This window comes from Pseudomonas sp. IC_126 (assembly GCF_004331835.1).
GTDB lineage: Bacteria > Pseudomonadota > Gammaproteobacteria > Pseudomonadales > Pseudomonadaceae > Stutzerimonas.
The window spans coordinates 1-43,432 of the sequence record NZ_SJSS01000010.1 but is presented as its reverse complement, the minus strand read 5'-3'; the positions used below and the strand labels follow the sequence as shown (position 1 = coordinate 43,432).

General features: G+C 57.5%; 39 protein-coding genes, 1 tRNA gene and 1 pseudogene. 26 read left to right on the top strand and 15 right to left on the bottom strand.

The annotated features are described in order from the left end of the window. Positions 1–988: 988 nt before the first annotated feature. The 3 genes from E0D86_RS21215 to E0D86_RS21205 all read right to left on the bottom strand — a co-directional run bounded on the left by E0D86_RS21215 (position 989) and on the right by E0D86_RS21205 (position 3,903). Positions 989–1,672 (bottom strand): inovirus Gp2 family protein, encoded by a 684-nt coding sequence (locus E0D86_RS21215; protein ID WP_131651987.1) that lies wholly within the window; start codon positions 1,670–1,672, stop codon positions 989–991. Positions 1,673–2,298: 626 nt separating this feature from the next. Continuing rightward, positions 2,299–2,490 carry an AlpA family transcriptional regulator gene (locus E0D86_RS21210; protein WP_131651990.1) on the bottom strand — a complete coding sequence of 64 codons (192 nt, stop codon included), beginning with the start codon at positions 2,488–2,490 and terminating at the stop codon, positions 2,299–2,301. Between the two features lie 75 nt (positions 2,491–2,565). Then, entirely contained in the window at positions 2,566–3,903 is a 1,338-nt protein-coding gene (locus E0D86_RS21205; protein ID WP_131651986.1) for a hypothetical protein, read from the bottom strand. A gap of 154 nt (positions 3,904–4,057) precedes the next feature. Here E0D86_RS21205 and E0D86_RS21200 point away from each other — a divergent pair, with 154 nt between their 5' ends. Together E0D86_RS21200 and E0D86_RS21195 are read left to right on the top strand one after the other, a co-directional pair. Then, positions 4,058–4,768 (top strand): hypothetical protein, encoded by a 711-nt coding sequence (locus E0D86_RS21200; RefSeq protein WP_131651985.1) that lies wholly within the window; start codon positions 4,058–4,060, stop codon positions 4,766–4,768. A gap of 315 nt (positions 4,769–5,083) precedes the next feature. Beyond that, a pseudogene (locus E0D86_RS21195) lies at positions 5,084–5,997 on the top strand (endonuclease). Positions 5,998–6,285: 288 nt separating this feature from the next. On the opposite strand, the gene E0D86_RS21190 reads toward E0D86_RS21195, so the two are convergent. Beyond that, a tRNA-Ser gene (locus E0D86_RS21190) sits at positions 6,286–6,375 on the bottom strand. Between the two features lie 128 nt (positions 6,376–6,503). Here E0D86_RS21190 and E0D86_RS21185 point away from each other — a divergent pair. The 7 genes from E0D86_RS21185 (at position 6,504) to E0D86_RS21155 (ending at position 10,705) form a co-directional block, all read left to right on the top strand. Next, positions 6,504–7,172, top strand: a complete 669-nt coding sequence (locus tag E0D86_RS21185) for a Bax inhibitor-1/YccA family protein (RefSeq protein WP_125863907.1) — start codon at positions 6,504–6,506, stop codon at positions 7,170–7,172. Between the two features lie 86 nt (positions 7,173–7,258). Beyond that, positions 7,259–7,651 carry a sulfurtransferase complex subunit TusD gene (tusD, locus tag E0D86_RS21180; RefSeq protein ID WP_131651984.1) on the top strand — a complete coding sequence of 131 codons (393 nt, stop codon included), beginning with the start codon at positions 7,259–7,261 and terminating at the stop codon, positions 7,649–7,651. Beyond that, positions 7,651–8,010: a sulfurtransferase complex subunit TusC gene (gene tusC, locus E0D86_RS21175; protein ID WP_131651983.1), complete on the top strand. Its 360-nt coding sequence runs from the start codon at positions 7,651–7,653 to the stop codon at positions 8,008–8,010. Before tusD ends, tusC begins: the two co-directional genes overlap by 1 nt. After that, positions 8,010–8,312 carry a sulfurtransferase complex subunit TusB gene (gene tusB / locus E0D86_RS21170; RefSeq protein WP_131651982.1) on the top strand — a complete coding sequence of 101 codons (303 nt, stop codon included), beginning with the start codon at positions 8,010–8,012 and terminating at the stop codon, positions 8,310–8,312. The genes tusC and tusB overlap by 1 nt, the downstream gene beginning before the upstream one ends. Continuing rightward, complete coding sequence (locus tag E0D86_RS21165) at positions 8,309–8,644, top strand: TusE/DsrC/DsvC family sulfur relay protein (RefSeq protein ID WP_131651981.1); 336 nt, start codon at positions 8,309–8,311, stop codon at positions 8,642–8,644. Before tusB ends, E0D86_RS21165 begins: the two co-directional genes overlap by 4 nt. Beyond that, positions 8,641–9,621, top strand: a complete 981-nt coding sequence (locus E0D86_RS21160; protein ID WP_131651980.1) for a glycosyl transferase family protein — start codon at positions 8,641–8,643, stop codon at positions 9,619–9,621. Before E0D86_RS21165 ends, E0D86_RS21160 begins: the two co-directional genes overlap by 4 nt. An 85-nt stretch (positions 9,622–9,706) precedes the next feature. After that, positions 9,707–10,705 carry a glutathione S-transferase family protein gene (locus E0D86_RS21155; protein ID WP_131651979.1) on the top strand — a complete coding sequence of 333 codons (999 nt, stop codon included), beginning with the start codon at positions 9,707–9,709 and terminating at the stop codon, positions 10,703–10,705. 1 nt (position 10,706) lies between these two features. Here the strand turns inward: E0D86_RS21155 and cysG are convergent, their stop codons facing one another. From cysG to ftsK, 6 genes are all read right to left on the bottom strand, one after another. Next, positions 10,707–12,101, bottom strand: a complete 1,395-nt coding sequence (cysG, locus tag E0D86_RS21150) for a siroheme synthase CysG (protein WP_131651978.1) — start codon at positions 12,099–12,101, stop codon at positions 10,707–10,709. A 153-nt stretch (positions 12,102–12,254) separates the two neighbouring features. After that, complete coding sequence (serS, locus tag E0D86_RS21145; protein WP_131651977.1) at positions 12,255–13,535, bottom strand: serine--tRNA ligase; 1,281 nt, start codon at positions 13,533–13,535, stop codon at positions 12,255–12,257. A 72-nt stretch (positions 13,536–13,607) separates the two neighbouring features. After that, the gene (gene crcB, locus E0D86_RS21140) at positions 13,608–13,982 is read right to left on the bottom strand and encodes a fluoride efflux transporter CrcB (RefSeq protein WP_131651976.1); all 375 of its coding nucleotides are present in this window, start codon (positions 13,980–13,982) and stop codon (positions 13,608–13,610) included. Next, positions 13,979–15,304 carry a replication-associated recombination protein A gene (locus E0D86_RS21135; RefSeq protein WP_131651975.1) on the bottom strand — a complete coding sequence of 442 codons (1,326 nt, stop codon included), beginning with the start codon at positions 15,302–15,304 and terminating at the stop codon, positions 13,979–13,981. Before E0D86_RS21135 ends, crcB begins: the two co-directional genes overlap by 4 nt. 14 nt (positions 15,305–15,318) lie before the next feature. Further along, positions 15,319–15,945, bottom strand: coding sequence for an outer membrane lipoprotein chaperone LolA (lolA, locus tag E0D86_RS21130; RefSeq protein ID WP_131651974.1), 627 nt, complete (start codon positions 15,943–15,945; stop codon positions 15,319–15,321). A gap of 16 nt (positions 15,946–15,961) precedes the next feature. Further along, positions 15,962–18,364 (bottom strand): DNA translocase FtsK, encoded by a 2,403-nt coding sequence (ftsK, locus tag E0D86_RS21125; RefSeq protein ID WP_177493072.1) that lies wholly within the window; start codon positions 18,362–18,364, stop codon positions 15,962–15,964. Positions 18,365–18,576: 212 nt separating this feature from the next. Here ftsK and trxB point away from each other — a divergent pair, with 212 nt between their 5' ends. The 4 genes from trxB (at position 18,577) to infA (ending at position 21,333) form a co-directional block, all read left to right on the top strand. Beyond that, a complete protein-coding gene (gene trxB, locus E0D86_RS21120) occupies positions 18,577–19,524 on the top strand; it encodes a thioredoxin-disulfide reductase (RefSeq protein WP_131651973.1) in 948 nt (315 codons plus the stop codon). Between the two features lie 51 nt (positions 19,525–19,575). Next, a complete protein-coding gene (gene aat, locus E0D86_RS21115) occupies positions 19,576–20,256 on the top strand; it encodes a leucyl/phenylalanyl-tRNA--protein transferase (RefSeq protein WP_131651972.1) in 681 nt (226 codons plus the stop codon). Positions 20,257–20,308: 52 nt separating this feature from the next. Further along, on the top strand, positions 20,309–21,016 hold the full coding sequence (locus E0D86_RS21110; RefSeq protein ID WP_131651971.1) for an arginyltransferase: 708 nt from the start codon (positions 20,309–20,311) through the stop codon (positions 21,014–21,016). Positions 21,017–21,114: 98 nt separating this feature from the next. Beyond that, positions 21,115–21,333: a translation initiation factor IF-1 gene (gene infA / locus E0D86_RS21105; RefSeq protein ID WP_002553999.1), complete on the top strand. Its 219-nt coding sequence runs from the start codon at positions 21,115–21,117 to the stop codon at positions 21,331–21,333. Positions 21,334–21,504: 171 nt separating this feature from the next. On the opposite strand, the gene clpA is transcribed toward infA, so the two are convergent. Continuing rightward, entirely contained in the window at positions 21,505–23,775 is a 2,271-nt protein-coding gene (clpA, locus tag E0D86_RS21100) for an ATP-dependent Clp protease ATP-binding subunit ClpA (RefSeq protein WP_131651970.1), read from the bottom strand. 29 nt (positions 23,776–23,804) lie between these two features. Next, positions 23,805–24,167, bottom strand: a complete 363-nt coding sequence (clpS, locus tag E0D86_RS21095; RefSeq protein ID WP_131651969.1) for an ATP-dependent Clp protease adapter ClpS — start codon at positions 24,165–24,167, stop codon at positions 23,805–23,807. 214 nt (positions 24,168–24,381) lie between these two features. On the opposite strand from clpS, the gene cspD reads away from it, so the two are divergent. Then, positions 24,382–24,639 carry a cold shock domain-containing protein CspD gene (gene cspD, locus E0D86_RS21090; RefSeq protein ID WP_131651968.1) on the top strand — a complete coding sequence of 86 codons (258 nt, stop codon included), beginning with the start codon at positions 24,382–24,384 and terminating at the stop codon, positions 24,637–24,639. Between the two features lie 56 nt (positions 24,640–24,695). On the opposite strand, the gene icd is transcribed toward cspD, so the two are convergent. Continuing rightward, complete coding sequence (gene icd, locus E0D86_RS21085) at positions 24,696–25,952, bottom strand: NADP-dependent isocitrate dehydrogenase (RefSeq protein ID WP_131651967.1); 1,257 nt, start codon at positions 25,950–25,952, stop codon at positions 24,696–24,698. A gap of 356 nt (positions 25,953–26,308) precedes the next feature. Here icd and E0D86_RS21080 point away from each other — a divergent pair, with 356 nt between their 5' ends. The 11 genes from E0D86_RS21080 (at position 26,309) to E0D86_RS21030 (ending at position 39,749) form a co-directional block, all read left to right on the top strand. Then, positions 26,309–28,534, top strand: coding sequence for an NADP-dependent isocitrate dehydrogenase (locus E0D86_RS21080; protein WP_131651966.1), 2,226 nt, complete (start codon positions 26,309–26,311; stop codon positions 28,532–28,534). A gap of 117 nt (positions 28,535–28,651) precedes the next feature. Continuing rightward, positions 28,652–29,092, top strand: coding sequence for an NUDIX hydrolase (locus E0D86_RS21075; protein ID WP_131651965.1), 441 nt, complete (start codon positions 28,652–28,654; stop codon positions 29,090–29,092). A gap of 67 nt (positions 29,093–29,159) precedes the next feature. After that, positions 29,160–30,290 (top strand): tRNA 2-thiouridine(34) synthase MnmA, encoded by a 1,131-nt coding sequence (gene mnmA, locus E0D86_RS21070; protein ID WP_165914272.1) that lies wholly within the window; start codon positions 29,160–29,162, stop codon positions 30,288–30,290. Next, the gene (gene hflD / locus E0D86_RS21065) at positions 30,287–30,910 is read left to right on the top strand and encodes a high frequency lysogenization protein HflD (RefSeq protein ID WP_131651964.1); all 624 of its coding nucleotides are present in this window, start codon (positions 30,287–30,289) and stop codon (positions 30,908–30,910) included. Before mnmA ends, hflD begins: the two co-directional genes overlap by 4 nt. Before the next feature lie 92 nt (positions 30,911–31,002). Further along, a complete protein-coding gene (gene purB, locus E0D86_RS21060; protein ID WP_131651963.1) occupies positions 31,003–32,373 on the top strand; it encodes an adenylosuccinate lyase in 1,371 nt (456 codons plus the stop codon). Positions 32,374–32,449: 76 nt separating this feature from the next. Then, positions 32,450–33,616, top strand: a complete 1,167-nt coding sequence (locus tag E0D86_RS21055) for a cupin domain-containing protein (protein WP_131651962.1) — start codon at positions 32,450–32,452, stop codon at positions 33,614–33,616. Then, entirely contained in the window at positions 33,609–34,034 is a 426-nt protein-coding gene (locus E0D86_RS21050) for a GNAT family N-acetyltransferase (protein ID WP_131651961.1), read from the top strand. The genes E0D86_RS21055 and E0D86_RS21050 overlap by 8 nt, the downstream gene beginning before the upstream one ends. A gap of 6 nt (positions 34,035–34,040) precedes the next feature. Beyond that, positions 34,041–34,667 (top strand): histone acetyltransferase HPA2, encoded by a 627-nt coding sequence (locus E0D86_RS21045; RefSeq protein WP_131651960.1) that lies wholly within the window; start codon positions 34,041–34,043, stop codon positions 34,665–34,667. Beyond that, positions 34,664–35,470, top strand: coding sequence for a secretin N-terminal domain-containing protein (locus E0D86_RS21040; protein WP_131651959.1), 807 nt, complete (start codon positions 34,664–34,666; stop codon positions 35,468–35,470). The genes E0D86_RS21045 and E0D86_RS21040 overlap by 4 nt, the downstream gene beginning before the upstream one ends. Positions 35,471–35,979: 509 nt before the next feature. Beyond that, positions 35,980–37,575: an isocitrate lyase gene (locus tag E0D86_RS21035; protein WP_131651958.1), complete on the top strand. Its 1,596-nt coding sequence runs from the start codon at positions 35,980–35,982 to the stop codon at positions 37,573–37,575. A 212-nt stretch (positions 37,576–37,787) separates the two neighbouring features. Next, complete coding sequence (locus E0D86_RS21030; protein ID WP_371924100.1) at positions 37,788–39,749, top strand: PhoX family phosphatase; 1,962 nt, start codon at positions 37,788–37,790, stop codon at positions 39,747–39,749. 37 nt (positions 39,750–39,786) lie between these two features. Here E0D86_RS21030 and E0D86_RS21025 read toward each other — a convergent pair whose 3' ends face one another. Then, complete coding sequence (locus E0D86_RS21025) at positions 39,787–40,845, bottom strand: AI-2E family transporter (RefSeq protein WP_131651956.1); 1,059 nt, start codon at positions 40,843–40,845, stop codon at positions 39,787–39,789. 131 nt (positions 40,846–40,976) lie between these two features. Continuing rightward, entirely contained in the window at positions 40,977–42,293 is a 1,317-nt protein-coding gene (locus E0D86_RS21020) for a Na+/H+ antiporter family protein (RefSeq protein ID WP_131651955.1), read from the bottom strand. Positions 42,294–42,545: 252 nt separating this feature from the next. Between E0D86_RS21020 and queD the strand changes: the two genes are divergently transcribed. Next, a complete protein-coding gene (gene queD / locus E0D86_RS21015) occupies positions 42,546–42,902 on the top strand; it encodes a 6-carboxytetrahydropterin synthase QueD (RefSeq protein WP_131651954.1) in 357 nt (118 codons plus the stop codon). The last annotated feature ends 530 nt before the right edge of the window (positions 42,903–43,432 follow it).

Here is a 43,432-nt window from a genome sequence, read left to right as displayed (position 1 = left end):
AGCACCAGGCAGGCGGCCTCTCGTTTGAACTCGGGCGTAAAGGAACGACGTTGCTTGGTCATCAGACACCTCTCTATGGCGAGCATTCTCGCCCTAAATGGGTGTCCGGAATCAGTAGACCACTACAGTAACGCTTGGCACTCCAGACGCTAGCCTGATGCTGCAGCCCCAGGACATCTGCCTTATTGAATCGATTCTGATCGCAGCTCACAAACCGGCGTTGAACCGCAAGCACATTGACTGCGCGATGGCGGGTGCCGAGCGGTTCCTAATAAGAAACTGGGACTTTCCCGAGGCGCTTCAGCACGAGTGCTCGGGGTACTACTGGCGACAGTAACCACCAGCACCAGCTAACGGCCTCTGTTGCCCTCCGCGGGTTGCGACATCTGATGGCAGACACCGCAAGGACTTCGTAACCTTCCCGCAGAGCTAGCTGAAATCGAAGACGGTTCTGGCAGCTCATCAACCTCGCCACGACGGACCTTATGGTCGACTCGGTATTCAGTGCGCTTCGGTATCGGCAGCTAGGCTCGCATCTTCTCGGCCGATAACCGCAACATCTCTGCCCGAGCCAATAACGCTCAAATGGTGCGAGTATCACATCCGAGCAAGGTTTAGGCGGTGCCCCATTCGTAGTGCTCGTCCGCCCTCTGGCTTGATACGCAGAGGCTGGCTGTCTTTGGTCAGGTAGGTCATGACCTTCATGATATTGCAGCGAGCATCCTGATCGGAGCGGTAAATCGTTCCGATCCCAGTTCTTTGCCATACGACTCCTTATCGTCATTGCAGCTATGGAAATGTCCTTTTCCGTTAGTGATGCAAGCCCATAGCTCACCGATATCCCTGCCCTTTTTCCAGTCGCTGCGCACATGGGCGCCGTTGAAGAAGAACGCGACGTGAGCGTGAAAGCCCTTCCCCTCCCCCTGCTCAATGCTGCAGCCACAGCCCTGTAGATGGGCTACTAAGAGATGCGCCTATGAAAAACACCCTATAGGGAACGCCCAAACCGGCTGGAATTCATGACTTGAAAACCATGCCCGAACACTTTAGAACGTGCTTTACACATATAACTGGCCCGATAAAAGAACTCTTTCAGCTCGCTATCTTCCTCTCGAGATAAATAGTAGACAGCCCCTGTAGGCACATGTACCAACCCCTTATATTCACCATACGGTATCCGTAAGGCGCCGCTCCAGGCTCGAGCAATTCGCGTGTATAGATTGTCACGCTTAGAGTTAAATCTCCCGAGGGTATGAAAAGCGTCCTTGTTTACGAGCATAACGAAGTGATAATGCTGGCTGTCGTCACCCTCCTCTCGCGTCCACATCCAATATAGGTCAGTTTCAGGCGCGTAGCGATTAACGGCCCTAGCAGATTGACGAGCACTTCTAACCATTAGCTTGATTGCGGCATTAAAGCGAGACACCACTTCGTTGGTGTAAGCCTCAGCAGGCATGGATATGCCTTTAGGTAAGTGCAGATCAAACCGAAAAGCAAACACCCTCGGGTATCGCGCCATAGCTGCGATAGTGACGTCATGTAGACGCTCCAAATGCTCATAGATGAAGGGTACTTGATCAGATTGAATAGGCAATCCATAAAATTCTGTATCTGTGTATAGATGCAAGCTGGGATTGTCTGGATGACGTTTTCTCAGTCTAATATTTTTCATCAGAATTGACCTGCTTAGTGAGTACACATCTAAACAAGTCAATTATTTTTTTATGAGGAAAGAACCGATTTGTAACGTAGCCTCAGACCCTCAACCTTACTGTAAATAGCTTAATCTTGAAATATTCAAATAAGAATTTAACCATTTATCTTAGCAAGTGATATTATTCCCTTATATTCACTAAACTTGACTTCTTAAATTTAAAGTTTATTGGGCTTTTGGCTATTATCTGGATTGTTATGGGGGTATACAGTTATCCAGCTAAGCTAACTCTATTAGCATTGAGCTTGTTACTACTATACCAAAGCTTATCGAGGCATAACTAAGCAATTATCTTGGAGAATCCTTAACGATAAGCCGATTAGTTGGCCAAATCCTAAAATGTTTAAGTCTCGAAAAAATCCATTTTATCGGTAATATCTATCTGCACTCTAATGGTATCGCTCTGCGGGTATGAGCTACAAAATTGATCACCGAGTCACGATGTACGAGTTATTAAAAGTGCACCGATAACTTCACCGTTGCCGCTAGAAGACTTCGCAACTATAAGAGCGGTACCCAGACCAATGCTTGCTCGTGTACAGCATAAAGCCGCTTGCCTGAGCAAGCGGCTATTAGCTCAGTCTTTACGAGCGACCTTCGTCTCGCTCCTTGATTCGATCATTCATCCAGCCAATAACCTCACTTTCCACCCACGCCTTAGCTCGCCCGCCTATAGTGACCGGCTTAGGAAAGCTTCCCTCAGCGATATACTTGTAAAGAGTTGAATTTTTGAAGCCGGTAGCCGCAAGCACTTCTTTTTTACGAATTAGTCTAATCATGGGCGGGTCCTCTGTTCGTCCAGAGGAAAGGCAGGGTTTGTAAAAAAATACCTACGACGTGCTCAGCTACCTCTAGTCAGAGTGACTCGGCCAATATCGTATTGTGCCCCAGCCACCGGGGCATTCCACGCCTGAACTAAGCGGCCCATCCTGAGATTCAATATAACCTGTAGCTCCTTCGCGAAGCGGCCAGACAGCTGTGGTTATGGTTTTGTAATCTTGATGCAGCGCTGGTGGGATAACGCATGTCTCCACCGCAGCGAACTCAAAGGTTGATACTTGGCTAAATCTAGCTTTGAAATCCTCGGCAAGTTCAATGGCCCGCTTATAGAAATGATCCAAAATAGCCGACCATTCACGGTCTTGGTCAGGCTGTCGAAAGTCACGGGAGATCAGGTCGCTGACTGTTTCTCGCGCAACCGGGCGACCGCCCCCTAGATCCTTCCAGTGATTGGTCAGAAGATACGAGACGTACCGGAAAAGCATAACCTGTACCACAGCGAAGACTCGTTCATTTTGCCCCGCCAGGAATTTAACAACAGGAACCGGAGACCCCTTTAGCCAGTATTTACCTGTTACTATAAAAATCTCGACGTGGTTCTGCAGCATCTGAGCATCGCTGTAATGCGCAGTCTTGTGCGTAACAGCGACATGCCTCAGAACACCACAGCCGCTAGAAATGCCAAAGCCATGATGGGTCAGATTGAGAAAGTATGTGCTGCTAACCTTTCCACTTTTGAATATCGAGCTTGTGAGGCCGGGCACGAAGCGTCGAATAAAGCCCAGGTCAATCAGCCGACGCAAACGGTGCTTTAAGCTAGCGTCATCCAATCCAGTAAGCCGCCTCAGCTGTGCATTGCCAATTCTTGACACCACACCGAATTTATCCGCGTTCACCAGCAGTTCCCCAAGCAAAAACCTGTTGGCTGCTGAAAGTCGACCTCGCGCACCGGAAGGCGCTGACCTCCCATCTCGCGTCGATAGCTCAATACCCTTATTGATGACCGGCTGAGCATTGGGCTTCGCAGCTAGGATTTCTGCTTCAGAAAAAAGGCACTCTAGGATCTCGCTGTGGATTCCGTACGGATTACCCATCTCCTCAATCTGTTGAAGCAGGTGAGGCGTTATTTCGAGCCTGATCGCTGGCCTGCCTTTACCAGCAGGCTTCGTCTGTTCATCTACCAGCGCTCCCGCCTCCTTGAGCTCAGTAAGCGCACCGCTCACTAGCTTCTGGGATAGATGCAGGATCGCAGCGAGCGTCTTGACTCTATAGCAGCAGCGTTCGCCCCTGGCGGCTCGGTTCGCCAGTGCCTCGAAAACAAATCTGGCGTCAGGGCTGCACGCATGCAGCTCATCGCATAAGAAATTCCAGTACAAAATCACTACCTTGCCGGTTCCGATGATGAGCATTATAAATGGATTGCACCTATTTAGGCACGGTTTTTATACCCTGAAAATATTGTCTTGCTATAGTCTAGTGTTACATGTGATTTACTTGTAACGTTACACGTGAGATATTGAGCTCCGTCGATGCCAGCGGCGCATCCCTGATGAGACGAGAGCGATGAAAAGCAAAGGATTTGATGATCTGTGCAGGAGCGACGATGAGTGGTCTTGGCTCGACCGCTACATCGCTAGGAATCCAATCAGCCTCGAGCGGGAATACTTCTCGCCTGGACAATTTGCGGAAACGTCGACCAAGAACCTAGTCATCCGTAGGCTAGAAAGGATCCCGAAATCCGAGGAGGGGGTGCTTTGGTTGACACGCATGAAGGGCGCCCTGAGACAGCATCGGTATAGGTCCCCTGCTAACGGACGGGAAAGCAGCACATATGTATTAAACAGCTCGACAAAAAAGAAGCTTGTTCGTCTGGCTGAGCGATACAAAAAGACAGAGACAGCGATGGTCGAATCGCTCATCAACGATGCGGTCCGAGAGGATGCAGACCTCAGACAGCAGCTCGTAAAGAAAAAGGAAGAGGATAAAGTGGCTCGGCATCAAACCAATGATGCATTGGCGAGATGTAGGGAGGAGCTGCGAGAAACTAAGAACCAGCTCATGGGCTGCATAGGTTTTTTGGCGGCGTATGAAATTGCTAGAGGCGAAAACCCCCTTCCATCGGACGAGGAGCTCAAGTTATCGGAGGAACTAGCGCTGCAAAAGAAGGCTCGTGTTCGGAAGGAAATTGAGTACGCAGTATTAAGGTCGCTCGAGCTCAGTCCAATGCTTCAAGAGCTCAGGCTAAAAAGGTTAAAAAAACCTGAGACATTATAGCTCTAGCGCTTTGCTAGAGCATGCGCAATGCGTTGTTCAAACTGGTTAGTGCATATTTCCACCGTCCCTTTAAAGATGAGCGGTAAACTAGACATGCCTGCAAGCAGGCATACTAACGTGCGGATGATTGCTTCGATCTATATTAAGCCCGTAACGAGCCGACCCAGCGCCAGTTGAACCGCCACCTAGTCAAGAGCAAGGGACAAGTAGCATAGCGACGCGGGCGCATCTAATAATACGTAAATTTGCAACGGGCTGATTGAAGTAATGAATCAAAAGTATCCCTAGCGGCAATGATCCCTATTCGTCGCATCAATCTTCAACGCCGACACGCGTTCGAAGCTCACTGCTGCTGTAGTCATCGCTAAGCAACGAAACTTCATTGACCAAGCGTCAAGGGTGCAGGGAGAGCTTTATTGTCGCTGCAAGTGCAATGGATCGGAAAGTCAGACGGTCGGATTGATCCCGCTTCGTGCGGCTATGAAACTCGTGCTCAGCATAACCGCGCCGATCGTATTGAGTGAGAACACATCTTCCCCGCCTAAATCATAGACCTTCAGCGTCATTGCTGGCAGAAACTCGGTCGTAAGAACTGCATAGCGGATTATCCAGTCTTCCGAGCGATGGAAGCTGACCTGTTCAACCTCTACCCATCGGTAGGCGAGGTGAATGGCGATCGGAGCAACTTCCAGTTCGGAATAGTGACTGGCATCGCGCCGCAATACGGAGCGTGCCCTACCCGCGTTGACTTCAACGACCGTTCCGCCGAGCCGCGTGACGACGTGAAGAGGCTCTTAGCACGGTCTACCTTCTACATGAACGACCGCTATGGTCTGTCTATGTCTAGGCAACAGCAGCAGCTGCTAATGGCATGGGACCGCCAATATCCGGTATCCGCATGGGAATGGGAGTGGAATAGCCGAACCGCCAAGATCATGGGTCACCAGAATCCGTTCATCACTGACGATCGCTCGTGGAGTCTCGGGCACAAGCCGTCCCGAGAAGGTCCTGTCAGCCCGGTTCGTGTCAGATCCACCGCAGCGGCATCTGTTAAGGCTTCAAACGAGCCCATGATCATCGGTAACAGGAGTAGCAAAATCTACCACCTGCCTCAGGGGTGCCCGAGCTACGGCAAGGACTCAATCAAAAACCAGCTAAACTTCCCTTCCGAAGCAAAGGCAGTCGCTCACAGGCATCGAAAAGCCAGGAAACCGCCAATAGGTACCTAAAGCGAGCCGTCTTTGCGGGCCAGCTGCACACAGCGGCCAGTAGGAAACCCGTACGAACGCGATACGCAGCACAGCATGCCATGGGCAGCTGCCCGCCCTTTTTGAACCGATCAGGCCACTGACGAAAGAATCGACTACGTTTTCACTGGGAGTTGTAATGCCGCCAGAGCCATTCGTGACGGCCATTTTGAACACGCGGCGACAAGAACCCAAATGTGGACCAAAGTGTGGACCAGCGAGCCCTAGAAACGCGAAAGCCCCGGAATACGGGGCCTTCAGCTTGCAATATGGCGGAGGAGGTGAGATTCGAACTCACGGAAGAGTTTCCCCTTCGACGGTTTTCAAGACCGTTGCATTCAACCGCTCTGCCACTCCTCCGCAGAGAGCGGGCGCAATAGTACCGGAACGAAACACACTGTCAAACTCTGTTGTTAGGCTGCAACAAAAGCTCTGCTATGATCCGAGTCAATTCGCCTCAGGCTGAAGACATCTACAGGAGTGTCGCAATGCTCAAGCAACAGTACGCATCTACGCACACGCAGGTTGAACAACGGGAAGTCAGCCGCGTCTTGCGCAACACCTATAGCCTTCTGGCTCTGACCCTCGGCTTCAGCGGCCTAGTCGCCTACATGGCCATGCAGGCCAATGCGGCCTACCCGAACATCTTCGTGGTGTTGATCGGCTTCTACGGCCTGTTCTTCCTCACAGCGAAGCTGCGCAATTCGGCCTGGGGTCTGCTTTCAACTTTCGCGCTGACCGGGTTCATGGGTTATACGCTCGGCCCGATTCTCAACATGTATCTAGGTACCGCCAACGGTGGTGAACTGATCGCCTCGGCGCTATCGATGACGGCGCTGGTGTTCTTCGGTCTGTCCGCCTTCGTGCTGATCACCCGCAAGGATATGAGTTTCCTCAGCGGCTTCATCACCGCCGGGTTCTTCGTCCTGCTGGGCGCGATGGTCGCAAGCTTCTTCTTCCAGATCAGCGGCCTGCAGCTGGCGATCAGCGCTGGCTTCGTACTGTTCTCCTCGGTCTGCATCCTCTACCAGACCAGCGCCATCATCCATGGCGGCGAGCGCAACTACATCATGGCCACCATCGGTCTGTACGTTTCGCTGTACAACCTGTTCATCAGCCTGCTGCAGCTGATGGGTATCATGGGTGGCGACGACTGATAGTCGCTCTTCGAATCGGCCCGCTTCGGCGGGCTTTTTCGTTTCTGCAGCTGGCGTATCATGTCGCCCAGTTAGCAAGGTGCACCATGAAATTCGTAATCGCTCTGTTTTCACCCGCCCACTCCCCCGCTTCGCGGCGCGCGTTGCGCTTCGCCGAGGCCGTACTGACCGGTGGGCACGAGATAACCCGGCTGTTTCTCTATCAGGACGGCGTGCACAGTGCCTCGGCCAATATCGTGACCGCGCAGGATGAGCTCGACCTGGCCGGTGAATGGGAGCGTTTCGTTCGTAGCCATGCGCTCGACGGCGTCGTCTGCATCGCCGCAGGCTTACGCCGGGGCGTACTGGACGAACAGGAAGCCAAACGCCACTCGCGCCCCGCTGCCAATCTCTTGCCCGCCTGGGAGCTTTCCGGCCTGGGCCAGCTGCACGAAGCGGCACAACAAGCCGATCGCCTCGTCTGCTTCGGAGGTCACTGATGGCGCGCTCGATGCTGATCATCACCCGGCAATCGCCCTGGTCCGGGCCATCGGCGCGCGAAGCGCTGGATATCGCGCTGGCCGGCGGCGCCTTCGAGCTGCCCCTGGGCATGCTGTTTCTCGACGATGGTGTGTTACAGCTGGTGCAGGCACAGCAAGCAGCGCAACTGCAGCAGAAAGATCTAACAGCCAACCTGCAGGCGCTGCCCCTGTTCGGTGTCGACTCGCTGTATGCGGCCCAGCGCAGCCTTCAAGAACGCGGCCTGGACCAGAACGCGCTGTCGCTACCGGTAGAAGTCCTGGACGACACCGCCCTGCGTGCCCTCATCAACCGCTACGACCACGTGATCACTCTCTGATGGCCACCTTGCACCTGCTTTCGCACTCCCCTTTCGCCGACAGCCGCCTGGCCAGCTGCCTGCAATTGCTGGCAGCGGAGGATGCCCTGCTGCTCAGTGGCGATGCCGTTTATGCGCTGCAGACCGGCACGGCCCAGCGACAGGCCCTGGACTTGATGCCTGTCAGCATTATGCTGTTCGCACTGGAGGAAGATGTCGTCGCGCGCGGCCTTGCGACGCTGCCCGAGCGCTTGCAAACGATCGACTATGCCGGCTTCGTCGAACTCTGCTGTCGCTATAACAGGACCAATGCCTGGTTATGAATGCTCTGATCGTCAACGGCCGGCCCATCGAGGTCGACCAGGAAGGTTATCTGACCGACCTGAACGACTGGAGTGAGCCGGTGGCCGAGGCCCTCGCTCGACAGGAAGGCCTGGCGCTGGAAGGTGAGCACTGGGAAATCCTGCAACTGTTACGCACCTTTTATGATGAATTCCAGCTGTCACCCGCAACGCGCCCACTGATCAAATACACCGCCTTGAAACTGGGGCCCGACAAGGGCAACAGCATGCACCTCAATCGTCTATTCAAAGGCACACCCGCCAAGCTCGCAGCCAAGCTGGCAGGCCTGCCGAAACCGAGCAACTGCATATGAGCACCGTCACGCCAGCAGAACATCCCTTCGCCGTTTTCGTGCGGATTCTCGGCAAGGGCAAGCGCGGCGCACGCGACCTGACCCGCGAGGAAGCGCGTCAAGCCATGGGCATGCTGCTCGATGGCGAAGTCGAAGATACCCAGCTCGGTGCCTTCCTGATGCTGCTGCGCCACAAGGAGGAAAGTGCCGAAGAACTCGCCGGTTTCACCGAAGCCGTTCGTGAGCGAATTCAGGCGCCCGTCATTGCCACGGATATCGACTGGCCGACATACGCCGGCAAGAAGCGGCATCTGCCCTGGTATCTACTTGCCGCGAAATGTCTGGCGCAGAATGGCGTTCGCATCCTGATGCATGGCGGCGGCGCCCACACCGCTGGGCGCATGTATACCGAGCAGTTGCTCGAATTGCTCGGCATCACCCGCTGCGAAGACTGGGAAACGGTCGCCGCCACGCTGGATCGCGGCGAGGTCGCCTTCATGCCGTTGCGTGCCTGGATGCCCGTGCTGCAGCGAATGATCGATCAGCGCAACGTGCTCGGCCTGCGCTCGCCGATTCACTCGCTGGCGCGCATTCTCAATCCGCTGGACGCTCGTTGCGGCCTGCAGAGCATCTTCCACCCCGGTTACCAGGCCAATCACCGCGAAGCCAGCCGCCTGCTGGGCGACACCGCGATCGTCATCAAAGGCGAAGGCGGCGAAATCGAAGTCAACCCGGACGGTATTGCTCATCTGTACGGCACCGAAACCGGCGCCAGCTGGGATGAGGACTGGCCTGCCCTCTCGCCGCAGCGTCACGTAAAGCCCGCACAGCTGGACCCGCAGCATCTGCTGGCCGTATGGAACGGCGCCGAGGACGCCTATGGTGAACTGGCCGTCGCGGCGACCATGGCGTTGGTCCTGCGCGGCCTGGGTCAGCCTCGAGAACAAGCATTCGCGCAGGCAAGGCAGTATTGGCAGCACAGGAATTCATCGAACTGAACGATGGATTTGTCCCGGCATTAGATCCCATCCATCGAACCTTGTCCCCTAGAGTGCCCCTAACGTTCATAACGAGGAGGCAGTCATGGGACTTCTGGTCGATGGTCAGTGGCAGGATCGGTGGTACGAAAACAACGATGACGGCGAGTTCCAGCGCGAACAGGCCCAACGTCGCGACTGGGTGACCGCGGACGGCTCGCCCGGTCCCGATGGTCGGCCGGCGGTCAAGGCCGAAGCCGGGCGCTATCACCTCTATGTTTCGCTCGCCTGTCCCTGGGCCCACCGCACGTTGATCTACCGCAAACTCAAGCAGCTCGAACCCATGATCGGCGTATCGGTGGTCAGTTGGTTAATGGCCGAGCATGGCTGGACGTTCGACAGGAGCACCGGCTCCAGCGGTGATGCGCTCGATGGGCTGCAGTATCTCCACCAGCGCTACATCATCGATGATGACAGCTACACCGGCCGCGTGACGGTGCCGGTGCTCTGGGATCGCCAACAGCAGCGGGTCGTCAACAACGAATCATCCGAGCTGATCCGTATTTTCAACAATGCCTTCGAAGGATTGACCGGCTCGAAACTGGATCTTTGCCCCGAACCACTGCGCGCGGAAATCAACGACCTCAACGCGCGGATCTACCCCAGAGTAAACAACGGCGTCTACCGTGCCGGATTCGCCACCACGCAGAAGGCCTACGAAGCGGCCTTCGACGAACTCTTCAGCGAACTGGATTGGTTGGAGCAGCGCCTGGCGGAGCGGCGTTACCTAACCGGTGAATTCCTCACCGAGGCGGACTGGCGACTCTTCACTACCATCATCCGCTTCGACGCCGTCTATCACGGCCACTTCAAGTGCAACCTGCGGCGGATCGAGGATTATCCGAACCTGTCGAACTGGCTACGCGAGCTCTATCAATGGCCGGGTATCGCCGAAACCGTCGATTTCACCCACATCAAGAGCCACTACTACGCAAGCCATCGCCATATCAACGCCAACGGCATCGTTCCCAAGGGGCCGCAGTTGGCGCTGGACCGCGCGCATGATCGCGAACGACTGCTTGGTAAGGGCATCTGGTCGCGCTGAGCTACTCCGGCTCGGTCATTCCCTCGAACCACGCCAGCTTGTCGCGAAGCGTCACGACCTCACCGACGATCACCAAGGTCGGTGCCTGCACCTGCTGGCTCGCGACAAGCTCGGGTAGGTCACCCAGCGTTCCGGTAAATACCCGCTGCTTGCTGGTGGTGCCCTGCTGGATCAGCGCCGCTGGCGTGTCAGCGCCACGGCCATGGGCGATCAGTTGCTGGCAGATCACCGGCAGGCCGACCAGGCCCATATAGAACACCAGCGTCTGGCTCGGCGCGACCAGGTCGGCCCAGGGCAGATCGCAACTGCCGTCCTTGAGATGGCCGGTGACGAAACGGACCGACTGCGCATAATCACGATGGGTCAGCGGTATACCGGAATAGGCTGCACAACCACTGGCGGCGGTGATGCCCGGCACGACCTGGAAGGGAATGCCGTTGGCCGCCAGCTCTTCGATCTCTTCGCCGCCACGACCGAAGATGAAGGGGTCACCACCTTTCAGACGCAGCACTCGCTTGCCTTGCCGTGCCAGCGTTACCAATTGCTGGTTGATTTGCTCCTGTGGGACGGCATGATCGGCGCGCTGCTTGCCCACGTAGATGCGATCGGCATCACGCCGGCACATGTCGAGAATCGCGGGTGCCACCAGCCTGTCGTAGAGCACCACGTCCGCTTGCTGCATCAGGCGCAGGGCGCGGAAAGTGAGCAGATCGGGGTCGCCTGGGCCAGCACCGACCAGATAGACCTCGCCCAGGCTTCGAGGGGCCGCGCCTGACAGTTTGGCCTGTAGCAGCCGTTCGGCTTCTAGTTCCTGTCCGGCGAGCGCGCGCTCAGCGATGGTCCCCTGAAAAACGTCCTCCCAGAACACCCGACGCTGCTGCACATCTGGCAACGACGCCTTGACCTGGGCACGGAATTTCTTCGCCAACCCGGCCAGCTGTCCGTACGCCGAGGGAATCCAGGTTTCGATCCGTGCGCGAACCAGGCGCGCCAGCACCGGTGCGTCGCCGCTACTGGAGACGGCAATCATCAGTGGCGAGCGGTCGACGATGGCCGGGAAAATCACCGTGCACAGTTCGGGGGAATCCACCACATTCACCGGAATGCCGAGTGCCTTTGCATCCCGTGACACCTGCGCATTGAGCGGCTCGTCATCGGTGGCAGCCACCGCCAGGACGCAGCCAGCGAGATCTTCGCTCGCGTAACCGCGCTTGAACGAATGTCCACCACTCTGCTCCAGCAACTTGTCGAGCTGTGCCTCGATCTGGGGCGCCACCACACGCAGCAGTGCACCCGCTTCGGATAACAGCCGCGCCTTGCGCAGAGCGATATCGCCGCCGCCGACGATCAGCACCAAGCGGCCCTTGAGGTTGTGGAACAGCGGCAAGAAATCCATCAGCGAGTCCTGGTGTCCATGAAAGGTAAGGGCCATCTCAGCCGTTACGCCGATGGTGGCCCTTGTCGGGAATCAAGGAGTCCGGATCGAGCCCTGAAGCAGGCGCCTATCGGAGCGCACCAGCAGCGCTCAGGACCGCCGGGAATCGACCTCTCAGCCGATGACCTCGATACCGGCCATGTAGGGCTTCAGCACTTCCGGCACTCGTACACTGCCGTCCGCTTGCTGGTAGTTCTCCAGCACCGCCACCAGGGTACGGCCCACCGCAAGACCGGAACCGTTGAGCGTATGCACCAACTCGGGCTTGCCGGTTTCCGGGTTGCGGTAGCGTGCCTGCATACGGCGTGCCTGAAAGTCGCCGCAGTTGGAGCAGGAGGAAATTTCACGGTACTTGTCCTGGCTCGGCACCCAAACCTCCAGGTCGTAGGTCTTGGTTGCACCAAAACCCATATCGCCGGTGCACAACGCCAGCACCCGATAAGGCAGTTCCAGCAGCTGCAGCACCTTCTCAGCGTTCGCCGTCAGGTTTTCCAGCGCCTCGAAGGACTGGCTCGGCTCGACGATCTGTACCATCTCGACCTTGTCGAATTGATGCTGCCGGATCATCCCGCGCGTATCACGGCCGGACGCACCCGCCTCGCTACGAAAGCACGGCGTATGGGCGACGAACTTCAGAGGCAGCTGCTTGGCATCGAGAATCTCGCCGGCGACGATATTCGTCAGCGAGACCTCCGCAGTCGGGATCAGGTAGAAATCGGCCTCGCCTTCGCGGCTGATCTTGAACAGGTCCTCTTCGAACTTGGGCAGCTGGCCAGTGCCCTGCAGCGCCGGCGCCTGGACCAGATAGGGGGTGTAGGCCTCTTCGTAGCCATGCTCACGGGTGTGCAGGTCGATCATGAACTGCGCCAGTGCACGGTGCAGGCGGGCGATCGGCCCGCGCATCAGGGCAAAGCGCGCACCGGAGAGTTTGGCGGCGGTCTCGAAATCCAGCCAGCCATGCTGCTCGCCCAAGGCGACATGATCCTGAACGGGGAAATCGAATGTGGCCGGCGTACCCCAGCGACGCACCTCGACGTTCTCGTCCTCATCCTTGCCCACCGGCACCGACTCATGCGGCAGGTTCGGCAGCGTCAGCATCAACTGATCCAGTTCGGCCTGGATGCCGTCCAGCTCCTGCTTGCCGGCATCCAGCTCGGTGGCCATGCGGTCGACGTCGGCGAGCAGCGGCGCAATGTCTTCGCCACGCTGCTTGGCCTGACCGATCGACTTGGAGCGGGCGTTGCGCTCGGCCTGCAACTGCTCGGTGCGGGTCTGCACGGTCTTGCGCTGTGCTTCCAGCGCCTCGATACGCGCCACGTCCAGCTGATAACCACGGGTAGCCAGGCGATCGGCAACGTCTTGCAGCTGTGTGCGTAGCAGTTTCGAATCAAGCATGGTGAGTCTCGTCTGTGAAAGCTTTGAGGAAAGGCGAAGAGGAAGCGGAGTTTACTGCGATAGCGGCCAGCTTCATAACCTGCCGAGGGCAAGGCCTGCCCAGGTCGCCAGCAAGCCGCCGAGCACGCTCAGGCCAATGTAGCCGAAGGCCGTGGCAAGCTGGCCGCTCTCGAGCAGCCGCAAGCCGTCGAGAGAGAAACTGGAAAAAGTGGTGAACGCCCCCAGAAAGCCAAGAATCAAGCCACTACGCAGCTCAGGCGAAACGTCCGGGCGCATGAGAAACAGCGCGTACAGGTAGCCGATCAGCAGGCAGCCCAGCAGGTTGACCGCAAGCGTGGCCAGATAGAAATGTCGCGGCCAGTGCGTCGATACCCAGGTCGACAGGGCAAAGCGCATCAGCGTACCGACCACGCCGCCTGCGGCGACGGCCAGCACCAGGCGGATCATGTCTTTCTCCGTTGCCGTGGGCTTTCGCGATCGAGCCGGGCCAGGTGGTCCAGCTTGTCGCGAATCTTGCTCTCCAGCCCTCGCGACACCGGATGGTAGTACTGGCGCGGCTCCATGGCCTCGGGAAAGTAATCCTCGCCGGCGGCGTAAGCGTCCGGCTCGTCATGGGCGTAGCGGTATTCGTTGCCGTAACCCAGTTCCTTCATCAGGCGGGTCGGCGCGTTGCGCAGATGCAGCGGGACCTCCTGCGAGCCGTTTTCCGCCACGTCGCGCTTGGCGGCCTTGAAGGCCGTGTAGACCGCATTGCTTTTCGGCGCGCAGGCGAGATAGACGATCGCCTGCGCCACAGCCAACTCGCCTTCGGGGCTGCCCAGGCGCTCCTGGACGTCCCAGGCGGAAAGACACAGCCCGACCGCTCGCGGATCGGCGTTGCCGATTTCCTCGCTGGCCATGCGCACCACGCGCCGCGCGATATAGAGCGGATCGCAACCGCCGTCGAGCATCCGCGCGAACCAGTACAGCGCCGCATCCGGGTTGGAGCCGCGTACCGACTTGTGCAGGGCGGAAATCTGGTCGTAGAAGGCTTCGCCACCCTTGTCGAAACGCCGGCGACTGTCGCCCAGCAGATCCTGCAACAGCTCGACGCTGATCTCGCCGCCCTCTTCGGCCAGGTCCGAGGCGTTCTCCAGCAGGTTCAGCAATCGGCGGCCATCGCCATCGGCCGCGGCCACCAGCATCTGGAAACTTTCTTCGGGCAGGCGCAGATGCAAGTCACCCAGGCCTTTCGATTCACTCAGCGCGCGCTCGACCAGCTTGCGCAAGGCGGCTTCGTCGAGGCTTTTCAGCACGTAGACCCGCGCACGCGACAGCAAGGCATTGTTCAGTTCGAAAGACGGATTCTCGGTAGTCGCACCGATGAAAATCAGCGTGCCGTCCTCGACATAGGGCAGAAAGGCATCCTGCTGGGATTTGTTGAAACGGTGTACTTCATCGACGAAGAGAATGGTCCGCCGACCGTACTGGGCCGCCTGTTGCTTGGCGATCTCCACCGCTTGGCGGATTTCCTTCACCCCGGCCAGCACCGCCGAGACGGTTTCGAAATGGGCGTCGGACACCTTGGCCAGCAAATGCGCCAGCGTCGTCTTGCCCACACCCGGCGGTCCCCAGAAGATCATCGAGTGCAGCGCGCCCTGTTCCAACGCCTCGCGCAGCGGCTTGCCACGCGCCAGCAAATGCTCCTGCCCGACGTATTCGTCGAGGCTGGCGGCTCGCAGGCGTGCAGCTAACGGCTGGGCAACGGGGGCACGGCTGAACAGGTCCATCAAGGCTCTACGACTTATTCGGAAATGACATCGGTCCCTTCGGGAATATCGAAAGTGAACAGGTCCGCCTCGAGCGGCTCGTTCAGTTTGACACCATGGAAAAGGATATTGGTGCGCTGGCCGACGCCGTCGACCATCTGCATGTCATTGATCACGCCATTGCGGAAGGACAGCCGAAGGTTATCGAACAGGGTGTCCTTGGCTTTCGGCTCGAGCGTGAAATCGACCACCTCGCCGGCTTCCTTGTGGGAGACCTGGAAGTTCTCGCTGATGGCCGAAACGTCACCGGAAAGCAGCAGCGCCGGAGTGTGGGTCAGGCGTTGATCGAGAGTCTGTATGGTGACCTGCTCCAAGTCCGGATCGTACAGCCAGACCTGCTTGCCATCGGAAACCAGCAGCTGCGCCATCGGCTCGTCGGTTTTCCAGCGGAACTGACCAGGGCGCTTTAGCGCCATCTCGCCGGAGGTTTCCTGCAGTTGGGTGCCAGTGCCGTCGAGCGACAGCTGAGAAAAGCGCCCTGTCAAGGTCTCGGCCTTTTGCAACAAGCCAGTAAGCCGCTGGACAGAGGCAGCCTGATCGGCCTGGGCTGGCACCAGAGCGAACAGCAGAGCGGAGGCGAACAGCAAACGAATCAATTGCATAGTTCCTCGGTGCGACTCAGTCGCGCATAGGTGGCGGCGCGAGCACTTCGCGCGAGCCGTTGGTGTTCATGGAGGTCACGACGCCGGCCATTTCCATGGCTTCAATCATCCGGGCGGCGCGGTTGTAGCCGATCTTCAGTTTGCGCTGCACGGCGGAGATCGATGCGCGGCGGCTCTCGGTGACGAAACGTACGGCTTCGTCGTACAGCGGATCTTCCTCGCTGCCTTCACCGCCACCCTCGCCGCCACCGCCATCGAAGCCGCTACCGGACTCCTCGGCACCGGCGAGGATTTCCTCGATGTAGTCGGGCGCGCCACGCGCCTTCCAGGCTTCGACCACACGGTGCACTTCATCGTCGGAAACGAAGGCGCCATGTACGCGAATCGGCAGGCCGGTGCCCGGCGGCAGGTAGAGCATGTCGCCGTGACCGAGAAGCTGTTCGGCGCCACCCTGGTCGAGAATGGTGCGCGAATCGATCTTGCTCGATACCTGGAATGCCATGCGGGTCGGGATGTTGGCCTTGATCAGGCCGGTGATCACGTCCACCGACGGCCGCTGGGTGGCGAGGATCAGGTGAATACCGGCTGCGCGGGCCTTCTGCGCGATACGCGCGATCAGTTCTTCGACCTTCTTGCCGACGATCATCATCATGTCGGCGAACTCGTCCACCACGACCACGATGGTCGGCAACTTCTTCAGCAGTGGCGCTTCGTCTTCCATGCTCTCGCGGCGGTACAGCGGGTCGGTCAGCGGCGTGCCGGCCTCCTCCGCTTCCTTCACCTTGCGGTTGAAGCCCGCCAGGTTGCGCACACCCATGGCCGCCATCAGCTTGTAGCGGCGCTCCATCTCGGCGACGCTCCAGCGCAGAGCGTTGGCGGCCTCCTTCATGTCGGTCACGACCGGGCACAGCAGGTGCGGAATGCCTTCGTAGATGGACAATTCGAGCATCTTCGGGTCGATCATGATCAGCCGCGCATCTTCCGGCCCGGACTTGAACAGGATCGACAGGATCATGGCGTTCACACCCACCGATTTACCCGAACCGGTCGTGCCCGCCACCAGCAGGTGCGGCATCTTGGCCAAGTCGGCGATCACCGGCTTGCCGCCGATATCATGGCCCAGGGCGATGGTCACCGGCGACTTGGCGTCGTCATAAGGCGCTGACGACAGCACTTCGGAGAAGCGTACGATCTGCCGGTCCTCGTTGGGAATCTCGATGCCAACGGTGGTCTTGCCGGGAATCACCTCGACCACGCGAACACTGATCACCGCCAGCGAGCGCGCCAGGTCCTTGGCCAGATTGGAAATACGGCTGACCTTGACCCCGGCGGCCGGCTGGATCTCGAAGCGGGTAATCACCGGCCCCGGATGCACGGACTCGACGATCACCTCGACACCAAACTCCTTGAGCTTGATCTCCAGCAGCCGCGACATGGCTTCGAGGGATTCGGGCGAATACTGCTTCTGCTGCTTTTCGGCGGCATCGAGCAGGGAAATCGGCGGCAGACTGCCTTCGATCAAGGGATCGACGAACAGATTGGCCTGTTTTTCCTTCAGCACACGCTTGCTTTGCTCCACCGGCTTCGGGGGCACGGCAGGCGGAATCACCGGAGCCGGACGCTTGTCCCGCTCGCTCATGTGCTTGCTCAGCGACTCTTCACGCTCGAGCAAACGCTCCTTCACCTTTGCGCGCTCACGATGGTCGGGTAGCGAACCAGCCACGTCGTTTACCAGCTCATCGGCTTCACGCAGCTGCGCAACGATGTGCTTGCGCTCGTTGCGCGCAGACCACCAACGGCTGAAAAGGCTCTGAATCAGCTCGACCAGATCGAGCGTGATCTTGCCGGTCAGGTCCATCACCTTGAACCAGGATAGATCGGTGAACACCGTGAGACCGAACAGGAAGAAAGCCAGTAGCAACAACGTACTGCCCTGAACGTTAAGCGCGGCCTCGGCTAGCTGACCGAGGCTCTCGCCTAATGCACCACCTGCCGAAGCAGGAAGACTGTTGGCGAACTGGAAATGGATGTAAGCCAGCGCGGAGCCGGACAGAATCAGAAAGACGAGTCCAATCAACCGCCAGGAAAACAGCCAGCCGTTCCATGTCCAGGGCTGATGGCGGGCACGAAATACCTGCCAAGTCTTGATGCCCAGCAACAAGGGAAACAGGAACGCGAAATAGCCAAGCGCCATGAATAGCACGTCGGCGAACCAGGCCCCGGCGCGGCCGGCCGCGTTCTGAACTTGCTCGACATTGCTGGTGTGCGTCCAGCCGGGATCGGACGGATCGTAGGTCAGCAGAGCCATCCACAAATAGGCACACAAAGCGCCGAGCGCGATCAACGCGCCCTCTTTGAGACGGTAATGCAATTGCTGTCGCCAGACGGAAGCCGGCGCGGTAGAGGAGGTATTCTTCAAAACGCTTTATTTCCTGCGCCTGCGGCGCGCTCTATGAACCGTGGTCAGCCTGAACCCCGACATTGTACGGCTTTGTCGATTCGATGGCATTCCGGTTCCGTGCCGCTTGGGCTTTTCTCGATGCTTCGGTGTAGCATAAACGCCCAGCTTTTCAGCGCGGCTCGACTGGAGCACGCTTCTCTATTTGCGACAAAGGCTTATGAGGGCTTTTTATGAGTGAAGTCAAGCATTCACGTCTGATCATCCTCGGCTCGGGCCCGGCCGGCTATACCGCCGCGGTATACGCTGCCCGCGCTAACCTGAAGCCCGTGATGATCACCGGCATTCAGCCCGGCGGTCAGCTCACGACCACTACCGAAGTGGACAACTGGCCGGGCGACGTCGAAGGTCTTACCGGTCCCGCGCTGATGGAGCGGATGCAGAAACACGCAGAGCGCTTCGATACCGAAGTGGTTTTCGACCACATCCACACGGCTGAGCTACAGCAACGCCCCTTCATCCTCAAAGGCGACAGCGCTACCTACAGCTGTGACGCGTTGATCATTGCCACAGGCGCCTCAGCTCAGTATCTCGGCCTGCCTTCCGAAGAGGCGTTTGCCGGCCGCGGCGTGTCGGCCTGCGCTACTTGTGACGGCTTCTTCTACCGCAATCAGGTAGTGGCTGTGGTCGGTGGCGGCAACACGGCCGTCGAGGAAGCACTTTATCTGTCGAACATCGCTAAGGAAGTGCATCTGATTCATCGTCGCGACAAGCTGCGTTCTGAGAAGATCCTGCAGGACAAGATTATGGACAAAGCGGCCAACGGCAATATCCGGCTGCACTGGAATCACACGTTGGAAGAGGTTCTGGGCGATGCCAGCGGCGTCACGGGCGTGCGGCTGAAGAGCACGGTATCGGGCGAAGAGCAGAAGCTTGAACTGTTGGGCGTATTCATCGCCATTGGCCACAAGCCCAACACCGATCTGTTCCAGGGTCAGCTTGAGATGAAGGACGGTTACCTCAAGATCAAGGGCGGCAGCGAGGGCGACGCCACCTGCACGACTATCCCAGGCGTCTTTGCAGCTGGCGACGTGGCCGACCACGTATACCGTCAGGCCATCACGTCCGCGGGTGCCGGCTGCATGGCCGCGCTCGATGCCGAAAAGTATCTGGATCAGTGACCACAGCCGGGCGGATAGTATGCGTATCCGCCCCTTCGTGACGCACCGATAATGCTGACCTGGCTGCAGCGCGACGACTTGTCGTTCCCCCCGCTAGAAAAGGCCTTGCGCGAGCCCAACGGACTGCTCGCCGCCGGAGGCGATCTGTCTCTGGAACGCTTGCTGGCCGCCTACCGACATGGTTGCTTCCCCTGGTATCAGGACGGGCAGCCAGTGCTCTGGTGGTCACCCAACCCGCGCACGGTTCTTTATCCCGAGGAACTGCATATCTCGCGTAGCCTGCGCAAGAAATTACGCCAGGGTCCATTCAGTGTGACCTTCGACCGTGCATTTCGAGAAGTAATCGAAGGCTGCGCCGCCCCGCGCAGCTATGCCGACGGCACGTGGATCACGACAACGATGCAGAACGCCTATGTGAGGCTGCATCAACTCGGCATCGCACATTCGGTTGAAGTCTGGCAGGACCAACAGTTGGTCGGCGGGCTCTATGGCCTCGCCATGGGTCGACTATTCTTCGGCGAATCGATGTTCAGTCGGGCAACCGATGCGTCCAAAATCGGGTTCGTGACATTAGTGGAACGCCTCCAAGATTGGGGATTCAAAATGATTGACTGCCAGATGCCGACGCAACATCTGGCCAGTTTCGGTGCGCGCTCCATATCCCGCGAGGCTTTCGCCGAGACGCTTGCCGAGTACCTGGACGAACCTAGCTCAGCCCGATGGGAGCCCTAGTCGACTAAGCCAAGCTGACCTACACTGAGTTCAAGATTTTCGAGAGCTGACCATGACTTCACTGGCTCGTCTCAAGTTCTACGCAACCCAGCCTCACGCGTGCAGTTACCTGCCCGACGAGCAGGCCACGACGCTCTTCCTCGACCCCAGCCAGCCGATGGACGTACAGGTGTACGCAGAACTGTCCGAAATGGGCTTCCGCCGCAGCGGCGATCATCTCTACCGTCCACACTGCCAACGCTGCACCGCCTGCATCCCCGCACGGATACCTGCCGATGGGCTGCAACTCAATCGTCAGCAGAAAAGAATCCTTAAACGCAACGCTGACTTGTCCGTGACGGATGTTCGCCCCTCGTTCACCGAAGAATATTATTCGCTTTATGCAAGTTACATCGAGCAGCGCCATGCTGACGGCGATATGTACCCGCCAAGCCGGGACCAGTTCCACACCTTTCTGGTCCGCGACCTCCCCTTCTCCCGCTTTTATGAATTCCGCCTGGAAGGCCGCCTGCTGGCGCTGGCAGTGACCGATGTGCTACCGAATGGCCTCTCTGCGGTTTACACCTTCTACGACCCCAGCGAGGAGCGCCGCAGCCTGGGACGCTTCGCCATTCTCTGGCAGGTCAACGAGGCAGCTCGCCTAGGCCTGAAGGCTATTTATTTGGGCTATTGGATCAAGAACTGCCGCAAGATGAATTACAAAACCGAGTACCGCCCAATCGAACTCCTGGTCAATCAGCGCTGGATTACTCTGAGCTGAGCCCTTGGCTCTCGGAGCCCTTTCAGGCACAATGCTTGCCGCTTTTACCCGCGCATGCTTGCGCCGGGTCAATCATTGGACACCGAGGGCTTTACTGAATGTCGAAAGAAGACAGCTTCGAAATGGAAGGTACTGTCGTCGACACCCTGCCCAACACCATGTTTCGTGTGGAGTTGGAAAATGGGCACGTCGTTACTGCGCATATTTCTGGAAAGATGCGCAAGAACTACATCCGGATTCTTACCGGTGACAAGGTTCGCGTAGAACTAACACCGTACGATTTGAGCAAAGGTCGCATCACCTACCGCGCCCGTTAACGGTACGCGAGAAAGAATGCCCGGTTATGACCGGGCTTTTTTGTTTGTGCCCGCTACAACCGATCACCAGTCCTCACAGGCCCACCCGCCTTCTGCATTTCGCCGGATGATCCAAACAGAAACGCCCGGCAATGCCGGGCGTTTCTGTCAGCGCTGCGATACCAGTATGCGTTAAGCCAATTCAGCCGAGGTTTCAAACTCGAAGAATGGCTCACCATCGCGAATATCGATGTGCACCACACCACCGTGCTCCGCCAACTCACCGAAAAGGATTTCCTCGGCCAACGGCCGCTTGATCTTATCCTGAATTAGGCGAGCCATCGGCCGCGCGCCCATTTGGACGTCGTAACCACGCTCGGCCAACCAACCACGCGCCGCGTCGGACACCTCAAGCGTGACGTGCTTGTCCTCGAGCTGCGTCTGCAGTTCGATGAGGAACTTGTCAACGATGCTCTTGATGACTTCGTGACTCAAGCGGCCGAACTGGATAATGGTGTCCAGGCGGTTGCGGAACTCCGGCGTAAAGCTCTTCTTGATCACCTCCATCGCATCGGATGCGTGATCCTGATGAGTGAAACCAATCGAAGCGCGTGCTGCCGTTTCCGCACCAGCATTGGTGGTCATGATCAGAATGACGTTGCGGAAATCGGCTTTGCGGCCGTTATTATCAGTCAGCGTCCCGTGATCCATCACCTGCAACAGCAGATTGAATACCTCTGGATGCGCCTTCTCTATCTCATCAAGGAGGAGCACGCAGTGCGGTTGCTTGGTGATCGCCTCGGTCAACAGTCCACCCTGATCGAAACCGACGTAGCCGGGCGGAGCACCGATCAGCCGCGACACGGTATGACGCTCCATGTATTCGGACATGTCGAAGCGCACCAGTTCGATACCCAACGCCCGCGCCAGCTGCCGCGCCGCCTCCGTCTTGCCGACGCCGGTAGGGCCAGCGAACAGGAATGAGCCCACAGGCTTGTCAGGCGCTTTCAGCCCGGCACGTGACAGCTTGATGGCCGTGGCGAGCGAATCGATCGCATCGTCCTGACCGAAAACGGTCAGCTTCAAATCACGTTCCAGGTTGCGCAATAGCTCTTTGTCAGACGTACTGACATGCTTGGGCGGAATCCGCGCGATCTTGGCAACGATATCTTCAACCTGCTCCACATCGATTCGAGCGACGCGCTTATCTTCCGGCTGTAGGCGCTGGAATGCTCCCGCCTCGTCGATCACATCGATCGCCTTGTCCGGCATATGCCGATCGTTGATATAGCGCGAAGCCAGTTCTGCAGCAGCCCGGAGCGATTCATCGCTGTATTCGATGCTGTGATGCTGCTCGAAACGCCCCTTCAAGCCACGCAGGATGCCGATGGTGTCCTCGACGGACGGCTCGGACACATCGACCTTCTGGAAGCGTCGAGCCAGAGCACGATCCTTTTCGAAGATGCCGCGGAACTCCTGAAACGTGGTCGACCCGATACAGCGAATCTCTCCGGACGAAAGCAGCGGCTTGAGCAAATTGGAGGCATCCATCACACCACCCGAAGCCGCACCAGCTCCGATGATCGTGTGAATCTCATCAATGAACAAAACCGCCTGAGGCCGCTTGCGCAGCTCATTCAGCAGCGCCTTGAACCGCTTCTCGAAATCACCCCGGTATTTGGTCCCGGCCAGCAAGGCACCGAGATCCAAAGAGTAAACAACGCTGTTGGCAAGCAGCTCCGGCACCTGATTGTCCACGATGCGTTTTGCCAAGCCCTCGGCAATCGCGGTCTTACCGACACCAGCCTCACCAACCAGCAAGGGATTGTTCTTGCGACGACGCGCCAGGATCTGCGCGACTCGCTCGACTTCATGCTCTCGTCCAACGAGTGGATCTATACGGCCTTGGCGAGCCAGCTCGTTGAGATTGCTGGCATAGGCATCGAGCGGGTTGCCCGAAGTAGCGGACTCACCACCCTCCTCATCCTGCATTTCCGAATCGCCGTCAGGATTGCCGTTATCACCCGGCACCTTGGAAATGCCGTGAGCAATGTAGTTGACGACGTCGATACGAGCGACGTTCTGCTGTTTTAGCAAGAACACCGCCTGGCTTTCCTGTTCGCTGAAGATCGCAACCAGCACATTCGCACCAGTGACTTCGCGCTTGCCAGAACTCTGTACATGGAAAACCGCCCGCTGAAGCACCCGCTGGAAACCCAAGGTGGGCTGGGTTTCGCGCTCTTCGTCATGCTGGGGAATCAGAGGCGTGGTGGAATCGATGAATTCCTGTAGGTCATGGCGCAATTTATCGAGGCTGGCTCCGCAAGCACGCAACACCGTTGCGGCCGCTTCGTTATCCAGCAGAGCTAACAGAAGATGCTCGACCGTCATGAATTCATGACGCTTGGTACGAGCCTCCTTGAAAGCCAGATTCAGAGTGACTTCGAGCTCACGGTTCAACATAGCTTTCACCTCTTACCCAGCAGTCGGGTTTAACCGTCCTTCTCGATCTCACAAAGCAATGGGTGCTGGCACTCCCTTGCATATTGATTGACCTGCATCGCTTTGGTTTCTGCGACGTCTCGCGTGTAAACACCGCAGACGGCTCGTCCTTCGGTATGAACCGCCAGCATGATTCTGGTGGCGACCTCCCGATTGTGATTGAAAATTCCTTCGAGCACCTCCACGACGAAATCCATCGGCGTGTAGTCGTCATTAAACATGACAACTTTGAACATCGGTGGTGCCTTCAGTTGTGGCTTGGCTTCTTCGACCGCCAAGCCGGAAGAGTCGTCATCCAACGGTTTTGGACGATCCTGATTGAATATTAGTTGAAATGTTGGAGATGCACGCATGCGTATGACAGTTCTAAATCGGGGCGCCGAGGCCGGGTAAGTGGAAAGGCTTCACAGCCACCTGACGAGTCGCCTTGACTATCGGCAAAACGATGATACAAACAGTAATGTGCCACAACGGCAACGGGCTGCGCGTATGGGCCAAGTGCTGCATCAGCGCGGAATGAAATGGATGTTACTCCAGTGATGGACTCCTTTGCAGAGGGATAACAGCATGCTAAGCGGTAAGGTCAAGTGGTTCAACAACGCCAAAGGCTATGGATTCATCGTAGCAGACGGCGGCGATGAGGACCTGTTCGCCCACTACTCGGCCATCCAAATGGAAGGGTACAGAACTCTAAAAGCTGGGCAAGCGGTCATGTTCGATATTCTGCAAGGTCCCAAGGGCCTGCATGCAACCAACATCAGGTCGCTGCAGACCACTGTGGATGTAGCGGCACCTGTTTTACAGAGCGCAACCGTAGACGCCTGATCCCAAGGCAACAAAAAGGCCGATCTGTGATCGGCCTTTTTGTGTCGCTTGCGCAGTTACATATGCGAGATCATGGCATCGCCAAATTCCGAGCAGGACATCAGTTTCGCGCCGTCCATCAGACGCTCGAAGTCATAGGTCACCGTCTTCGCAGCGATCGCGCGCTCGGTCGATTTGATGATCAAATCTGCCGCTTCCACCCAACCCATGTGGCGCAGCATCATCTCGGCGGAGAGAATCAGTGAGCCGGGGTTGACCTTATCCTGACCAGCATACTTCGGTGCGGTGCCGTGGGTCGCTTCGAACATGGCGACGGTGTCGGATAGGTTAGCGCCCGGGGCGATACCGATACCGCCTACTTCCGCCGCCAGCGCGTCTGACAGATAGTCGCCATTGAGGTTAAGCGTGGCGATGACATCGTACTCGGCCGGACGCAGCAGAATTTGTTGAAGCATGGCGTCGGCAATGGCGTCCTTGACGACGATGTTCTTGCCAGTGGTCGGGTTCTTGAATTGCATCCAGGGCCCACCATCCAGCAACTCGGCACCGAATTCATCGCGCGCGACTTCGTAGCCCCACTCTTTGAAGGCACCTTCGGTGAACTTCATGATGTTGCCTTTATGCACGAAGGTTACCGAACTGCGATCATTGTCTACCGCGTATTGCAGCGCCTTGCGCACCAGCCGCTTGGTGCCTTCCAGCGAAACCGGCTTGATGCCGATGCCGCAGTTTTCGGTGAAGCGAATCTTCTTGACGCCCATTTCCTCAGTGAGGAACTTGATGACCTTCTCCGCCTCCGCAGAGCCCGCCTTCCACTCGACACCGGCGTAGATGTCCTCGGAGTTCTCGCGAAAGATGACCATGTCGACATCGGCCGGCTTCTTGACCGGACTAGGTACACCGGTAAACCAGCGAACCGGACGCTGGCAAACGTACAGATCCAACTCCTGGCGCAGCGCGACGTTGAGAGAACGGATACCACCACCAACCGGTGTTGTCAGCGGTCCCTTGATGGACACCACGTAGTCGCGAACGACCTCCAGCGTCTCCTTTGGCAGCCAGGTGTCCTGGTCGTAGACCTGAGTCGCTTTCTCGCCAGCATAGATTTCCATCCAAGCGATCTTGCGCTTGCCGCCATAGGCTCTCTCTACAGCCGCGTCGACCACCTTGATCATTACCGGACTGATATCAACGCCAATCCCGTCACCCTCGATATAGGGAATGATCGGATTGTCGGGAACGTTCAGGGTGTTATCGGCATTGACGGTGATTTTGTCACCGTTGGCAGGCACCTGGATCTTTTGGTATCCCATGCTGGACTCCGTTTTTGTGGTTAAACATTAAACAGCGGTCATCTCCGAAGAGTAACCCAGTTGAATCAGCCGAAACCATATTGTTCATTGGTCTATGGCCACGGGCATTTTTTGACAACGAGCCGCGGTGATATACTGCTTAGGTGACTAACGAGTCATGAGGAGCCAACGAGACCCTTGGCCCTGTACCGCCAGGCTGCTAACCGCAGCCGGACGGATCGAACACTCAACACTCTAGTGGTGCTGCATCCAACATCATCGCGGCGAATCTCGATGCTGGCTCAATGAACGTAGCCAGGCCGCCTACCTGCGTTTCGAGATTCTGTGCACGCTCAGCAAGAGAGAGTTAACTCTACATGTCCACCCGCTCGAAGATCATTTACACCTTCACCGACGAAGCCCCGGCGCTGGCCACCTACTCGCTTCTGCCTATTGTAGAAGCCTTTGCCGCTTCCGCTGACATCTCCGTCGAAACACGTGACATCTCTCTTGCAGGGCGCATTCTTGCGGCCTTCGCGGATCAACTGGACGCGGATAAGCGGATCGATGACGACCTCGCCAAGTTGGCCGTTCTGGCGACTCAGCCAGAAGCCAACATCATCAAACTGCCGAACATCAGCGCATCGGTGCCGCAACTGCGCAACGCCATCGCCGAGCTCCAGGCTCAGGGCTACAACGTCCCGAACCTCCCGGAAGACCCGCAGACTGACGAAGAGCAAGAGGTACGCGCTCGCTACAGCAAAGTGCTTGGCAGTGCGGTGAATCCGGTACTGCGCGAAGGCAACTCCGACCGCCGCGCGCCCGCCGCGGTCAAGGCGTTCGCTCGCAAGCACCCGCATTCGATGGGCAAGTGGAGCATGGCGTCGCAATCCCACGCGGACTACATGCGCGGCGGCGACTTTTTCTCCAGCGAGCAATCCGTCACCATGGCTAAGGCCGGTGACGTGCGCATCGAGTTCGTCGGCAAAGACGGTAAGGTTGAGGTCAAGAAGCTGCTCACGCTCGAGGAGGGCGAAGTCCTCGACAGCATGTTCATGAGCTGCAAGAAGCTGCGCGAGTTCTTCGAGAAGACGCTGCAGGATTGCAAAGAAACCGGAGTCATGTGGTCGCTGCACGTGAAGGCAACCATGATGAAGATTTCCCATCCGATCGTTTTCGGTCACGCCGTCAGCGTCTACTACAAGGAAGCGTTCGATAAATACGCTGACCTGTTCAAGGAGCTGGGCGTCAATCCGAACAACGGTTTGAGCAGCGTCCATGACAAAATCAAGAGCCTACCGGTCTCGCAGCAAGAAGAGATCTTGGACGATATTCACGCCTGCTATAGCCGCCGCCCGGAAATGGCGATGGTGGACTCGGTCAAGGGCATCACCAACCTGCACATCCCGAGCGACGTGATCGTCGACGCCTCAATGCCAGCGATGATCCGCAGCTCCGGACAGATGTGGGGCAAGGACGGCACGCTGAAAGACACCAAGGCGGTGATGCCGGAAAGCACTTACGCCCGTATCTATCAGGAAATGATCAACTTCTGTAAAACCAATGGTGCATTCGATCCGACCACCATGGGCACGGTGCCCAACGTCGGCCTGATGGCACAGAAAGCGGAAGAGTACGGCTCGCACGACAAAACCTTTGAAATGATCGCCGACGGCACCATGCGCGTCGTGCTGAACGACGGTACCGTGCTGATGCAGCACGAAGTCGAGGAAGGCGATATCTGGCGTGCCTGTCAGACCAAGGACGCGCCGATCCGCGACTGGGTCAAGCTGGCCGTCACCCGCGCCCGCCTGTCGAATACCCCGGCGATTTTCTGGCTCGACCCGGAGCGCGCCCACGATCGCGAGCTTCAGAAGAAAGTTGAAACCTATCTGCAAGACCATGACCTGACCGGCCTGGATATCCGCATGATGGGTTACAACGAAGCCATCCGCGTCAGCATGGAGCGTCTGGTCCGCGGTCAGGACACCATTTCGGTTACCGGTAACGTACTACGCGACTACCTGACCGACCTGTTCCCGATCATGGAACTCGGCACCTCGGCCAAGATGCTCTCGATCGTCCCGCTGATGGCCGGTGGCGGCATGTACGAGACGGGCGCTGGCGGCTCGGCGCCCAAGCACGTGCAGCAGCTGATTGAAGAAAACCATCTGCGCTGGGATTCGCTCGGTGAATTCCTGGCGCTTGCGGTATCACTGGAAGAAACTGGAATCAAGACAGACAACGCGAAAGCTAAGCTGTTGGGCAAAACGCTGGACGCCGCCACCGGCAAGCTGCTCGACAACAACAAGTCGCCATCGCGTCGCACCGGCGAGCTGGATAACCGCGGCAGCCATTTCTACTTGGCGCTGTACTGGGCCCAGGAACTGGCGGCACAAACCGAAGATATGGAGCTGCAGACTCACTTCGCACCGCTGGCCAAGCAGCTGAGCGAAAACGAAGCAGCTATCGTTGCTGAACTTGCAGAAGTCCAGGGCAAGCCAGTAAACATTGGTGGCTACTACCGCTCCAACCCGGAGCTTACCAGACAGGTAATGCGTCCAAGCGCGACCTTCAACGCGGCACTCGCCGCAATGGTCTGAGACGGCTGGCGCTAACCTAGCGCCGTTGCGTTACATGGAAACCCCGGCCTCATGCCGGGGTTTTCCGTTTTCCAACACACCCTGACGCTACTATTCAGCCAGAGGACAAGCCCGAACATGACCTGGAACCCCCACATCACAGTCGCGACCATCGTCGAAGCAGATGGCCGCTTTCTCATGGTCGAGGAATCGAAAGGTGGTCGACTGGTGCTGAATCAGCCGGCAGGCCATCTCGAACCCAACGAAACGCTGCGGCAAGCAGCGGTGCGCGAGACACTCGAGGAAACAGGATGGGAGGTCGAGCTGAACGGCGTGGTTGGCATCTACCTCTACACTGCGCCGAGCAATGGCGTGACCTATCAGCGTGTCTGCTTTGCGGCCAATCCGGTTCATCATCACCCGCAGCGTGAACTCGACACCGGTATTGTCGGCGCTCACTGGATGTCTCGTGATGAATTGTCAGGGCAGCCGGAACGCTGGCGCAGCGAACTCATCCTCCGTTGCATCGACGACTATCTGGCGGGGCCGACGTACGACCTGACCGTGGTACGCGACTGACCCGCCTTAACCGCAGGCTTGGCCAGCCTGTTAGAATTCGATTCTTTGCCGTCAGCCCTGAGTTTTTATGTCTGATTCAACGTCCGTTGCTCCTGAAAACCCTCGCGTCATAGTCGGTATGTCCGGTGGCGTCGATTCTTCGGTTTCCGCTCTGCTTCTGCTTGAGCAGGGGTATCAGGTTGAAGGCCTGTTCATGAAGAACTGGGAGGAAGATGACGGCACCGAGTACTGCACCGCACGCGAGGATCTGGCCGATGCTCAGGCCGTCTGCGATCGGCTCGGCATCAGGCTGCATACCGCTAACTTCGCGGCTGAATACTGGGACAACGTATTCGAGCATTTCTTGGCCGAATACAAGGCTGGGCGAACGCCCAACCCGGACATCCTGTGCAACCGCGAGATCAAGTTCAAAGCCTTTCTGGATTATGCTCTGGCGCTGGGTGCGGACCTGATCGCCACCGGCCATTACGTGCGCCGACGCGACACCGACGGACGCAGCCAGCTGCTCAAGGGCCTCGACCCGAACAAAGACCAAAGCTACTTTCTTCATGCCGTGGGCGGCGAGCAGCTGAGCAAGACATTGTTTCCCGTCGGCGAACTGGAAAAACCAGCCGTCCGCGCCCTGGCCGAAAAACATGGCCTCGCGACGGCGAAAAAGAAGGACTCGACGGGTATCTGCTTTATTGGTGAACGCCGGTTCAGCGATTTCCTCAAGCAATACTTGCCAGCCCAGCCCGGCGATATCGAGACCATCGACGGCGAAACCATCGGTCGCCACCACGGCCTCATGTATCACACCATCGGTCAGCGGCAGGGGCTGGGCATTGGCGGCCTCAAGGATGCCGGCGATGAACCCTGGTACGTATTGAGCAAGGATCTCGAGCGCAACGTACTCGTGGTGGGACAGGGCAACGATCACCCTTGGCTGTTCTCCCGCGCCCTGCTCGTCTCCGAGATGTATTGGGTCAATCCGTTGGAGCTGTCCGCACCTCTACGCCTCACCGCTAAGGTTCGATATCGCCAGAGCGATCAGCTCTGCACCTTGGAGCAGACAGCCAATGGCTACCGAGCCATATTCGATGATCCTCAACGCGCCGTCACGCCTGGGCAGTCCGTGGTGTTTTACGACGGCGAGGTCTGCCTCGGTGGTGGCGTCATCGAAACTGCCGAACCCTGGTTTGCCGGAGTTCGCCCATGACGCCCCTGCAGGAACAGCTGGTCGCGCTCGGTGCGGTATTCGAAGCTGCTGCACTGGTCGATCGGATCGCCCGCACCGGTCAGGTCCCGAACGCCGCGCTTGGCAGCATGCTAGGCAGCCTGCTCGTTCGGGAGGACAAGCCGGCACGGGAAATCTATGGCGGCGACGACCTCAATCTACGCGATGGTTATCGAGCACTCGTCGGTGCGCTGGAGCGCGACACCAGCAGCCTGCAGCGCGAGCCATTGCGCTATGCCTTGGCCATGATTGGCCTCGAGCGTCAGCTGGATAAACGCAGCGACTTGCTACAGGTCATAGGAAGTCGCCTCGATCAGATACAACAGCAGGTCGACCATTTCGGGCTGACTCACGAAAATGTGATCGCCTCCTTCGGCGGTCTTTATCAGGACACGCTCAGCACGTTCCGGCAGCGCATCCAGGTGCAAGGCGACATGCGTCACCTTCAGCAAACCGACAATGCCGCCAAGATCCGCGCGCTTCTTCTGGCCGGAATTCGTTCCGCGCGGCTGTGGCGCCAGCTCGGTGGACATCGTTGGCAAATGGTGTTCAGCCGCCGCAAACTCCTTGATGCACTGTACCCCATGCTCCGGTCGGAATAAGCGCCATCGGTGCGGCACGGCGACGGTCACCCCGCCGCTTTCGTGTATAATCTGCGCCCTCTTTTCGTTGCTCGACTGCCGAGATGCCTCTTATGCAGCTTTCCACGCTCACCGCGGTTTCCCCCGTCGATGGCCGCTACGCCGGCAAAACCAGCGCCCTGCGCTCTATTTTCAGCGAGTTTGGTCTGATTCGCTGCCGCGTCCAGGTCGAGGTGCGTTGGTTGCAGCGTCTGGCCGCGCACAGCGGTATCCCAGAAGTCGCGCCCTTCTCCTCGGAAGCCAATGCGCTGCTCAATCAGTTGGCTGAAAACTTCGAGTTGGCGCATGCCGAGCGCGTCAAAGAGTTCGAGCGCACCACCAACCACGATGTGAAGGCGGTGGAGTACCTGCTGAAAGAGCAGGCCAAGCAACTGCCCGAACTAGCCAAAGTAAACGAATTCATCCACTTCGCCTGCACGAGCGAAGACATCAACAATCTGTCCCATGCATTGATGCTGCGTGAAGGCCGCGACAATGTACTGCTGCCAGTGATGCGCCAGCTGGCCGATGCCATTCGCGCGCTGGCGGTCGAGCACGCCGATGTTCCCATGTTATCCCGGACCCATGGCCAGCCCGCTTCGCCAACCACCCTGGGCAAGGAGTTGGCCAATGTGGTCTATCGCCTCGAGCGACAGATCGCACAGGTCGAAGCCGTTCCGCTGCTGGGTAAAATCAACGGTGCTGTCGGTAACTACAACGCGCACCTGTCTGCCTATCCCGAGGTCGACTGGGAAGCCAACGCGCGCGCGTTTATCGAAGATGACCTGGGCCTGACCTGGAACCCCTATACCACTCAGATCGAGCCTCACGATTACATCGCGGAGCTCTTCGATGCTGTGGCGCGCTTCAATACCATCCTGATTGACTTCGACCGCGACATCTGGGGCTACATCTCGCTGGGCTATTTCAAGCAACGCACCGTTGCCGGTGAAATCGGCTCCTCGACAATGCCGCACAAGGTTAACCCGATCGATTTCGAGAACTCCGAAGGTAATCTGGGAATCGCCAATGCCCTGCTTCAGCACTTGGCGAGCAAACTACCGATTTCCCGTTGGCAGCGGGACCTGACCGACTCCACAGTCCTGCGTAACCTTGGCGTCGGCTTTGCCCACAGTCTCATCGCTTACGAGGCGAGCCTCAAAGGTATTGGCAAGCTGGAACTCAACCAGGCGCGTATCGCCGAAGACCTCGACAATTGCTGGGAAGTGCTGGCTGAGCCGATCCAGACGGTGATGCGCCGCTACGCCATCGAAAATCCCTACGAGAAGCTCAAAGAGCTGACCCGAGGCAAAGGCATCAGCCCCGAGGCCCTGCAGACTTTCATCGAGAGCCTGGATATACCGGCCGAAGCCAAAGCCGAGCTGCGCAAGCTCACCCCGGCTGGCTACATCGGCAACGCGGCCGCCCAGGCCAAGCGGATCTGAACGACGCCTTCTTTTTGCACGCCCGGCTGTGCCGGGCGTTTTTATTTGCAGCTCTGTAGCAGAGCAAGGTACCTGCATGACTTCCGATATTCCTTTGCAAATTCTCGGCGGCATAAGCGCGCGCGAGTTCCTGCGCGATTACTGGCAAAAAAAACCACTGCTCATCCGTCAGGCGATTCCCTCGTTCGAAAGTCCGGTTTCGCCCGACGAACTAGCCGGGCTGTCGCTGGAAGAGGAAGTCGAGTCGCGCCTGGTCATCGAACATGGCGACAGCCCTTGGGAACTGCGCCGCGGGCCGTTTAGCGAAGATACTTACCAGCATCTTCCGGAGCGCGACTGGACGCTACTGGTCCAGGCGGTCGATCAACTGGTTCCAGAAGTCGCCGAGCTCATCGAACATTTCCGTTTCCTGCCCAACTGGCGGATCGACGACGTGATGGTCAGCTTCGCGGCCCCGGGAGGCGGCGTCGGCCCGCATTTCGACAACTATGACGTCTTCCTCCTGCAGGCTCAGGGTCAACGCCGTTGGCGCGTAGGACAGATGTGTGACGGCGACAGTCTCATGCTGCAACACGCCGACTTGCGCATCCTTGCGGATTTCCAAGGCACCGATGAATGGGTTCTGGAACCCGGCGACATGCTTTATCTGCCACCTCGGCTGGCGCATTTCGGCACCGCCGAAGATGCCTGCATGACCTATTCGCTCGGCTTCAGAGCGCCTAGCGCCGCTGAAGTCCTGACACACTTCACCGACTTTCTCGCTCAATTCCTACCCGACGAAGAACGCTATAGCGACGCTGACCTCACTCCCACCGATGATCCCTACCAGATCCAGGGCGACGCGCTCGATCGGCTGCGGGCGATGCTCACCGAACACATGGGCGATGAGCGCCTGCTGCTCACTTGGTTCGGCCAGTTCATGACCGAACCTCGCTATCCAGAACGCGTGCAGGGCCCGGACATAGAGGAGCATGCGCTACTCGCTGCGCTGAAAGATGGCGCGGTCCTGATCCGTAATCTCAGCGCGCGCCTGGCCTGGAGCGAGGTCGACATTGGTCTTCTGCTGTTCGCCAGCGGCCAGAGCCGCTTGCTGCCTTCGCATTTGAAAGATCTTTTGAAACTGATCTGCTCGGCTGATGCGATACATGCGGAAAACCTCGCACCGTGGCTGAACGACGAAGATGGGCGTAATCTGGTATGGCAGTTGGTCAAGCAGGGAAGTCTGGAGTTTGCTGATGAGTGATATAGAAGTTCGCATCGCCGACTGGCAGCAGGACAACGCCGATTTGCGTCGAATTCGCGAGACCGTTTTCATCGCCGAGCAGTCGGTGCCGCCTGAGCTCGAATGGGATGCGGACGATGCCGAGGCCGTGCATTTCCTCGCCCTTGAAAGTGGCTATCCCATAGGCACGGCGCGCTTGCTGAATGATGGACATATCGGTCGCGTCTCCGTGCTACGCGACTGGCGCGGGATGCATGTTGGAGGCGCGCTGATGAAGGCCGCGATCGAAGAAGCAGAACGTCGTGGTCTCCGCGAACAACGACTGACCGCCCAGGTCCATGCCACCTCGTTCTATGAACGCCTCGGTTTTGAAGTGATCAGCGAGGAGTTCCTGGAAGCGGGCCTACCCCACGTCGATATGCTTCGAAAGAGCAACTGATCCACCATGAATCGCAATGACCCGGATCGACCAGCCACCTCCGCAGAGTTGGTAGATATCGATTTTCACTCACCGGGTCGTTTCGAAATCAATAACCCATCGGCATCGCCAACAGGCCTGGAGCAATGGAGCTCTGCTTCATTCGTTCTGGGTAGTAGCCCAGCTCAGGCCTTCAACAGCGCGGTTGAGGCTCGCCAGCATGCGTTAGCGCTGATTGAACAGGCCCGACGTAGTCTGAATATTTACACGCCAGACTTGGAGCCCTGGCTGTACAACCACAGCTGTATTCAACAGGCTTGCTCGCACTTTCTTCTGGCACACCCACGCAATCGCCTGCGTATTCTGGTCGGCGATTCCTCCCGCGCCGTCAAGCAAGGGCATCGTCTGGTTACGCTGGCGCGCCGATTGACCAGCAACCTGGCGATTCGCAAATTTCATCCGGACTATCCGATGCAAGCGTGCGCTTTCCTGATAGCCGACAACTGTGGCGTGCTGGTTCGCCCTGAGCCAGACCAATTTTCCGGCCATGCGCTATACCGGGATCCCGGTCGCGCCCGCCAGCGACAGCGATTATTCGACAACGCCTGGGACCACAGCCTGTCTGACCCCGACCTGCGGAGTTTCCTGCTATGAAGCGCTATCTCCTCGCTGTGTTCCTGGCATTCGTCAGCCTCTCGCTTCATGCCGCGACACAGGTAATCCCTCTCGAATTCCGTATGGCCGAAGACGTATTGCCAATCGCGCAATCGGTAGTCGGCAATCAAGGCAAGGTAAACGCTTACGGGAATCAGCTGATCGTGAACGCGCCTTCCGCTGTAATCGCTGAGCTGCAGGACGTGCTGTCCCAGATCGATACTGAGCCCCGTCGATTGCTCATCAGTGTCGATACGCAAAACTCGGCGATGAGTAGTGACAATGGCTATCGAGTCGATGGCTCCGCCCGTATCGGTGACGTGGAAATCCAGACCGGGCGCGGGGAAGCCAGAGGCAGTGATCAGGTCCGCATCATCCGTCGCAGCACCAACAGCCAAGGCGGAGGCGTTCAACAGATTCAGGTTACCGAGGGCTACCCTGCTTTGATACAGGTCGGCCAAAGCGTGCCTATTACCACCACTGGCGCCGACGGCTACGGCCAGATCTATCAGCAGACCCAATATCGGAATGTCACGCGCGGCTTCTACGCCACTGCCACGGTTCATGGTGATCAAGTGCAGGTCACCGTTAGCAGCCATAACGACCGGATAAGCGCCTATCGGCCGGATACGATCAATGTGCAGCAAACCGATACCCGTGTAAGCGGACGCCTCGGTGAATGGATATCGCTTGGCGGCATCGACGAGTCCGCCAGCTCCAATGACAGCGCAACGCTGCGACGCTACTCCACTGAAGGTCGCCAGAATCTGTCGCTACGACTCAAAGTCGACATGCTGGAATAGAACGGCTTAGAAAGATTCGATGATTTGCAGAAAATGTAGTGCCCTGAAAATTTCACTACAAAACAATTGACGAACCATTTTGGCCGGAGCATCATGGCCCCGCTCCCGCTAATCAGGGGCCCTGTAACGGGCCTCCGGGTCATACTTAGCCAACCAGCTGAGGGGTCCGTGACTGTACTGCCCACAAGGCGGACTGACGAGGTTGCGACTGGAACGAGTCGTCCTGAGGGACGGGGAAGCGATTAACGCATCAGCTCGAAGATGCCAGTTCTGCTGAGTCGCCCGACGGCCTAAGCCGCTGTGTGCCGGAATGCCACGATCATTCCACAGCTAGCCGAATCTTCCAGCGGTCGTAACTGCACACCCTCCTCTCTTGGTTCAATCCTCGTCCCGGTCAGTATTTCGACGCTCTGCCGCGTGTTGCCCGCATCATCATGCGATCAGCACGTAGGTTTCGGTGGGAACAGTCGGTGCTCAACCAAACACGAATTTTTTTGAAAGGATTGACCATGTCCGCTTATCAAAACGACATCAAGGCCGTTGCCGCTCTGAAGGAAGTAGCTGGAAGCAGCTGGAGCGCTATCAACCCTGAATCCGTTGCCCGTATGCGTGCTCAGAACCGTTTCAAGACCGGTCTGGAGATTGCTCAGTACACCGCCGACATCATGCGCAAGGACATGGCTGAGTACGATGCCGATTCGTCCGTTTACACCCAGTCGCTGGGTTGCTGGCATGGCTTCATCGGTCAGCAGAAGCTGATCTCCATTAAGAAGCACCTGAAGACCACCAACAAGCGCTACCTCTACCTGTCCGGCTGGATGGTTGCCGCGCTGCGCTCCGAATTCGGCCCGCTGCCGGACCAGTCGATGCACGAGAAGACTGCCGTCTCCAACCTGATCGAAGAACTCTACACCTTCCTGCGCCAGGCTGATTCCCGCGAACTGGACCTGCTGTTCACCGCCTTGGACGCCGCTCGCGAAGCTGGCGACAGCGGCAAAGCAGCGGAAATCCAGAACCAGATCGACAACTACGAAACTCACATCGTCCCGATCATTGCCGACATCGACGCCGGCTTCGGTAACCCGGAAGCCACCTACCTGCTGGCCAAGCGCATGATCGAAGCAGGCGCCTGCTGCATCCAGATCGAGAACCAGGTTTCGGATGAGAAGCAGTGTGGCCACCAGGACGGCAAAGTGACCGTTCCCCACGCCGACTTCCTCGCCAAAATCGCGGCCGTTCGCTATGCGTTCCTCGAGCTGGGCATCGACAACGGCGTAATCGTTGCGCGTACCGACTCCTTGGGTGCCGGCCTAACCAAGCAGATCGCCGTGACCAAAGAGCCGGGCGACCTGGGCGACCTGTACAACTCCTTCCTGGATTGCGAAGAAATCACCGAAGACGAACTGGGCAACGGCGATGTCGTGATCAAGCGCGAAGGCAAGTTGTTGCGTCCGAAGCGTCTGCCGTCCAACCTCTTCCAGTTCCGCAAGGGCACAGGCGAAGCACGCTGCGTACTGGATTGCATCACTAGCTTGCAGAACGGCGCCGATCTGCTGTGGATCGAAACCGAGAAGCCGCACGTTGGCCAGATCGCCGAGATGGTCAACGAAATCCGCAAGACCATTCCGGATGCCAAGCTGGTCTACAACAACAGCCCGTCCTTCAACTGGACCCTAAACTTCCGTCAGCAGGTGTTCGACGCCATGGTCGCCGAGGGCAAAGACGTCTCCGCCTACGACCGCGCCAAGCTGATGAGCGTGGAGTACGACGAAACCGAACTGGCCCAGGTTGCCGACGAGAAGATCCGCACCTTCCAGAAGGACGGTTCCGCTCATGCCGGTATCTTCCACCACCTGATTACTCTGCCGACCTACCACACCGCCGCGCTGTCCACCGACAACCTGGCCAAGGGCTACTTCGCAGACCAGGGCATGCTGGCCTACGTCAAAGGCGTGCAGCGTGAAGAACTGCGTCAGGGCATCGCCTGCGTCAAGCACCAAAACATGGCTGGCTCCGACATCGGCGACAACCATAAAGAGTACTTCGCTGGCGAAGCAGCTCTGAAGGCAAGTGGTAAAGACAACACCATGAACCAGTTCCACTAAGAATGGTTCTGGCTCGGGCCTCGGCCCTAGCTGGTGGTGTGAAAAAAGCCCCGGTAGATACGGGGCTTTTTGTTTGTGTTCAGGAAATCATCAAGCGAACCGCTTGTCGGCCGCTGTTGGATTGTCATTAATCTGTCGCGAGTTCAGCCTAGCGTCGCAGTTCCGTCGATTACCTATGGAGCTGCATCGTGACTGACAATAACGACAACCTCATGTTTGGCAACGGTGATGAATTGCCGAGCAATCGTTCAGCCAACCCCCATATCCAGGATGTCATCAACGCGGGGCGGCGCAAGGTGCTCACCAGCGGTGCGGCAGTCGGCGCACTTGCGTTTCTCGGCGGTCTACCTGCGATTACCAACGCAGCAGCTCCAGCTACTGAGCGTGGCTTGCCCTTCCAACGTCGGACCCGACTCCCATTTGGTGCGGTAAGCATTACCAGAGCTGACACGGTGACAGTGCCGTCCGGTTTCTCCGCAACAGCGTTCATTCCTTGGGGCACGCCGATTTGCGGAAGCTATCCTGCGTATCTCGAAGATGCTAGCAACAGCGCGGAAGATCAGGCACAGCAGACCGGCATGCACCACGACGGCATGCATTTCTTCCCTATGGATGCCAAATTCAAGGGCCGCAAGAGCGATCACGGCTTGCTCGCGCTTAACCATGAATACATAGATGTACCGTTGCTACATCGCAACGGCGCCACTGTCGTCAACGGCAAACGCGTCGACGCCGATGAAGTCCGTAAGGAAATAAACGCTCATGGCGTTTCGATTGTAGAGATTCGCCGCAACGCCCGCGGCGAATGGGCGGTATTGCCATCAGCCCGCAACCGGCGCATCACTGGCGCGTCCCCCATGCGGATCGAGGGGCCGGCGCGAGGTCATGATCTGATGAAGACCCGCTACAGCCCAAGCGGCACATCTGCACGAGGAACGTTGAACAATTGCGCGAACGGCTACACACCGTGGGGAACCTATCTAACCTGCGAGGAAAACTGGGCGGGCTATTTCGCGAGTCGCGATTCTGAACTGCCCCGCCACCTGCGGCGCTATGGTCTTCCTTCGACTAGCCGTTACGGCTGGGAAACGATTCCGGGTGATGAATTCCAGCGCTTCGACGCAACGGCAACGGCAGAGGATTTCAGAGCCGACTATCGCAACGAGCCCAATACATTTGGCTGGATCGTCGAAATCGATCCGTTCGACCCCGACTCCACACCAGTAAAGCGCACCGCACTCGGCCGATTTGCACATGAAGGACTGGTGTTCGCGCCCGTCAAGCCTGGCTGGCCGGTGGTCTGCTATTCAGGAGACGACTCGCAAAATGAATACATTTATAAGTATGTAAGCCGCGATAGGTATCGCCCGCTGCGCAGCGACGGCCAGCTCCTTGATGAAGGAACGCTTTACGTGGCCCGATTCAACCCAGACGGCAGCGGTGACTGGCTGCCGCTTGACATTGAAAACGCTGATTTTCAACAGGCTTGTGCTGCCGCCAATGTTGAGTTTGCCAACCAAGGCGAGGTGTTGATCAATACCCGCCTCGCTGCCGATATTGTCGGTGCGACGAAAATGGATCGTCCTGAATGGGGAGCCGTACACCCTGACACTGGCGAGGTGTATTTCACGTTGACGAACAATAGCTCTCGGCCGGACACCGACGCGGCAAACCCACGCGCGCCGAATCCTTACGGACATATCATTCGCTGGCGCGAAGAAGGGAGGAACCACACCGGCGTTCGGTTTCAGTGGGACTTGTATCTTCTCGCCGGCCCACAAAACGACAGCCGTGATCCTCGCGGCAAACCGTTGACCGAGGAAAATATACTGGCGAGCCCTGACGGACTCTGGTTCGATAACGATGGCCGGCTTTGGATACAGACCGATATGAGCGGTGGCCAGCTGAGCAATGGGCCGTTCGGCAACAACCAAATGCTGGTATCAGACCCCGTAACAGGCGAAACCAAGCGATTCCTGGTGGGCCCCAAAGGTGCCGAGGTGACAGGAATAACTGCAACACCGGATTTCCGTACGTTGTTCGTTAACATCCAACACCCGGGCGAAGGTTCAACCTCCACCGAGTACACCAGCACCTGGCCCGATGGCCCAGGGCGCCGGCCACGTTCCGCCACGGTAATAATCAGTCGCGAGGATGGCGGGCGAATAATTTAACTCGCGGCCGCGGCCGGCATGGTCCGGACGCGGCTCGTTAGCGAGTTCCCTCAGGTGCAGTGAACAAGCCCCACGTCGACATGAAAAGCGCAGCAATGAGCGGGCCGATCACGAAACCATTCAGGCCGAACAGAGCGAGCCCACCCAGCGTTGAAATCAGTACCAGATAGTCTGGCATCTTGGTATCCCTGCCTACGAGAATTGGCCGCAGGATGTTATCGACCAAGCCAATTACAAGGATCCCATAGAGCGTAAGAATCACACTCTGCAGAACCATGCCCTTCATCAAAAAATAGAGTGCGGCCGGGGTCCATATCAGCCCTGCTCCAACCGCCGGCAGCAACGACAGGAATGCCATGAGAACGCCCCAGAGCGCGGCCGCTGGAATTCCCAGTACTGCAAAGATCGCCCCTCCGAGAAAGCCTTGGGTAGCTGCGACCACAATGTTGCCTTTAACCGTAGCCCTGACCACACGAGTGAACTTGCTGAATAATCTACGCTTCTGATTATCGCTCAGCGGTAGCGCTCGTCGAATCCGAACGACCAGGTCTCGTCCGTCTCGAATGAGGAAGAACAACAGATACAGCATTAGGAAAAAACTGACCAGGAACTGGAATGTACCCTGACCAAAGCTGAAGGCCTTGGTCGCCAAAAACTGGCTGCCTTCTAACGCCCAGCTTGCGAGTCGCTCACGAATCTGGTCGACATCACCTAGCCCGAACCGCCGCAACTGCTGCTCCAATGACGCGGGTAGCAATTCCTTTGCAGTTCCAACAAAGCTACCGACATCCAACTCACCACTTTCGATCTGCCTATAGAGCGAAGCACCCTCCTGGACCAGCAACCCTGTAATCAGAATAACCGGGAGCACCGCAACGATCAGACATACCATCAAGGTGATAAAAGCAGTCAGATTCCGTCTGTTGCCCAGATATTGATGCAGGCGTCGCTGAAGCGGAGCAAAGATGATGGCAAGAATGACAGCCCAGAAGACGGCGCCATAGAAAGGGAAAAGTATCCAGCCGAAAGCGATAGTGACGACGAGCAACAGCGCGAGAAACACTTTTTGCTCAAGGGTTGAATTCACTGTCTGCATCCTTTCGCTGCGGCTGTGTCTATTAGTCAGCGATTGCCGCGAGGAGTGCCGATTCGGCGATGGAGCAGAAACAATCAAAACGCCGTTACGAGGACGGCGTTTGAAAAATATACAGGCTAGTGCTCACTCTGTCACAGGATCATGGCTGCAGCCCAGCCGAATGCAAGAAGTGGCAGATTGTAATGCAAGAATGTCGGCACCACGGTATCCCAGATATGGTTGTGCTGGCCGTCGGCATTAAGTCCTGCTGTTGGGCCAAGTGTAGAATCCGAAGCCGGCGAACCTGCATCTCCCAACGCGCCCGCAGTACCTACAAGGCTAACGATAGCCAATGGACTGAATCCGAGCTCCACCCCTAACGGGACGAAGATAGCGGCAATGATTGGGACCGTAGAGAAGGAAGAGCCGATGCCGATGGTGACCAACAGCCCCACCACCAACATCATCAGCGCACCGATGGCCTTGCTGTTACCTATCCACTCTGCAGATGCATCGACCAATGTTTTCACCTCACCGGTCTCACGCATGACTTCTGCGAAGCCTGCGGCAGCAATCATGATGAAACCGATCATTGCCATCATTTTCATGCCTTCGGTGAAGAGGTCATCAGCCTCCCGCCAACGCACTACCCCCGAGGCAGAGAAAATAACGAAACCTATCAGAGCCCCGATAATCATCGAGTCCAGCCACAACTGGACAATGAACGCTGCCGCAACTGCCAACGCCGCAGTCAGTAAGGTGAGAGGGCTATAGCTGACGCTTTCCACTTTCGATTGATCTAACTTCGCCAGCACGTACGCCCGCGGCTTGCGATAGCTAAACATGGCAATCAATAGGCCTGCTGCCATACCGAGAGCTGGGATCAGCATGGCTTGGCTTACATTGACCCCCGTGATATCAACACCGCTCTTAGCGACATTGGCGAGCAGAATTTCAGTTAGAAAGATATTACCGAAGCCAACGGGAAGGAACATGTAAGGCGTTATCAAGCCAAACGCCAGCACGCATGCTATCAATCGCCTGTCGATCTGCAGCTTGCTTAGCACGTACAACAGGGGCGGAACCAACAGAGGAATGAATGCAATATGAATCGGTAGGATATTTTGTGACGACACTGCGACTACAAGCAGCAGCCCGATCATCATCCACTTGACTGAACCACCCGATTGCACCTCTCTCGTCCCTAAGATTGCTAGCGCTTTATCGGCCAGTGCATGGGCCAACCCGCTTTTCCCGATTGCTACCGCAAACGCGCCGAGTAGCGCATAGGACAGCGCAACCGTCGCTCCTCCGCCGAGCCCCTTATTGAAGGCGGCAAGGCTACCTTCGATTCCCAGCCCACCCAACATGCCGCCGGCAATAGCGCCAGTAATCAAGGCTACGACAACATGAACTCTGCACAGGCTAAGAATCAGCATAATGCCGACTGCGGCCACTACTGCATTCATTTCAACTCCCCGAAACGGCGAATGCCGATAAAAAGTCGGGTAATTTGCCGCAACCCTGCTGTGGTGTCAAAGAACTAAAGGAGCATTAGCAAAAGTCACTCTGATTCCTAGCTGCCGATTAAGTTTGGAGCCTCGAAGGCCTTTCACGACATCCGGCTTTATAGGCAAGCTCACTCGATCCGTTTCACTGCGACACCCTGGATACAAAACGGTAAAATGCCGCCACAGAAATTTTTACCTTCGGATGGGCCAGTGGAAATATTCAAAGAGTTTACGTTCGAATCCGCACATCGTTTGCCGCATGTACCTGAGGGTCACAAATGCGGTCGGCTGCATGGCCACTCATTCCGGGTCGCCATTTACCTAGAGGGTGAGGTCGACGCGCATGCTGGTTGGATTCGTGATTTTGGCGAGATACGGCAGATCTTCAAGCCGATTTACGAACAGCTTGATCATAACTATCTGAACGATTTACCAGGCCTGGAGAACCCCACCAGCGAAAACCTGGCGAAATGGATATGGGACAATCTGAAGCCGCTGATACCGGAATTGTCTCGGATTCGCATCCATGAAACTTGCACTAGCGGCTGTGAGTACCGAGGCAGCTAGCGGGAACTGAACAGCCTGCATTGCTGGGCCACATTGCATTGGCATGAGGAGGCTTAACGAAGCCTCTTCAAAGATGCGATGGACCCTCTTCTCCTGCGTTTCCCGCATAAGCCTTCTACAGCAGCCGCACATACAAGCTCATCTCTCCTATAGTCGCCGGTAAATGTCAGCGAGTCGTCACAGGCCCAGCAGGAAGAGCAATGTGAGCATGCCGTATTGAGCCGGCGTGCTCGCCAAGTGACGCGCAATTCCAACTCATCGTCGGCACCGATATGTTGTTTGACGTGCTCGCCACCATTCAGCCTGGCACATTTCCGAGCTACGCTTGAGTTCTTATCTTTGGTCGAAGTGCACTGAGGCCGAGGTTCTACCCAACATCAATCGTGTTGCGGGCGGCCCTGATATTTCTCTGGCGCAAAGACAAACCCCCGACCTTCTTACGAGGGTCGGGGGTTTGGTGTAGAAGCTTGACGATGACCTACTCTCACATGGGGAGACCCCACACTACCATCGGCGATGCGTCGTTTCAC

Bases quoted from the DNA above. Each gene is read 5' to 3' on its own strand.
- icd (WP_131651967.1), bottom strand. From the start codon at position 25,952: ATGGGATACCAAAAGATCCAGGTGCCTGCCAACGGTGACAAAATCACC.
- crcB (WP_131651976.1), bottom strand. From the start codon at position 13,982: ATGATCCGCCTGGTGCTGGCCGTCGCCGCAGGCGGCGTGGTCGGTACG.
- clpA (WP_131651970.1), bottom strand. From the start codon at position 23,775: ATGTTGAACCGTGAGCTCGAAGTCACTCTGAATCTGGCTTTCAAGGAG.
- E0D86_RS21030 (WP_371924100.1), top strand. From the start codon at position 37,788: ATGTTTGGCAACGGTGATGAATTGCCGAGCAATCGTTCAGCCAACCCC.
- E0D86_RS21160 (WP_131651980.1), top strand. From the start codon at position 8,641: ATGAGCACCGTCACGCCAGCAGAACATCCCTTCGCCGTTTTCGTGCGG.
- lolA (WP_131651974.1), bottom strand. From the start codon at position 15,945: ATGCAATTGATTCGTTTGCTGTTCGCCTCCGCTCTGCTGTTCGCTCTG.
- aat (WP_131651972.1), top strand. From the start codon at position 19,576: ATGCTGACCTGGCTGCAGCGCGACGACTTGTCGTTCCCCCCGCTAGAA.
- E0D86_RS21075 (WP_131651965.1), top strand. From the start codon at position 28,652: ATGACCTGGAACCCCCACATCACAGTCGCGACCATCGTCGAAGCAGAT.
- E0D86_RS21165 (WP_131651981.1), top strand. From the start codon at position 8,309: ATGAATGCTCTGATCGTCAACGGCCGGCCCATCGAGGTCGACCAGGAA.
- E0D86_RS21135 (WP_131651975.1), bottom strand. From the start codon at position 15,304: ATGGACCTGTTCAGCCGTGCCCCCGTTGCCCAGCCGTTAGCTGCACGC.
- tusD (WP_131651984.1), top strand. From the start codon at position 7,259: ATGAAATTCGTAATCGCTCTGTTTTCACCCGCCCACTCCCCCGCTTCG.
- E0D86_RS21040 (WP_131651959.1), top strand. From the start codon at position 34,664: ATGAAGCGCTATCTCCTCGCTGTGTTCCTGGCATTCGTCAGCCTCTCG.
- purB (WP_131651963.1), top strand. From the start codon at position 31,003: ATGCAGCTTTCCACGCTCACCGCGGTTTCCCCCGTCGATGGCCGCTAC.
- E0D86_RS21035 (WP_131651958.1), top strand. From the start codon at position 35,980: ATGTCCGCTTATCAAAACGACATCAAGGCCGTTGCCGCTCTGAAGGAA.
- cspD (WP_131651968.1), top strand. From the start codon at position 24,382: ATGCTAAGCGGTAAGGTCAAGTGGTTCAACAACGCCAAAGGCTATGGA.
- E0D86_RS21020 (WP_131651955.1), bottom strand. From the start codon at position 42,293: ATGAATGCAGTAGTGGCCGCAGTCGGCATTATGCTGATTCTTAGCCTG.
- E0D86_RS21080 (WP_131651966.1), top strand. From the start codon at position 26,309: ATGTCCACCCGCTCGAAGATCATTTACACCTTCACCGACGAAGCCCCG.
- mnmA (WP_165914272.1), top strand. From the start codon at position 29,160: ATGTCTGATTCAACGTCCGTTGCTCCTGAAAACCCTCGCGTCATAGTC.
- infA (WP_002553999.1), top strand. From the start codon at position 21,115: ATGTCGAAAGAAGACAGCTTCGAAATGGAAGGTACTGTCGTCGACACC.
- clpS (WP_131651969.1), bottom strand. From the start codon at position 24,167: ATGCGTGCATCTCCAACATTTCAACTAATATTCAATCAGGATCGTCCA.
- serS (WP_131651977.1), bottom strand. From the start codon at position 13,535: ATGCTTGATTCGAAACTGCTACGCACACAGCTGCAAGACGTTGCCGAT.
- E0D86_RS21155 (WP_131651979.1), top strand. From the start codon at position 9,707: ATGGGACTTCTGGTCGATGGTCAGTGGCAGGATCGGTGGTACGAAAAC.
- E0D86_RS21200 (WP_131651985.1), top strand. From the start codon at position 4,058: ATGAAAAGCAAAGGATTTGATGATCTGTGCAGGAGCGACGATGAGTGG.
- E0D86_RS21045 (WP_131651960.1), top strand. From the start codon at position 34,041: ATGAATCGCAATGACCCGGATCGACCAGCCACCTCCGCAGAGTTGGTA.
- E0D86_RS21185 (WP_125863907.1), top strand. From the start codon at position 6,504: ATGCTCAAGCAACAGTACGCATCTACGCACACGCAGGTTGAACAACGG.
- E0D86_RS21205 (WP_131651986.1), bottom strand. From the start codon at position 3,903: ATGCTCATCATCGGAACCGGCAAGGTAGTGATTTTGTACTGGAATTTC.
- cysG (WP_131651978.1), bottom strand. From the start codon at position 12,101: ATGGATTTCTTGCCGCTGTTCCACAACCTCAAGGGCCGCTTGGTGCTG.
- E0D86_RS21055 (WP_131651962.1), top strand. From the start codon at position 32,450: ATGACTTCCGATATTCCTTTGCAAATTCTCGGCGGCATAAGCGCGCGC.
- hflD (WP_131651964.1), top strand. From the start codon at position 30,287: ATGACGCCCCTGCAGGAACAGCTGGTCGCGCTCGGTGCGGTATTCGAA.
- tusB (WP_131651982.1), top strand. From the start codon at position 8,010: ATGGCCACCTTGCACCTGCTTTCGCACTCCCCTTTCGCCGACAGCCGC.
- E0D86_RS21110 (WP_131651971.1), top strand. From the start codon at position 20,309: ATGACTTCACTGGCTCGTCTCAAGTTCTACGCAACCCAGCCTCACGCG.
- tusC (WP_131651983.1), top strand. From the start codon at position 7,651: ATGGCGCGCTCGATGCTGATCATCACCCGGCAATCGCCCTGGTCCGGG.
- E0D86_RS21215 (WP_131651987.1), bottom strand. From the start codon at position 1,672: ATGAAAAATATTAGACTGAGAAAACGTCATCCAGACAATCCCAGCTTG.
- trxB (WP_131651973.1), top strand. From the start codon at position 18,577: ATGAGTGAAGTCAAGCATTCACGTCTGATCATCCTCGGCTCGGGCCCG.
- E0D86_RS21050 (WP_131651961.1), top strand. From the start codon at position 33,609: ATGAGTGATATAGAAGTTCGCATCGCCGACTGGCAGCAGGACAACGCC.
- E0D86_RS21025 (WP_131651956.1), bottom strand. From the start codon at position 40,845: ATGCAGACAGTGAATTCAACCCTTGAGCAAAAAGTGTTTCTCGCGCTG.